This is a genomic window from Janthinobacterium lividum, from assembly GCF_011601275.1.
Classification (GTDB): Bacteria; Pseudomonadota; Gammaproteobacteria; order Burkholderiales; family Burkholderiaceae_D; genus Janthinobacterium; species Janthinobacterium lividum_E.
In genome coordinates this window covers 1-41501 of sequence record NZ_JAAOLY010000031.1, presented here as the reverse complement: position 1 = coordinate 41501, position 41501 = coordinate 1, and the positions used below count along the sequence as shown (strand labels likewise).

Here is a 41501-nt window from a genome sequence, read left to right as displayed (position 1 = left end):
TGCGTGGACAGCATGTTCATCTCCTGGTGACAGGTAGTTCAGAGTTGAATAACAGGGTGCGCAGGACGGCGGGCAGGGAAGAGGCGGCGCGCGTCCAGGCAGGTAAAGCTCAATTCGCTGACGACTTGCTGTGTGATGAAATAACTTCCCAGCAACTTGATTACTGGTTTCAGTATGCCAACAACCGTATACAATTAATATCAGCAGTGGCTGAATATGGCAGTAGGAGCTGTGGTGGGGTGATGTAGGATTGTTCCTACTCGCTGGCGCGCGTGGACAGGCTCAGGTCTTGAAGGGGGATAGCAGGCGGTGCGCTACGGCATACTGGACCATTTCCGACAGCGAACTCATGCCCATTTTTTGCATGATGCGCGTCTTGTGCGTACTCACCGTCTTGACGCTCAGGTGCAGGTTGTTGGCGATTTCCGTGATCGACTTGCCCGCCACCAGCAGGGAAAAGACTTCGAATTCGCGGTCCGACAACTGTTTGTGCAGCAAGCTTTCATTCGGCATCATGATGTTGAGCACGAGCTGCTCCGCCACCTCGGCGCTGATGTAGGGACGTCCCGACGCCACCTTGTGGATGGCGCCCACGAGCTGGGTGCCCGCGCTTTCCTTGGTCAGATAGCCTTGCGCGCCGGCGCGGATCGCGCGCACCGCATATTGTTCTTCCTCGTGCATGGTGAGGATCAGGATGGCCAGCTTGGGCGCCTCGCTGCGGATTTGCCGGATCAGGTCGACGCCGCTGCGGCCCGGCATCGACAGGTCGAGCAGCAACAGGTCGAAGCCGCCCTGGCGCACGTGGTTGATGACTTCAAAGCCGTCGATGGCTTCACCCACGATATCGATGTCCGGCGCGCCGTCAAGGATGCGCTTCAATCCTTCTCGCATGATGGTGTGGTCGTCGGCAATCACAATACGTATCATAGGCGGGCAATCTGGAGGCGTGAAATCTGCTATGTCCGTCACCGGACAATCAAATGTTGAGAAGCGAGAAACGTTGTCATTTTAACTGAAGCGGCCGAGAATTTGCCTTTTTCTTAATGTGCCGGCCACAGCGGCCCCTGTGGCCATGTGACCCCTTATTCCGCCAGGGGTTCCTTGATCAGCCTATGCACGAGCACGGGCAATTTCGAGTGCGACAGCACTTTATTGGTCACGCTGCCCAGCAACAATTGCCCCCAGCCGCTGCGGCCATGCGAGCCCATGAAAACCAGATCGCAATGCTGCAATTGCGCTACTTCCACGATTTTCAGGGCCGGGCTGTCGGAAAACGCCGTCAGGCCCGTTGCTTCCAGGCCCCGCTTGGCGGCCGCGTCGAGGATGGGCTGCCAGTGGTCGGCGCCCGCCTTGCGCATGGCGATGCGGTATTCTTCCTCGCTGGGATAGCTTGGCGGAATGATCTCGATGTACACCGGGTACTGGTATTCGGGCGCCACGTACACGGCAAGGATGTCGGCGTGCATCTGTTCGGCAAAGGCAACGCCGGCACAGGCTGTCAGGTTGGAGACGGTGGAGCCGTCCGTGGCGATCAGAATTTTCTTATACATGGCAGGTCCTTTGGCGGTGACTGAGCGCGCGCAACGCCTCTTATTGTAGACGCGGCGGCAGCATTGTATTCATGTAAAGACTTGATAATTATCAATACAACTGCACCTTCAGTATAGACAACATTGGCAGAAAGATCGTGTTTAGCTGCAATGACGTCCGACGAGTCCATACCGCACTGTTGCGCAGGCGCCCGGAAGCAGGATTTCTTGTACGGCGCGTGGTCTTGCACGCACGCCAATGGTAGTATTTCAAAATACAACAGCAGGAACACTTATTTCCTGGTGGAAAAGCTCTTGTGGGCCAGCTTTGCACCAGGAAGCGCGTTTTGAGATTTACCAACAGGGCGGCGCCCTGCTACACTCGCACCATCGCAGCGGTATTGCCTCAAATCATCTTAATCGAGAAATTGTGGGTATCAGTCTGTAAAACGCACAGTTCAGGCGGAATTTTGACAAATTATGGAGAAGCAGGGATATGACCAACGCCGCTGATGATTTCGACGCATTATTCGATGAAGTATCTGCGCAAAGTGCGGCCGCGGCTCAGCCCGCACCTGCCGCCGCGCCCGCTCCCGCCGTGATCGCGGATGACGATTTCGACGCGCTGTTCGACTCCGTGTCGGCCAGCGCCGCCGTGCCTGCCGCTGCTGCGGCGCCGGTGGCCGCCGCGCCAACCGAGCCGGAAGCGGCCCCCGCAGCCAGCGCGGACGCGTCTGGCGAGGCGGCCGATCCCGTCGACCAGTCCGACAAGCCGATGTTCGAGCGCCTGGGCGGCATCGTGCGCCTGCTGCACGATTCGCTGCGCGAACTTGGCTACGACAAGGCGTTGACGGAAGCGTCGTCGCAGATCGTCGACGCCCAGGACCGCCTGGAATATGTCGCCACCCTGACCGAACAGGCCGCGAACAAGGTTTTGAACACGCTTGACGAAGGCATGCCGGCGCAAGATGTGCTGTCGAAGAAGGCCAAGGACATGGACAGCCGTTGGACGGCCCTGTTCGATGGCAAGCTGAGCCTGGAAGAATTCAAGGCCCTGGCCGGCGACTCGCGCCAGTTCGCGCAAGCCGTTGCCGAAGCAACGGAAGCGGAAAAAGCGCGCTTGCTGGAAATCATGATGGCGCAGGACTTCCAGGACATCACGGGCCAGCTGATCAAAAAAGTGGTCAACATCACCAAGACGGTGGAAAACGAACTGGCCCAGCTGCTGCGCGACAACGCGCCGGCCGAAGTGCGCGAGAAACTGGCGCAAAAGCCGGTGCCGCTGATGCAGGGCCCGTCCGTGCCGTCGGTGGCGCTGGACCAGGATAATGTCGACGACCTTCTTGCGGATTTGGGATTCTAATGGACGATATGCTCAAGGATTTCGTCGTTGAGGCGATGGATCTTGCGGTTAATGTTGAAGAGCACTTGTTGCGCCTCGAGCGCGATCCTGACAACAAGGAAACACTGAATGCCGTGTTTCGTTCCTTCCACACCATCAAGGGCGGCGCCGGTTTCATGGGCTTGCCCGCGCTGGTGGCGGCCTGCCATCTGACGGAAAACCTGTTCGACGCCTTGCGCACGGGCGCCGCGCCCGTCACCCCGATCGCCATCGAGGCGGCGCTGCAAGCATCCGGTTTCGTGGCTGACCAGCTGACGGAACTGGCGAATGGCGCCGCACCGGAAAGCTTGCCGGCCATGCCCGAAGAGCTGGAACACATCCTGACGAACGCCATCGAAGGCAAGGGCATGGACGCGCCTGCGCCTGCCTCCGCCGTGGTGGCGGAAGTGGCCGCGCCCGTTGCCCAGGTCGCCGAAGTTGTTGTGGCAGCGCCCGCCGCTGCCGCCGTGTCCACCGCCAGCGCCGATGGCCTGGACTGGGAAGCCATGTACAACGCCGTCGTGCCGGCCGGTAGCCGTGTTGCTGCCGCACCGGTGTCCGCCGTTGCCGCTGCGCCTGCCGCCGTGGCCGCCGCACCTGCTGCACCTGCCGCTGCCGCCGCCAAACCGGCCGCCAAGGCCTGGGATGGCGCCGAACGACGCGAAGAGCGTCCGGAAGTGCGCCATGCCGCGCCTGTCAAGGAAGACAGCATCCGCGTCGACGCCGTCAAGCTCGACGCGCTGCTGGAAGTGGCCGGTGAATCCGTGCAGGCCGCCAACCAGGCTGCCGTGCTGCTCGAGCGCTTGCTGCAATTCAAATTCGAAGGCCAGGCCGCCACCTTGATGGCGACCTTGGCGGAAACCCTGGAACGCGCTTCGCGTTACTCGACGGAATTGCAGCGGGCCACCCTGGCTACGCGCATGCAGCCCGTCGGCCGCCTGTTCCAGAAATTCCCGCGCCTGGTGCGCGAACTGGCGAAAGACCTGGGCAAGGATGTCGAACTGACCATCGAAGGCGCCGAGACGGAAGTCGACCGCGTCGTCGTGGACAGCCTGTACGATCCGCTCGTGCATATGCTGCGCAACTCGCTCGACCATGGCGTCGAATCGCCGGAAGCGCGCCTGGCCGCCGGCAAGCCCGCCAAATCGTATATTTCACTCAAGGCATGGCAGGAAGCCAACAGCGTCATGATCGTGCTGCAGGATGACGGCAAGGGCATGGACCCCGTCTTCCTGCGCAGCAAGGCCCAGCAAAAGGGCTTGATCAGCGAAAACGCGCAACTGAGCAACGACGAATGCTTCCAGCTGGTGTTCCTGCCGGGCTTCTCGACCAAGGAAGTCGCCTCCAGCGTTTCCGGGCGCGGCGTGGGCATGGACGTGGTGAAGACGGCCGTGGAGAAAAACCGCGGCGCCATCCACATCGAATCCATGCTGGGCAAGGGCACCAAGTTCGCCATCCGCCTGCCGATCGAACTGTCGATCGTGCCGACCATGCTCGTGTCGACCTCGGGCGCAGCGCTGGCGCTGCCGATGGCGGTGGTGCAGCGCGTCGTCGAATTGCCGGAAACCTTCATGGAAGTGGGCGGCGCGCCCGTGCTGAAAGACCAGGGCCGTCCATTGCCCGTGCGTTCGCTGGCCGGCGCCCTGGGCTACGAATCGTGCAGCGAGCGCGTCGGCATCGTGGTCGCTGCGCCACAGCCGTACATTCTCGCCGTGGAAGCCGTCGATGGCACGGCCGACCTCGTGATCAAGCCGATGACGGCCATCACCGTGGAAGGCATCACGGGCACGGCCCGCTCGGCCGAAGGCGAGCTGGTGCTGGTCGTGGGTCTGTCGTTCCTGATGGACGGGTGTAGAGGCAGTGTACGATTAGCAGCGTGACGTAAGGATCGCTTTAGTCATTGGAAAGCCCGCGAGATATTGCGGGCTTTTTTTATGGCGCCAGCGGTGTCAAATATTGTCCGGGCGTAACGTACCGCCTTCCAGCCAGCGCTGCACGCGCAGCACTTCTTCAGCGCGGCCCGCCTCGTCCTTCGGTGGCGGCAAATAGATGTCGGGCATGATGCCGCCGAGATCCACCTGCATCTGCGGCAGGCGGGCCGAGCGCGAGGTGGCGTATTGCAGGTGGCGCTGGCCCGACGGCAGGATGTGCAGGCGCATGTTCGAATAGTCGAGCGCGCCATAGCTGTTGCGGCCGATCAGCTTGACGTGAAAACTTTGCCGCGCCGCCAGCAGGAATTCTTCGCAGGAACTGGCGCAGTCGCGGTCGACCAGTACGGCCACGCGCGCCGGTCGGCGCGGCTCCGGCGTGTCCACACGCGTATAGCTGATGGTGCCGCCGCTTTGCTGCGGCACGTACTGGCCCGGCTTGACGCTGCGCATCTGCGCCACGGCCTGGCTTGCAAAGGCCGCGCAGGCCTGGTCGCCGGGCGCCAGCAATGCGCAGACTTTTTCCTGGCCGTCGATATTGGCTGGAGTGGACAGCCATTCGGCGCCCATCGTGACTATTTCATCCGAACTGATCCAGGACAGCAGGGGCGCATACGTGCTGTCGCTGCCGCCACCGTTGCGGCGCACGTCGAGGATCCAGTTGGGGCGCGCCGACAGCGCCGCGCGGTGCGTGTCGAGCAGGCTGGCCATGGCGGCGCGGTAACTGCCGTGAAAGCTGGGCAAGGTCAGGAGCACGGTCGAGTCCGACAATATCTGCAGCGCCGGCGCCTTCGAGGGTGCTGCCGGTCCTGACGCGGCGGGGCGCGCCGGCGCCGGTTTGGCGATATCGAGCGCGCTGCCCGGTTTTACGTGCAGGTGGCCCTTGCGCCACGTACGCGCATAGTTTTCCAGAATCGCATCGCAGGCCTGGCCATCGACTGCGCCGGCCGCCGACGTGGCAGCCGTGGCCAGCGCCAGGTCGAAATACGCCTGTCCCTTTTGTTCCAGGTGCTGGCGCGCGCCCGTGTCGTTTTCCAGCAGGAAGGGCGCAATCGCGCGCAAGTCCTGCGCGCAGGTTTCTCCTGGCGTGGCTGTCACCGCATGGGCGCCGGCCAAGGGCAGCGCGGCCAGGGTCAGGGCGGCCAGCGCCAACAAGTTCAGTTTCATCGAAGTCCCCAGGTGGTGGCGCGTGTGCGCCGGTCATTATTGTCGAAACACAATACACGAAAGATTGAGGAAAAAACATGCATTTCTGCCGCCGCCGTCAGTCCTTCGGCAAGCTGTGCACGGATGGGCTTGTGATGCCGCTGGCAAGCCGATATCGGCAATTTCCAGCTCATATCCAACAATGTGGCCAAACTTTGTATCGCCAATCCCACGCTTTTGCCTGTTTCGGTTCTGTGTCCCGCAATATATGGCATAATCCTTGTGGATCACCGTATGACCTGGTATCACTTGATCACTTACTACAGGCTGTGGCAACGCTGCATAAATCATGATGAAGACGCTTTACGACAAACTTTGGGAATCCCACGTTGTTCGGGCCGAAGATGATGGCACGACAATTCTGTACATCGACCGGCACCTGCTGCACGAAGTCACCAGCCCGCAAGCCTTCGACGGCCTCAGCGTGGCGGGCCGCCAGCCGTGGCGCATTTCCGCCAACCTGGCCGTGGCCGACCATAACGTGCCCACCACCAGCCGCGTGGACGGCATTGCCGATCCGGTCTCGCGCCTGCAGGTGGAAACCCTGGACAAGAACGCCAAGCACTACGGCTTGACCTACTTCAACATGAACGACAAGCGCCAGGGCATCGTGCACGTGATCGGCCCCGAGCAGGGCGCGACCCTGCCCGGCATGACGGTCGTCTGCGGCGATTCGCACACGTCCACGCATGGCGCCTTCGGCGCGCTGGCGCACGGCATCGGCACGTCCGAAGTGGAGCACGTGCTGGCCACGCAGACCTTGCTGCAAAAGAAATCCAAATCCATGCTGGTGCAAGTCGACGGCGCGCTGCCGGCCGGCGTGACGGCAAAAGATATCGTGCTGGCCATCATCGGCAAGATCGGCACGGCCGGCGGCACGGGCTACTGTATCGAATTTGGCGGCTCGGCCATCCGCGCGCTGTCGATGGAAGGGCGCATGACGGTGTGCAACATGGCCATCGAGGCGGGCGCGCGCGCCGGCATCATCGGCGTCGACGACACCACCATCAATTACGTCAAGGGCCGTCCGTTTTCACCGGCCGGTCCGCACTGGGAACGTGCCGTGGCCTACTGGCGCACCCTGCATTCGGACCCGGGCGCGCGTTTCGACCTGGTCGTCACGCTCAACGCGCAAGAGATCGAGCCGCAAGTGACGTGGGGCACGTCGCCGGAAATGGTCATCGGCATCGATGGCCGCGTGCCGGACCCGGACAACGAGAAAGACAGCGTCAAGCGCGACGCCATCGAAAAGGCCCTCGTCTACATGGCCCTGAAACCGAATACGCCGATCACCGACGTGCGCATCGACAAGGTCTTCATCGGTTCCTGCACCAATTCGCGCATCGAGGATTTGCGCGCGGCGGCCGCCGTGGTGCGCGGCAAGTACCGGGCATCGAACGTGACCCTGGCGCTGGTGGTGCCAGGTTCCGGTCTCGTCAAGGACCAGGCGGAACGCGAAGGCCTCGACCGCATCTTCAAGGATGCCGGCTTCGAGTGGCGCGAGCCGGGCTGTTCCATGTGCCTGGCCATGAATGCGGACCGCCTGGAGCCGGGCGAACGCTGCGCTTCGACCTCGAACCGCAACTTCGAAGGCCGGCAAGGGCAGGGCGGCCGTACCCACCTGGTGTCGCCTGCGATGGCGGCGGCGGCGGGCATTGCCGGCCACTTTGTCGACGTGCGGGGATTGCGATGACGGCAGGGACTGGCGCCGCTGGCGTACACTAGCGGCCTCAGTCCCATCTTTCTTATCGAGAACTCATCATGAAAAAACTCTTCGCCCTCCTCATCGCCACCGTCATCCTGTCTGGCTGCAACACTGTCTCCGGCATCGGCCGCGACGTGCAGAAAGTCGGCCAGGTTGTCACTGGCGCCGGCGGAAAATAAACCGTGACGTGCGGGCGCCCAGCGCCGCGCGTCTTACCGAGTAGAAACAGCATGGATAAATTTACGATTTACGAAGGCCTGGTGGCCCCGCTGGACCGCGCCAACGTCGACACCGACGCGATTATCCCGAAGCAATTCCTGAAATCGATCCACCGCAGCGGTTTCGGCCCCAACCTGTTCGACGAATGGCGCTACCTCGACCATGGCGAACCGGGCCAGGACAACAGCCGCCGCCCGCTGAACCCGGAGTTTGTGCTCAACGAACCGCGCTATCAGGGCGCTTCGATCTTGCTGACACGCAAGAACTTCGGCTGCGGTTCCTCGCGCGAACACGCGCCGTGGGCACTGGATCAATATGGCTTTCGCGCCATCATCGCGCCATCGTTTGCCGACATCTTCTTCAACAACTGCTACAAGAACGGCTTGCTGCCCATCGTGCTGTCGGAAAGCCAGGTCGAGCACTTGTTCAATGAAGTCAAGGCGTTCCCCGGCTACAAGCTGGTGGTGGACCTGGAACAGCAGTGCGTGCGCACCAGCAATGGTTCCGTTTCCTACCCGTTCGAGATCGATGCCTTCCGCAAATACTGCCTGATGAATGGCCTCGACGATATCGGCCTGACCCTGCGCCACGCCGACGACATCCGCGCCTTCGAAGAACGCCACCTGTATAGCCAACCGTGGCTGGCCAACGTTATCTAAAGATCACTCCATGAAAATTGCAATCTTACCCGGCGACGGGATCGGTCCTGAAATCGTCGCGCAAGCCGTCAAGGTCTTGAATGTGCTGGGCGAATCGTTCGAGCTGGAAACGGCGCCCGTGGGCGGCGCCGGCTACGCGGCCCATGGCCACCCTTTGCCGGAAGCCACCCTGGCGCTGGCGAAAGCGGCCGATGCCGTGCTGTTCGGCGCCGTGGGCGACTACAAGTATGACAACCTGGAGCGCCAGTTCCGCCCGGAACAGGCGATTCTGGGCTTGCGCAAGAACCTGGGCCTGTTCGCCAACCTGCGTCCGGCCATTTTGTACCCGGAACTGGCGGGCGCCTCGACCCTGAAGCCGGAAGTGGTGTCCGGCCTGGACATTTTGATCATCCGCGAATTGACGGGCGACATTTATTTCGGCCAGCCCCGCGGCGTGCGCGAGTGCCCGGACGGTCCGTTCAAGGGCCAGCGCGAAGGCTTCGACACCATGCGCTATGCGGAAGGCGAAATCCGCCGCATCGCCCATGTGGCTTTCCAGGCTGCGCAAAAGCGCGACAAGCGCCTGACCAGCGTGGACAAGGCGAATGTGCTGGAAACCTTCCAGTTCTGGAAAGACATCGTCACCGACGTGCACAAGGAATACCCGGACGTGGCGCTCGACCACATGTACGTCGATAACGCGGCCATGCAACTGGTGCGGGCGCCGAAGAAATTCGACGTCATGGTGACCGGCAACATGTTCGGCGACATCTTGTCGGACGCGGCCGCCATGCTGACGGGCTCGATCGGCATGCTGCCGTCAGCCTCGCTGGACGCCAACAACAAGGGCTTGTACGAGCCATCGCACGGTTCGGCGCCCGATATCGCGGGCAAGGGCATCGCCAATCCGCTGGCGACGATCTTGTCGGCCGCCATGATGCTGCGCTATTCGCTGAATCGCGAAGAGCAGGCAAACCGCATCGAAGGCGCCGTCAAGCAAGTGCTGGCGCAGGGCTTGCGCACGGCCGACATTCACGAAGCGGGCATGATTTTGGTCGGTACCGAGGCCATGGGTGATGCAGTTGTAAAAGCACTGGGATAAAATAGTCTAATGACGGCAGTCGCCGTCTCATCTTGAGGAATGGTAATGAAATTAGTTGGCTTGGTAGGTTGGCGCGGTATGGTCGGTTCGGTCCTGATGCAACGCATGCAGGAAGAGGGCGATTTCGCCCACATCGAACCGGTGTTTTTCACCACTTCGAACACGGGCGGCTCGGCGCCGGCCATGGCGAAGAATGAAACCATCCTCAAGGATGCCAACAACATCGCCGAACTGTCCAAGTGCGACATCATTATTTCCTGCCAGGGCGGCGACTACACGAGCGCTGTCTTCCCGCAGCTGCGCGCCAGCGGCTGGAATGGCTACTGGATCGATGCGGCCTCGACCTTGCGCATGGAAAAAGACGCCGTCATCGTGCTCGACCCCGTCAACCTGCACGTCATCAAGGATGCGCTGGGCAAGGGCGTCAAAAACTACATCGGCGGCAATTGCACCGTGTCCTGCATGATGATGGGCCTGGGCGGCCTGTTCCAGCACGATTTGATCGACTGGATGACGTCGATGACCTACCAGGCGGCATCGGGCGGCGGCGCGCAGCATATGCGCGAACTGCTGACGCAATTTGGCACCATCAACGGTTCCGTCAAGGCGCTGCTGGACAATCCTGCCTCCGCCATCCTGGAAATCGACCGCCAGGTGCTGGCCACCCAGCACGGCTATTCCCCGGATGAAATCAAGCAATTCGGCGCGCCGCTGGCCGGTAACCTGATCCCGTGGATCGACAAGGACCTGGGCAACGGCCAGTCGAAGGAAGAGTGGAAGGCGGGCGCGGAAACGAACAAGATCCTCGGCCGCGGCATCGACTTCGGTACCAAGGAAATTCCTGTCGACGGCCTGTGCGTGCGCATCGGTGCCATGCGCTGCCATTCGCAAGCCTTGACCATCAAGCTGAAAAAAGACGTGCCGCTCGATGAAATCAACGACATCATTGCCAGCAACAACGAATGGGTGAAATTCGTGCCGAACACGCGCGAAGCGTCCGTGCGCGACCTGTCGCCGGCGGCCGTGACCGGCAGCCTGACGATTCCCGTCGGCCGCGTGCGCAAGATGAGCATGGGCGGCGAATACCTGTCCGCCTTCACCGTGGGCGACCAGTTGCTGTGGGGCGCGGCCGAGCCGCTGCGCCGCATGCTGCGTATTTTGCTCGACGCGTAATCGCCACAAATTGCTGATCAAGATCAAGCCGGGGCTGTTTCCCCGGCTTTTTTTTCGCCCCAAGCCCGTCAAGGCTCAACCATGCGGAGCTTGCATAGCTCTGGGCATGATGATATGTTGATACCTCTGGAAAAGTAACAGTTTTCCCATGTCAACTAAGATGCCGCCAACTATGCCTGTACACACTCGTCCCCGGGTCGCCTCCCTTGCCATTAAAACACTCAGCAGCGCTGTCGCCTGTGCGGTGTTATTGTCACCGGCGGCATCCGCAGCCGAGCTGGGCAAGATTACGGTGCTGTCCGCCGCCGGCCAGCCGCTGCGCGCCGAGGTCGAATTGTCGGCCATCAAGCCAGGCGAAGCCGCCAGCCTGCTGGCCAAGCTGGCGCCGCCGGACGCCTACCGTCAGGCCAACGTGGAATTCAATCCCGCGTTGAACGCGCTGACGTTTGCCGTGGAAAACCGCAATGGCAAGCCTTTCATCCGCATCAGCTCGGCGCAGCCGGTGGCCGAGCCGATGGTCGATCTGTTGCTGGAGCTGAGCAGCAAGAGCGGACGCCAGGTGCGCGAATATGCGTTCGTGCTCGATACGCCGGAAGCGCGCCAGACGCGCGGCGCGCAAGTGACGGCGCCGGCCGAGCCGGGCAAAGGCAAGGCGGCGTCCGAAGCTGCCCCAGCCGGGGCGAAGAAGCCGGCCGGGGAGTACAAGGTCAGGACGGGCGATACCCTGAGCCGTATCGCCAGCGAACTGAAGCCTTCTGGCGTATCGCTCGACATGATGCTCGTGGCCCTGTACCGCGCCAATCCCGACGCCTTCAAGGGCGAGAACATGAACCGCATGCAGGCCGGGCGCATCCTGGCCGTGCCGGGCGCGGACGCCGTGCGCGCCACCGGTGCGGCTGAAGCGAAGGGCATCGTGACGGCGCACGCCATCGATTTCGAAGCCTACCGCAACAAGCTGGCGGGCCAGGTGTCGCAAAGCAAGCCGGCCAAGGCGGCCGAAGCGACGCAAAGCACGGCCGGCAAGGTCGGCGCGACCAAGGTGCAGGAAAAGCCGACGGCCGTGAGCGAATCGCAAGACAAGCTGAAACTGTCGAAGGCGGAACCGGCGGCCAAGTCGGCCGGCAAGAGCGCTGTGGCCAGCGAGGAAGACAAGATCGCCAAGGCGAAGCAGGTCGATGAAGCGGCTGCCCGCGTCAAGGAGCTGGAAAAGAACGTCAGCGACCTGGAAAAATTGATGGCGGTCAAGAGCAAGGCCATGGCAGACAAGAGCGCACCGGCGCCCGCCAAGCCGGCCGAAGCAGCCGCCAGCGCACCGGTTGTTGCCAGCGTGCCAGCCGAAGCGCAGCCGCCCGTTCCAAAAGCGAAACCGGTGCCGCTGGTGAAAAAACCATCGCCGCTGGAACCGACCATCACCGACAAGATTAACGACCACCTGGGCGCCATCGGCATCGGCATCGCTGCGCTGCTGGCCGCCGTGGCTGCGCTGGTGATCGCGCGCCGCCGCAAGGATGCGCCGCCTGCGCGTGAAGACGTACCGCCCGTGTTCGAGCCGGAGCCGCCCGTCGCGCCGCCGTCCGGCCTGGCGCCGGAAGACCAGCAGTCCGAAGCGAGCAATCACCTGTTCGGCACGGGCGCCGCCGCTGCCGGCGTGGCCGCGGCAGCGGGCGCCAGCATGCTCGATGCGAATGAAACGGACCCGGTCGCCGAAGCGGACGTGTATATCGCCTACGGCCGCGATGGCCAGGCGGAAGATATCCTCAAGGAAGCCTTGCGTATCCACCCGGAACGCCATGCGGCTCGCCTGAAGCTGCTGGAAATCTATTCGGCCCGCAACGACGTGCGCGCGTTTGAAGACCAGGCCAGCGAGCTGTACAGCCTGACGCGGGGCCAGGGCGAGGAGTGGCCGCAAGCGGCCGCGCTGGGTCTGGCGCTCGACCCCACCAATCCCCTGTATGGCGATACGGAAGACGACGCCGTCGTCAGCCTGAGCAAGGCTGCCGGCAACGACGTGCATGGCCAGAGCATGGATTTGCCTGACGAGCCAGCCGCGCCGCTGGCCGACCTGGCGCCGGCCGAGCCCGTGTCTTCCGTGACGGCCCGCGATGCGCGCGAGCCACTTGACTTTGACCTCGACAGCCTCGATTTCGAGCCTGTTTCTACCACCGACCCGATCGTCATGCCGGGACCGGACAGCAAGCCCGTCTCCGCCGCGCAGGATGCGCAGTATGACGCAAGCATGGATTTCGGCCTGGACCTGGAGCCGCCAGCCGGCCCCGTCAATGGCGTGGGCGCCGGCTTGACGCCGTTGCCTGATCCGTTGAAGGATATCGACCTGGCCCATTTCGACCTCGACGAGCCCGTGGCGCCAGCTAGCGCGCCGGTGACTGCGGCCGAGCCTTCCCTCGACAGCCTGTTCGACGATGCGCAAACGCCAGCCACCTTGCCGGAAGCCATACCGCCGGCACAGGAGTTCGACCTGTCCGGCATCGACCTGGACCTCAACGATGGCAAGACGGCCAGCGCGGGCGTGGACGATCCGCTGTCGGCCATCCACATGGAAATGGATACCAAGCTGGACTTGGCGATCGCGTACCAGGAAATTGGCGACAAGGAAGGCGCGCGCGAACTGATCGATGAGGTCATCAAGGGCGGCAGCGAAGAGCAGGTTGCGAAAGCCAATACCATGCGCGCGCTGTTGAGCTAGCAGTGCCCGCCGGTGCGGCAGGCTGCCGCGCCGGTATAATGCTTCGATGCAAAATATTACGACAGCAACGCCATTGAAGCGTATCGTCCTCGGCCTGCAGTACGACGGCACGGCCTGGCACGGATACCAGAAACAGGAAGACGGGCAAACGGTGCAGGACCAGCTGGAAAACGCGCTGGAACAGTTTGCCCGCGTGCGCTTGGCCACCACCTGCGCCGGCCGCACGGATACGGGTGTGCATGCGCTCGAGCAAGTCGTGCATTTCGATACGGAACTGAACCGCGACGTGCACTCATGGGTGCGCGGCGTCAACGCCTTCCTGCCGAAATCCATCGCCGTGCGCTGGGCCAGGGAACTGGAAGGCGACCCGACGGTCAATGACTTCTTCCACGCCCGCTTCAGCGCCCGCGCGCGCACCTATCATTATGTGTTATACAACAACGCGACCCGTTCGCCGCTGGTGGAGGGACGCGCCGGTTTCTTTTTCCGTCCGCTGGACGTGGAACTGATGCGCCAGGCCGTGCAGCCGCTGCTGGGATGGCACGATTTCACGGCCTTCCGCGCTGCGCAGTGCCAGGCCAAGTCGCCCGTCAAGCTCATGCATGACATCCGCATCGAGCGGCGCGGCGATTGCGTCATTTTTACGATTACGGCCAATGCCTTCCTGCACCACATGGTGCGCAACCTCGTCGGTTCGCTCGTCTACATCGGCACGGGGCGCGAAAAGCCGGACTGGCTCGGCCATCTGCTGGAAAGCAAGGACCGCCACGCGGCCGCGCCCACCTTCATGCCGGACGGCCTGTACCTGGCGCAGATCGATTACGATCCGAAATGGGAACTGCCGCAAGACAGCAGCAGCGCCTTGCCCTGGTTCTGACGTTTTACTTCAAGGAAAAGCCATGCCACGCACACGCATCAAGATCTGCGGCCTGACCCGCGCCGAAGATATCCAGGCTGTCGTGGCGGCGGGCGCCGACGCCATCGGTTTCGTGTTTTATCCGAAAAGCCCCCGCTACGTGACGCCTGAACAGGCCGCCAGCCTGATCGCGGCCATGCCGCCGTACGTGACGACGGTGGGCCTGTTCGTCAACGCCACGCTGGACGAGGTGCGGGCAACGAAAGCCGTGGCGCCCTTGTCGCTGCTGCAATTTCATGGCGACGAGACGCCCGAACACAGCGCCGCGCTGGCCGCAGCGGTGAATACGCCGTTTACGCAAGTGTTCCGCGTCAAACCCGACACCAGCTTTGAAGATTTGCTAGAATACGAACAGCGCTATCGCGCCGCCAGTCCCTTGTTTGCCAGCCTCTTGCTGGACACCTATGTGGATGCCTATGGCGGTGCAGGAAAGGTATTTGATTGGTCCCTCATTCCAGAAGAACTCGCGCCTCGGGTCGTTTTAAGTGGTGGCTTGAGCGTACAAAACGCGACTGACGCAGTGGTGCGCGTGCGCCCTTACGCGGTCGACATCAGCAGTGGTGTCGAAGCGTCCAAGGGTATCAAGGACGCATCCCGTGTCCGCGCCTTTATCGCCGCGGTGCAGGATGCCGATGCCATCATTGCCAGAGGAAACAACCATGAATGACCACACTACCGCGCCCGGCGCAGCCGCCGCATTGTTCCACGCTACCGATTATCCGTTTCCCGACCTGCGCGGCCACTTCGGCCCGTACGGCGGCTCCTTCGTTGCCGAAACGCTCACGCATGCGCTGGCCGAGCTGAAAGACGCCTACGCCCGCTACAGCGTCGACCCGGAATTCCTCGAAGAATTCCGCTACGAACTGAAACATTTTGTCGGCCGTCCGTCGCCGATCTACCACGCCAAGCGCTGGTCCGAGCTGGCCGGCGGCGCGCAAATCTATTTCAAGCGCGAAGACTTGAACCACACGGGTGCGCACAAGATCAACAACGTGATCGGCCAGGCATTGCTGGCCAAGCGCATGGGCAAGCCGCGCATCATCGCCGAGACGGGCGCGGGACAGCACGGCGTGGCCACGGCCACCATCTGCGCCCGCTTCGGCCTCGAATGCGTGGTCTACATGGGCAGCGAAGACGTCAAGCGCCAGGCGCAGAACGTGTACCGCATGAAATTGCTGGGCGCGACCGTCGTGCCTGTCGAGTCCGGTTCCAAGACCCTCAAGGATGCGCTGAACGAAGCCATGCGCGACTGGGTCACCAACATTGAAAACACCTTTTATATCATCGGCACCGTGGCAGGCCCGCACCCGTATCCGATGATGGTGCGCGACTTCCAGTCCGTGATCGGCGAGGAATGCCTGGTGCAAATGCCGGAAATGACGGGCCGCCAGCCCGACTACGTGCTGGCCTGCATCGGCGGCGGCTCGAATGCCATGGGCATCTTTTACCCGTATATCGACCAGAAAGAGGTAAAACTGATCGGCGTGGAAGCGGCCGGCGAAGGCCTGGACACGGGCAAGCACTCGGCCTCGCTGACGGCCGGTTTCCCGGGCGTGCTGCACGGTAACCGCACCTATCTGTTGCAAGATGAAAATGGCCAGATCATCGAGACGCATTCCGTCTCGGCCGGCCTCGATTACCCGGGCGTGGGACCGGAACACGCGTGGCTGAAAGACTCGGGCCGCGCGCAATACGTGTCGATCACGGATGACGAGGCCTTGCAGGCTTTTCACGACTGCTGTCATATCGAAGGCATCATCCCGGCCCTGGAATCGTCGCACGCGTTGGCCTACGCGGCCAAGCTGGCGGCCACCTTGCCGAAAGACCAGATCGTGCTGGCCAACCTGTCGGGCCGTGGCGACAAGGACATGCATACAGTGGCGGAGCGCATGGGACTCAACTTTAGCTGATCGTTAGCTGTTGACTACCGGGGTCAGACCCGCCGGGACTCGGCGTCCCCGTCTGACCCAGCCTTCAATTTCCCTCAGAAAAGAGATATCCATGTCCCGTATCGCCACCACCTTCGCCAACTTAAAATCCAACAACAAGACCGGCCTGGTCACCTTCATCACCGCCGGCGACCCCGGCCCCGACGCCACCGTTCCCCTGATGCACGCGCTCGTCGAGGGCGGCGCCGATGTGCTGGAGCTGGGCGTGCCGTTTTCCGACCCCATGGCCGAAGGCCCCGTCATCCAGCGCGCCTGCGAGCGGGCCCTGAAATTCAACGTTGGCATCCACGATGTGTTCGGCTATGTGCGCCAGTTCCGCGCAACGAACCAGACGACGCCCGTGGTGTTGATGGGTTATGCCAACCCGATCGAGCGCATCGGCAGCGCCGCCTTCATTGCAGCGGCACAGGCGGCCGGCGCCGACGGCGCCATCGTCGTCGATTATCCGCCGGAAGAGTGCGAGGAATTCGCGGCCGCCATGCGGGAAGCGGGCCTCGACCTGATTTTTCTCTTGGCGCCCACTTCGACGGAAGAGCGCATCGCGCAAGTGGCCAAGGTTGGCGGCGGCTTCAGCTATTACGTGTCGCTGAAAGGCGTCACGGGTGCCGGCAACATTGATACGCAACAGGTGGCGGAGCGCCTCGCGGCCATCCGCCAGCATGTAAAATTACCCATCGGCGTGGGCTTCGGCATCCGCGATGGCGCCACGGCCAAGGCCGTTGCCAAGGTGGCCGACGCCGTCGTGATTGGCAGCCGCATCATCCAGGAAATTGAAAATGCGCCGGAAGGCGGCGCCGTCGACGCCGTGCGCAGCTTTACGGCAGGCATCCGCGCCGCACTGGACGCCTGAGCAAACTTGTTGTTTACGCAAGCTCGGGTGGCGGCAAAGTTCGACAGCCCGGCGATAAACGGCTACACTTCGGCCACTGATTTGCCTGTTATTGTGCAATAGATAAAATTTTTGGTGGCGTCCTGCGGGGCGTCGCCGTTTACCGTCTGCCGGGGGCGTCCACCGACGCTACCCCTACAAGGGCCCAAGGAGAAAATATGAGTTGGTTGGAAAAACTGCTGCCACCGCGCATCCAGCGTTCTGATGCCGCCGCGCGCAAGACCATGCCGGAAGGCCTGTGGGTCAAGTGCCCGTCGTGCGAAGCCGTGCTGTACCGTACGGACCTGGAATCGAATTTGCACGTGTGCCCGAAATGTGATCACCACATGCGCATTCGCGCGCGTGAACGCCTCGACAGCCTGCTCGACGCGGGCGGCCGCTATGAAATCGGCCAGGAAATCCTGCCTGTCGATACCTTGAAATTCAAGGACAGCAAGAAGTACCCTGACCGCCTGAAGTCCGCCATGGAAGCGACGGGCGAGACGGATGCGATGGTCGTCATGGGCGGCGCCATCATGAGCCTGCCGGTTGTCGTGGCGTGCTTCGAATTCGAATTCATGGGCGGCTCCATGGGTTCCGTCGTGGGCGAGCGTTTCGTGCGCGGCGCGCAAATCGCGCTGGAACAGAAAGTGCCGTTCATTTGCATCACCGCCACCGGTGGCGCGCGCATGCAGGAAGGCTTGCTGTCCCTGATGCAGATGGCTAAGACCACGGCCATGCTGACCAAGCTGTCCGAAAAGAAATTGCCATTCATCAGCGTGCTGACCGACCCGACCATGGGAGGCGTGTCCGCCTCGTTCGCCTTTATGGGCGACGTCGTCATCGCCGAACCGAAAGCGCTGATCGGCTTTGCCGGTCCGCGCGTGATTGAAAACACCGTGCGCGAAAAACTGCCGGAAGGCTTCCAGCGCGCCGAGTTCCTCGTCACCAAGGGCGCCGTCGACATGATCGTCGACCGCCGCAAGATGCGCGAAGAAATCGCCCGCCTGCTGGCCTTGTTGCAAAACCAGGCTGTGGAAGTGCTGGCGTAACGCCAAAGTATCAGGCCGGGCGGTGTCCTGCGGACCCGCCCGGTTGCCACGCAACACCGTCTCCGCGCCTCGCGCACTGTCTCCTCATCAAGAAGTCTCCCATGCAAAACCTCCCCACCACCTTGCCGGACTGGCTCGCCATGCTGGAAACCCGCCATTCGGAAACCCAGATCAACATGGGCCTGGACCGCGTGCAAGCCGTCAAGGCGCGCATGCAGCTGGCTTTTACTTGCCCCGTGATCATGGTGGCGGGCACGAATGGCAAGGGTTCCACCTGCGCCATGCTGGAATCGGTACTGTTGCGTGCCGGCTACAAAGTGGGGCTGTACATCAAGCCGCATTTTCTCGATTTTAACGAGCGCGCCCGCGTGCTGGGCGAGATGGCCAGCGATGAACAGATCGTCGCCAGCTTCCACGCTGTCGAAGCCGTGCGCGGCGACACGCCGCTCACGTATTTCGAATTCACCACCCTGGCGATTCTGCATCTGCTGTCGCAGGCCAAGCTGGACGTGGCCATCCTGGAAGTGGGCCTGGGCGGGCGCCTGGACGCCGTCAACGTGATCGACGCCGATGTCGCTATCGTCACCAGCGTCGATATCGACCACACGGATTACCTGGGCGACACGCGCGAAGCGATCGGCTTTGAAAAGGCGGGCATCTTCCGTCCGGGCAAGGCTGCCATCTGCAGCGACCCCGTGCCGCCGCAGTCGCTGATCGATCATGCCGAGGCCATCGGCGCCGACCTGTGGCTGATGGGCCGCGATTTCAACTATTCGGGCGACAAGCAGCAGTGGAACTACGGCGGGCGCGAGCAGCGCCGCAATTCGCTCGCGTATCCAAGCTTGCGCGGCGCCAACCAGATCCTCAATGCGACGGCCGTGCTGGCCGCGCTGGAAGTGCTGAAGCTGAAACTGCCCGTGGGCGCGCAGGAAGTGCGCACGGGCCTGGTGACGGTGGAACTGCCGGGCCGCTTCCAGGTCTTGCCTGGCCGCCCCAGCGTGATCCTCGACGTGGCGCACAATCCCCACGCGGCGTCGGCGCTGAACCAGAACCTGGGCAATATGGGCTATCACCCGTACACCTATGCCGTGTTCGGCTCCATGCAGGACAAGGATATCGATGGCGTATTGGCCGCGATGAGCGAACACGTCGACCACTGGTGCCTGACGAGCCTGCCTTCGCCGCGCGCGGCCACGGCTTCCGAGCTGGCCGCCAAGGTGCAGATCATGCTCGAAGATAAGCCCGATAGCAGCGAACATACTGTGTCTATTTTCGATGATCCGGCACAAGCTTTTGCAAATGCAATGAGCCGGGCCGGTGAGAATGATAGAATTGTGGTCTTTGGTTCTTTCCTCACCGTTGCAGGCGTGATGAAGGCCCGAAAATCCTCACTTCACTGAAACGCACTCGACTGAAAATCACGCATGGGCTTGTTCTCGAAACTGTTTAAAAACAAGCAAGAATCCTCTGGCGAAGACAGCGGCTTTTATGTCCCTGGCGAAGCACAGTCGCCGACCCGCAAGCGCGCAGCCAACACCTCCGGTGGCGGTGGATCGCGCCGTGGCGGCAAGGAAGCGCCGGACCCGGTCTTGCCTGAAAAAAAGCGCGCACGCCGCCGCCTGGTCGGGGCCATTGCACTGGCCCTGGGCGTGGCTGTCGGCTTGCCGATGCTGCTCGACTCCGAGCCGAAGGCGCCGTTCAACGATATCGCCATCGACATTCCGTCGAAGGAAAAGGCCGTCGCGCCTGCACCGGCGCCCGTGCCGGCCGTTCCAGCCCGGGCCGCGGCAAATGGCCTGGACCAGTCCGAGGAAATCGTCGACGCGCCGCTGCCGCCTGCGGCCAAGCCTACGCCTACGCCTGCGCCGGCACCCGTGCTGGCGGCTGCCCAGCCCGTACCGGTCAAGCCGACCTACGTGGAACCGAAACCCGAGCCCAAGCCTGAGCCCAAGCCGGTCAAAGTGGAGCCGAAACCGGAGCCTAAGCACGAAAGCAAGCCCGAGCCGAAACACGAGTCCAAGCCCGAACCCAAGCCTGAGCCCAAGCATGAAGTAAAGCCGGAAGCCAAGCCCGAGCCGAAGCCTGCCAAGCCGGCGCAATCGGCTGACGATGCCGCGCGCGCGCTGGCGATCCTGGAAGGCAAGCCGCAAGAGAAAGCACAGGACAAGGCGCACGACGCCGGCAGCGGCAAGTTCGTGGTGCAGGTGGCGGCCCTGGCGACGCAGGACAAGGTCGATGAATTGCAGGACAAGCTGCGCGATGCGGGCATCAAGTCGTACACGCAGAAAGTCTCCAGCCCGGCGGGCGAACGCATCCGCGTGCGCGTGGGGCCGTTCGGCAGCCGCGAAGACGCTGAAAAGACCCGCGCCAAGCTGCAAAAGCTGGGCCTGGGCGGCAGCCTGGTACCGGCGTGATGTTGCAAGGCTGAATCGGCGTGACGATCTTCGATTACCTGGTGCTGTTCGTGCTGGTGACGTCCGTGCTGATCAGCATGATGCGTGGCCTGGTCAAGGAAATACTGTCATTGGTCAGCTGGATCGTGGCCTTCGTCATTGCCAACGCCTATGGCGCCACCCTGGCGAAATTCCTGCCGGAAGCCGTGCCGGGCGAAGCCATCCGTTTGTTGCTGGCTTTCGTCGTGCTGTTCATCGGCGTGCGCATTTTGATGGGATTGCTGTCCATGACGGTCGACGCGCTCGTCAAGGTAACGGGCCTGAGCCTGGCCGACCGCACCCTGGGCACCCTGTTCGGCGTGGCGCGGGGCCTTGTGATCGTGCTGACCGCCGTCATCTTGTGTGGGATGACGTCCATACCGCAGCAGCCATTCTGGAAAAACGCGCAGCTCAGCCCGCTCGCGGAGCAGGGCGCGCGCGCCATCAAGCCTTATCTGCCTGCCGCTTACGCGCAGCATGTGAAATTTTGAATTTTTTTAAAATCAGTAGCACAGTTTAGGAGCACACCATGTGTGGCATCGTCGGCGTCGTTTCCCATCAACCTGTCAATCAATTGCTCTATGATGCATTGTTGCTCTTGCAACATCGCGGTCAGGACGCGGCAGGGATTGCGACCAATCACAGCAGTATGTTTTCCATGCACAAAGCCAATGGCCTCGTGCGTGACGTCTTCCGTACGCGCAACATGCGTTCGCTGCAAGGCACGACGGGCATCGGCCATTGCCGTTACCCGACGGCCGGTTCGTCGAGCGAAGAGGAAGCACAACCGTTCTATGTGAATGCGCCGTTCGGCATCACCCTGGCGCACAATGGCAACCTGACCAACTGGGAGCAGTTGAAGCTGGAAATGTTCAAGAACGACCGCCGCCACATCAATACCGATTCCGATTCGGAAGTGCTGCTCAACGTGCTGGCGCATGAAATCCAGGAAGCGACGACGGGCCTGAACCTGGACCCGGAAGCCATCTTCAAGGCCGTTACCGTGCTGAACCGCCGCGTCAAGGGTGGCTACGCCGCCGTCGCGCAAATCGCCGGCGTGGGCTTGCTGGCCTTCCGCGACCCGCACGGCATCCGTCCGTTGTGCCTGGGCATCAATGAAACGGAGCAGGGTCCCGAATACCTGATCGCTTCCGAATCCGTGGCCCTGGAAGGCATGGGCTTCCGCTTCGTGCGCGACATCGGTCCCGGCGAGGCCGTCTTCATCGATGCCGACAAGAAATTGCACAGCGCCCAGTGCGCCGACAATGCCAGCCTGAACCCGTGCGTGTTCGAATTCGTCTACCTGGCCCGTCCCGACTCCGTCATCGACGGCGCCTCCGTGTACGCCACGCGCTTGAAAATGGGCGAATACCTGGCCGAGAAGATCCGCGCCGAGTTGCCAGGCGTGCATATCGACGTGGTCATGCCGATTCCCGATTCCTCGCGTCCGGCCGCCATCCAGCTGGCCATGGCACTGAACATCGAGTACCGCGAAGGCTTCATCAAGAACCGCTACATCGGCCGCACCTTCATCATGCCGGGCCAGGCGGCGCGCAAGAAATCCGTGCGCCAGAAGCTCAACGCGATCCCGTCCGAATTCAAGGATAAAGTGGTGCTGCTGGTCGACGATTCCATCGTGCGCGGCACCACCAGCCGTGAAATCGTGCAGATGGCGCGTGAAGCGGGCGCGACCAAGGTCATCTTCGCTTCGGCCGCGCCACCGGTGATCTACCCGAACGTGTACGGTATCGACATGCCGACGCGCGACGAACTGATCGCCTACGGCCGCACGACGGAAGAAGTGTGCCGCGAAATCACGGCCGACTACCTGGTTTACCAGGATATCGGCGCGCTGAAGCAGGCGATCGCCGACGTCAACCCGGCCCTGACCAATTTCGAAGCGTCGTGCTTCGATGGCGTGTATGTGACGGGCGACGTGTCGCAGGAATACCTGGACCGCCTGGAATATGCGCGCCACCATCCGAAGGCGGCAGCGCCCGAAGATACGCCGCGTTCCCAGCTGAACCTGAACCTCGCTACCACCGAGGGTTGATGCAGGGCCCGGCTATTGCCGGGCTTTTTTTTGCCTGATATTTTTCTCCGCCTTGCGCACCATTTAATCATGAGCAACAACAAAACCTACGGCTTTACCACCACCATCCTGCATAACGACCGCCGCAAGGGCATCGAGCACGGCTCGCTGCACAAGCCCGTGCATACTTCCGTGGCGTTCGGCTACGGCGACGCGCGCCAGCTCGCTTCCGTATTCCAGGGCAAGGAGCCGGGCTTTCGCTATGGCCGCCAGGGCAATCCGACGGTTTCCGCGCTGGAAGACAAAGTCAACAAGATGGAAGACGGCGTGGCGACGCTGTGCTTCGCCACCGGCATGGGCGCCATCGGCGCCGTGGTGCAATCGCTGCTGCGCGCGGGCGACCACGTGGTGTCGTCAGCGTTTTTGTTTGGCAACACCAACAGCCTGTGGCAAACGGTGACGGGGCAGGGCATCGCCGTGTCGTTCGTCGACGCCACCGATGTCGCCAATGTGGCCGCTGCCATCACGCCGCAAACGCGCATCGTGTTTGTGGAAACCATCGCCAATCCGCGCACGCAGATCGCCGACCTGGCAAAAATCGGCGACTTGTGCCGCGAAAAAGGTATTTTGTATATCGTCGACAACACCATGACGACGCCGTATCTGTTCCGCCCGAAAGCCGTGGGCGCGGGCCTGGTGGTGAACGCCTTGACGAAATCGATCGGCGGCCATGGCAATGCGCTGGGCGGCAGCCTGACGGACACGGGTATGTTCGACTGGGCGCGCTATCCGAACATTTTTGAGAATTACAAGAAGGCAGCGCCGGCGCAGTGGGGCATCGCGCAAATCCGCGCCAAGGCCTTGCGCGACTTTGGCGCCTCGCTGGGTCCGGAAGCGGCGCACCATATCGCCGTCGGCGCGGAAACCATGGCCTTGCGCATGGACCGCACCTGCTCGAACGCCCTGGCGCTGGCCACCATGCTTGCCGCCGACCCGCGCGTGGCGGCCGTGCATTATCCTGGCTTGCCATCGCACCCGCAGCACGCCTTGGCAGCGGATTTGTTCCGCAGCTATGGTTCGCTGTTCAGCTTTGAGCTGAAAGACGGCATCGACTGCTTTGATTTCCTCAATCGCTTGAACCTGGCCATTCCGGCGAGTAATCTGGGCGACACGCGCACCCTGGTCATTCCCGTCGCCCACACCATCTTCTACGAGATGGGCGCCGAGCGCCGCGCCAGCATGGGCATCGCCGAGTCCCTGATCCGCGTCTCGGTGGGCATCGAAGATGAGGCCGATCTGCTCGAGGATTTCAGCAGTGCGCTGGATGCATAAGCCGCCGCGCACAATGTAAAAAGGGCCGCGACAGTCATGCTGTCGCGGCCCTTTTTTACGTGCGGCAGTTTAATGCCAGCTGCGCATCAGTCCGACGGCGAGGCCTTCCAACGCAAACTCGTCTTCGGGCGACACGGTAATCACCTTGAAGTCCGGGTTTTCCGGCAGCAGCTCGATGACGGAGCCCGTCTTCTTGTAGCGCTTGACGGTGACTTCGTCGCCGATGCGCGCGACGACGATCTGGCCATTCTTGGCGCTGTCGACCTTTTTCACGGCCAGCAAGTCGCCATCCATGATGCCGGCGTCGCGCATGGACCAGCCGCGCACCTTCAGCAGGAAATCGGGCTTGGCCGAGAACAGGGCCGGGTCGACGTTGTAGCTCGCTTCCAGGTTTTCCTGGGCCAGGATGGGCGAGCCTGCCGCCACCCGGCCGATCAGGGGCAGCGACATCAGCAGCGCTGCAGGCACTTTCGATGGCGGCGCTTCGGCGGCCGCGCCGATCAGACGGATGCCGCGCGAGGTGCCGGGCGAAATCTCGATCGCGCCCTTGCGGGCCAGGGCCTGCAAATGCTCTTCGGCCGCATTGGCCGATTTGAAACCCAGTTCATTGGCGATTTCGGCACGGGTGGGAGGAAAGCCCGTGTTTTCAATCGCGTCCTTGATCAGGTTCAGGATTTGTTCTTGTCGTGCTGTCAGCTTGATCATGAGCGGTGGGTGCATACTAAAATGCTGTCTATATGAACAGTCTGTATTTTTGTACAGTATCGTCCACTATGCAAGGGGATTTCCGTGTTTTGGGCGAATTTCGCAAGAAATACTTGCCCACGGTCGGAAAGCACGGCGGCGCACGGGCTTTTCGGGCGCTTGTGGAAGGAATGATTGAAACGTTTGCAAAAGGCGGTTATAATCTTCGGCTGACCTTCCCACACCCGTCTTGACGCCGGGGTGGGCGATTATCAATCCGACCTGAAGGAGTTTGCATGCGTCATTATGAAATAGTCTTTATCGTCCATCCGGACCAAAGCGAGCAAGTGCCCGCGATGATCGAACGCTACAAAGCCAGCGTAACCACCCGCGGCGGTTCGGTTCACCGCGTGGAAGATTGGGGCCGCCGTCAAATGGCTTACTCGATCCAAAAGCTGCCTAAAGCACACTACATCTGCCTGAACATCGAATGCGACAACGAGACCCTGGTCGAGTTGGAAACAGCATTCAAATTCAATGATGCCGTGTTGCGTCACCTGACCGTTAAAATGAAGAAAGCTGAAACAGCTCCTTCGCCGATGATGAAATCGGTACAACGCGAAGACGCGGCCAAAAGCCACCGCACCGAAGCACCAGCAGCCGCTCCAGCCGCAGCCGCTTAATTCTTGACCAGGATCGTGCGCTGAACCAGCTACAAGTTACCGCCATCATTGCCGAGCGCGAAATATTGCGCTATACCCCGGCAGGGCTGCCGATTGTGAATGCAGTTTTGCAACACAGTTCGCAGCAGATGGAAGCAGGGATTGCCCGTTTGACCGAGTTTGATGTTGCCGCGCTAGCTGCTGGCGAAATCTCAGGCCGGTTCAGCCAGGCAAGCTTGGGCGGGGTGTATCAGTTCACGGGTTTCCTGGCCAGGAAGAGCCGCAACAGCAAGAGTTTGGTGTTTCACATCATTGATTTTAGTGCAGTCAATTCTGACTAGCGCATTTTAGATACAGGAGCCTGACATGGCATTCGGTAAAAAGTTCGACAAAAATAAGCTCAAGCTTAAAGAAAAACGCAAACAGCAAAACCCGTTGTTCAAACGCAAGAAGTTCTGCCGCTTCACCGCAGCTCACGTTGAGCAAGTCGACTACAAAGACGTCGACACGCTGAAAGACTTCGTCCAAGAAAACGGCAAGATCATGCCAGCACGCCTGACCGGTACCAAAGCGCATTACCAGCGCCAAGTTGACACCGCAATCAAGCGCGCTCGCTTCCTCGCGCTGCTGCCATACACCGATCTGCACCACGCTTAATCGGTCAGATATTCCTGGAGAAGAACTATGCAAATCATTCTGTTAGAAAAAGTTGTTAACGTCGGTAACCTCGGCGAAGTCGTCAAAGTCAAAGACGGTTACGCACGTAACTTCCTGATCCCGCAACGCCTGGCACGTCGTGCTACGGCAACCGCTGTGGCTGAATTCGAAGTCAAGCGCGCCGAACTGGAAAAAGCTGCTGCCGCCAAACTGGCCGCATCGCAAGCCCAAGGCGAAAAACTGAGCGGCCTGACCGTTCAAGTTGCTCAAAAAGCTGGTGTTGATGGCCGTCTGTTCGGTTCCGTCACCAACTTCGACATCGCTGAAGCGCTGACCAAGCAAGGTTTTGCTGTTGAAAAAGCACAAATCCGCATGCCTACCGGCCCGCTGAAGATCGTTGGCGAGCACAACGTTTCGGTTGCTCTGCACACCGACGTGGTCGTGGAAGTTGTTATCGCTGTCGTTCCAGACGCGAACGCGTAATTGTCTGCGGGCCTGGCCCGCAAGCATTGCCGCACTATGAAAAGCCGGGTTCGCCCGGCTTTTTTGTGGCCTTTTTTTCGCTCAATTTCAGCCCTTTATTTTTGCCATCACGCCGAAGCGGGTATAATTCGCGCCATGAACGCCCCCTCTGATCCGCAACTGGATTCCCTCCGTATTCCGCCGCATTCGATCGAAGCAGAACAATCCGTCATCGGTGGTCTGCTGCGCGACAATGCCGCGTATGACCGCATCGCCGACTTCATGCATGCGGAGGATTTCTATCGCTATGACCATCGCATCATCTTCGAGCAAATCGTCAAGATGGTTAACGCTTCCAAGCCAGCCGATGTCATTACTGTTTTTGAAACCCTGACCCAGCTCGGCAAGGCCGATGATGTGGGCGGACTCGCTTACCTGAACGCCATGGCGCAAAACACGCCATCGGCCGCGAACATCCGGCGCTACGCCGAGATCGTGCGCGACCGCGGCGTGCTGCGTAAACTCATCACCGTCGCCGACGATATCTCCGGCACGGCCTTCAGCCCGCAAGGCAAGGAAGTCAAGCAGATGCTTGACGAGGCCGAATCGAAGATTTTCGCCATCGCCGAAGAAGGCGCGCGCGGCGCCCAGGGCTGGACTGCTATCCAGCCCCTGCTGACGCAGGTGGTCGAGCGCATCGACGAACTGTACAGCCGTGACAACCAGAGTGAAATCACGGGCGTGCCCACCGGTTTCATCGACCTCGACCGCATGACCTCGGGTCTGCAGCCGGGCGACCTGGTGATCGTGGCGGGCCGTCCGTCGATGGGCAAGACGGCGTTTTCCGTCAACATCGGCGAAAACGTGGCCATCGACAGCGGCTTGCCCGTGGCCGTGTTCTCGATGGAGATGGGCGGCGCCCAGCTGGCCATGCGTATGCTCGGCTCCGTCGGACAGCTCGACCAGCACCGTTTGCGTACTGGCCGCCTGAACGACGAAGACTGGCCGCGTCTGACGAATGCGATCCAGAAGATGAACGACGCGCAGTTGTATATCGATGAAACGCCGGCGCTCAATTCCATCGAATTGCGCGCCCGCTCGCGCCGCTTGTCGCGTCAATGCGGCAAGCTGGGCCTGATCATCGTCGATTACTTGCAACTGATGTCGGCCAATACGCCCGGCGACAACCGCGCCACGGAGATTTCCGAGATTTCACGGGGCTTGAAAGGCCTGGCGAAAGAACTCGGTTGCCCCGTGATCGCGCTGTCCCAGCTGAACCGCTCGCTGGAACAACGCCCGAACAAACGTCCTGTCATGTCCGACTTGCGCGAATCGGGCGCTATTGAGCAGGATGCCGACGTGATCCTGTTCATTTACCGCGACGAGGTGTATAACCCCGACTCGCCAGACAAGGGAACGGCCGAGATCATCATCGGTAAACAGCGTAACGGTCCAATCGGCAGCATCCGCCTCACCTTCATGGGGCAGTACACCAAATTTGGCAATTACAGTGGTGGCCTGGCGCTTTACCAAGGCGACTAAGACTCAGCAGCACTGGCAATTCCATCGGCCGCCCCCGACAACGGGGCGGCTTTCTGTAGTAAATAACACGACTCAATGCTTAACGGAGAATGACATGTTTGGACGCTTGATGCCCACTGAGGGCAAGTTTTTTGAATTGTTTAACCAGCACGCGGAACTGTGCGTCAAGGGCGCCAAAGAGATGCTCGGCCTGATGACCAATTTCGACGACCTGGAAAACCGCGTGCATGCGATCGAAAGCATCGAGAAACAGGCGGACAAAGTCACCTACGCCACCGTGGAAATGCTGCACAAGACCTTTATCACACCAATCGACCGCGATGACATCCATCAGCTGATCACGCGCCAGGACGACATCCTCGACCTGCTGGAAGATGCGGCGCAAACCGTCTCGCTGTACGACCTGAAAGCCGTCACGCCGGAAGCCAAGCGCCTGGCCGAACTGGTGCTGGCCTGTACCGAAAAAGTGCGCGACGCCGTCGCCATGCTGCACAACATGGACAACTCGCGCAAGATCGTCGCCATCTGCGAAGAGATCGACCGCCTGGAGTCGGACGCCGACCACGTGATGCGCGCCGCGATGTCCAAACTGTTCCGCGACGAGCCGGACGTGCGCAACCTGATCAAGCTGAAAGCGATCTACGAAATTCTGGAAACCGTGACCGACCGTTGCGAAGATGTGTCCAATATTATCGAAGGCATCATCGTCGAAAACGCGTAAGCGTTGGGCCTGTCCTGAACCAGAATCAGAAAAGAAACTATAATGACCATACAAATCAGCATCTACGTGCTAGGCCTGTTGATCGTCCTGGCGCTGCTGTTTGACTTCATGAACGGCTTCCACGATGCCGCCAACGCGATCGCCACGGTGGTCTCGACGGGCGTATTGAAACCGCAGACCGCGGTTGCCATGGCCGCCACGTTCAACTTTGTCGCCATCTTCGTGTTCCACCAGCTGACCGTGGCCGCCACGGTGGGCAAGGGCACCATCGATCCGGCAGTGATCGACCAGTACGTGATCTTCGGCGCGCTGATGGGCGCCATCTTCTGGAATTTGTTTACCTGGTACTACGGCATTCCCTCGTCGTCCTCGCACGCGCTGATCGGCGGCCTGGTGGGCGCCGCTGTCGCCAAGTCCGGCACGGGCGCGCTGGTCGCGGCCGGCCTGTGGAAAACCGTCGCCTTCATCGTCATCGCACCGGTGCTTGGCTTCGTGTTCGGCTCCATCATGATGCTGATCGTGTCATGGATTTTTGTCCGTTCGACGCCGCGCAAGGTCGACAAGTGGTTCCGCCGTTTGCAACTGGTCTCGGCGGCCGCCTACAGCCTGGGCCACGGCGGCAACGACGCGCAAAAAACCATCGGCATCATCTGGATGCTGCTGATCGCCGCCGGCTACTCGAGCACGAACGACCAGATGCCGCCGATGTGGGTCATCATCTCGTGCTACACGGCCATCAGCTTCGGCACGCTGTTCGGCGGCTGGCGCATCGTCAAGACCATGGGCCAGAAGATCACCAAGTTGAAACCCGTAGGCGGCTTCTGCGCCGAAACGGGCGGCGCGATCACCCTGTTCGTCTCGACGGCGCTGGGCATTCCCGTGTCGACCACGCACACCATCACGGGCGCCATCGTCGGTGTCGGCTCGTCGCAAAAAATGTCGGCCGTGCGTTGGGGCGTGGCAGGCAATATCGTCTGGGCCTGGATCTTCACGATTCCCGCTTCCGCTTTCGTCGCAGCAGTCGCATGGTGGATTGGCCACCACATCATGTAATGGATAGCCAACGCCAGTAAAAAGGGAGCTTTGCGGCTCCCTTTTTTTATGCGCCGGCCAGTTCCACCGTCAGCCCCTCGCTGGCGAGGAACACTTGCAAGCCGGCCAGGCGGCTCGCATAGCGGCCCATCACGTCGGCAAACACGGCTTCGAGCTGCTCGTCGCTGCGGGTCGGTTCGTGGTGGGTGCAGTACAGGCGCCGCGCACCGCAGCGCAGGGCCAGGTCGAAGGCGGCGTCGAAGGTGCCGTGGCCCCAGCCCTGCTTGCCCGGGTATTCTTCGCGTGTGTACGAGCAATCCATGATCAGCGCGTCGACGCCGGCGACCAGTGCGTCGATGCCGGCCTGGCGCTGCGCATTGCGCGCCGCGCAGGCCGCATGCTCGGCGTGGCCGGGCGGATGCAGGTTGTAGAACGGTTCATGGTCGCCGCTGAAAAACAGCGAGGCGCCGCCGCAGTCGATGCGGTAGCCGAGGTTGACCACCGGATGGTTCATTTCCGCGCCGCGCACGCGCGCGCCGCCCACCTCGACGGCTTCGCCGGGCGCCAGGGTGCGGTACTCGATGCTGGCCGCCATGGCTGCTTCGCTGACGGGAAAATAGCTGCCTTGCAGCTGCACCGCCATCACGTGCTCGATGCCGCGCCCGCTGCTGCCGTCCAGAGCGCCATGCAGGCGCATGCGGTTGCCGGCCACGAACAGGGGCGAGAACATGGGCAAGCCGTGGATATGGTCCCAGTGGCTGTGCGTGATGAAGACGTACGCGTCGACGGGCTGGCCCGGCGGCAGTTGCTGCGCCAGCGAAAAGATGCCGCTGCCCGCATCGAGAATGATCAGGCTATCGTTGTCGGTGCGCACTTCGATGCACGTGGTGTTGCCGCCATAGCGCGCCGTGCGCGGGCCGGGGGAGGGGATGGAGCCGCGCACGCCCCTGAACGTGAATTTCATTCAGTACCTTGTTACAGTGTAATTATTGTTGATTCTATTCTAATTAATGAGATTGGCGGCAACATTTATGCGTGTTGCGATACGGAAAGTAATTTCATTTTGTTGTGACTAAGTAATGTACAGTGCGCGGGACGGCCGTTACACTGGCGCTTGCCGACTTCCCCTTTTTTGCTTGCCCATTACCTGATTGCCACCAATATGCCTCAGTTGCACCCTGAGAAAATCGCCCACAGACTGGAGCAATTGACCGAACTCAGTGTCGCGCTCGGCCACGGCCTGGGCGGCGAGGGGCACGACATCGGCGCGCTGTTGCAGCGCATCGTGCTGCTGGCAAAAAGCATGAGCGGCGCCGATGGCGCGACCCTGTACCGGCCCGCGCTCGAGGGCCGCCAGCTGGCGTTCGACATCAGCGTCAACGACAGCCTGGGCATCGCGCAGGGCGCCGACATGGGCTTGCCGGGCGTGCCCCTGTTCGATGGCGCGGACCAGCCGAACCTGGCATCGGTGGCCGCGTATGCGGCGAACATGCGCCGCAGCGTGAATATCGCCGACGTCTACCGCGACGAGGTCTTCAATTTTTCCGGCATGCGCGAGTTCGACCGCCACCACGGCTACCACACGCAATCGATCCTGACGGTGCCCATGAGCGACCACGAGGGCGACCTGATCGGCGTGCTGCAGCTGGTCAATGCCAAGGATGGCGAGACTGGCCAGGTGCGGGCCTTTTCCTCCACCGACCAGCGCTTCATCGAGGCGCTGGCCGCGCAGGCGGGCGTGGCGCTGACGAATCAGCTGCTCATCTCGCAACTGGAAGAGCTGCTCGAATCCCTGGTTACCCTGATCAATATCGGCATCGATGAAAAGTCGCCGTACACGGGGCGTCATTGCCAGTTCGTGCCCGAGCTGACGATGCTGCTGGCCGACGCCGCGCACGCGACGCAAACGGGGCCGCTGGCCGATTTCCGGCTCAGCGACAACGAGCGCAAGCAGCTGTGGCTTGCCGGCCTGCTGCACGACTGCGGCAAGATCACCACGCCCGTGCATGTGGTCGACAAGGCCACCAAGCTGGAAACCATCTTCGACCGCATCGCCCTGATCGACACGCGCTACGAAGTGCTGCTGCGCGACGCCGAGATCGCGGCCCTGCGCCAGCAGGCGGCGCAGCCGCGGCAAAAGGACGCCATCGCCAGCGCGCTGGAGCAGGAGCAGGCGGCGCTGCGCGAAGAGCGCGACTTCATCCGCACGGTCAACATCGGCGGCGAAAGCATGGCGCAAGCCGACCAGGAGCGCGTGCGGCAGATCGCCAGGCGCCGCTGGCGCGCGGCCGATGGCGAACTGCGTGATTTTCTCGACGCCGACGAGACGGAAAACCTGACCATCCGCGCCGGCACCCTGACGGCGGCCGAACGGGCCATCGTCAACAACCATATCAGCGTGTCGATCCGCATGCTCGAAGCGCTGCCGTGGCCCAAGCACCTGCAAAAGGTGCCGGAATACGCGGGCGGCCACCACGAACGCATGGATGGCAAGGGCTATCCGCGCGGGCTGACGAAAGAGCAGATGTCGGTGCCGGCGCGGCTGATGGCCATCGCCGACATTTTCGAGGCGCTGACGGCGCGCGACCGGCCCTACAAGAAGGGCAAGTCGCTGTCCGAATCGCTGCGCATCCTCGGCAATTTCAGCCTGAACGGGCATATCGATCCGGAGCTGTTCGACGTTTTCATCCGCAGCAAGGTCTATCTGACCTTCGCTGAAAAGCACATGCATCCGAGCCAGATCGATGCCGTCGACGAGGCGGCCATTCCGGGCTATACCCCTTGAAGCTGGCGCAGGCCTTGCGCAAGCATGGGGCGCGCTCGCTGCTGGGCGTGCTCTTGACTGTGGCCGCGGCCGTGCTATGCCTGGCCGGCAATGACACGATCGCCCGCCTCGATGCCATGCTGGGCGACTGGCGCATGCGTGCCGAGACGCCGCAGCTGGACCGCCGCATCGTCATTGTCGACATCGACGAGCAAAGCCTGGCCAAGGTAGGCCGCTTCCCGTGGAGCCGCGACGTCCAGGCGCGCCTGGTGCGCCAGCTCACCGGCCATTACGGCGTGGCCGCGCTGGGCTTCGATATTGCGTTTCCCGAAGCGGACACCAGTTCCGGCTACGCCGTGCTGCAAGGCCTGGCGCAGGGCGAACTGGCGGGCGTGCCCGGCTTGCCGGCGCAGCTGGAAAAGCTGCGCCCGGCCATGGACTACGATGGCTTGTTTGCCGAGGCCATGCGCGGCCAGCCCGTGGTGCTGGGCTACAGCGTGTCGGAGCAGCAAAGGAAGGGCGTGCTGCCCAAGCCCGCCTTCACCGTCGCCGACCTGAATGGCCGCACGGTGACGGCCTACGTGGCGCGCGGCTACGAAGCCAATATCGCGCCACTGCAGGCGGCCGCGCAAGGCGCCGGCATCTTCACGGCCTTGACCGATGCCGATGGCGTCGTGCGTTCCTCGACCCTGCTGCAGCGCATCGGCGACGGCTATTACCCTTCGCTGTCGCTGGCCACCGTCGCCGTCTACCTGCAGGCGCGCGCCATCGCCCCCCGTTTCACGGGCACGGCCGATACCCTGTCGGCGCGCGAGCTGGCCAGCGGCGGCCTTGAACACATCATGCTGTTCACGCCGCGCGGCGCGCTGGCGATCCCCGTGGGCGAAGCCTTGACCACCACGGTGCAGTACCGCGGCGCGGGCGGCCCCGATGGCGGCGCTTTCCGTTATGTCTCGGCGTCCGACGTGCTGGCCGGTACGGTGCCTGCCGCGCTGCTGAAGGGCGCCATCGTGCTGGTGGGCACGACGGCGCCCGGCTTGAACGATATCCGCGCCACGCCCGTGAATGCCGAGTTTCCGGGGGTGGAGGTGCACGCCAACCTGATCAAGTCCATGCTCGACGGGCGTTTCAAGGCGCGGCCCGACTATGCGCTGGCCTTTGAGCTGGTGCAGATACTGCTGTTTGGCCTGCTGCTGGCGGGCGCCCTGGCGGTGCTGTCGCCGGCCGGCGTGATGCTGGCGACGCTGGGAGCGCTGGCGGGGGGCATCGGCATCAACGTGTACCTGTACGCCGCGCACGACCTGGTGCTGGGCGGCGCCGTGCTGCTGTTGCTGATCCTTGCGCTGTTCATCGCCAACCTGGCGTGGGGCTACTTTTTCGAGGTGCGCAAGGGACGTGCGCTGGTGGCGCGTTTCGGCGAATATGTGGCGCCCGAACTGGTGGCCGAGATGGCCGACGATCCGCGCCGCTACACGATGGAGGGCGAGAACCGCGAACTGACGGTGCTGTTTGCCGACGTGCGCGGTTTCACGGCCATTTCCGAGCAGCTGGCGCCGGCCGCGCTGCGCGAATACATCAACGCATACCTGACGGCCATGTCGGAAGATATTCGCGACAGCCATGGCGGCACCCTGGACAAATACATCGGCGACGCCGTGATGGCGTTCTGGGGCGCGCCCGTCGCCTTTGGCGATCACGCCAGCCGGGCCGTGGCCAGCGCCCTGCTGATGCAGGGCAGCGCGGCGCGGCTGAACCGGCAGTTTTGCGCGCGCGGCTGGCCGGCGCTGCGCATCGGCATCGGCCTCAATACGGGACCCATGCATGTGGGCGACATGGGTTCGCGCATCCGCCGCGCCTATACCGTGATGGGCGACAGCGTCAACCTGGCCGCCCGCCTGGAAGGCGCCAGCAAGCTGTATGGCGTGGGCATCGTCGTGGGCCAGGCCACGCGCGCCGCCGCCCCGGATTTCCTGTACCGCGAGCTGGACCGCGTCAGAGTGGTGGGCAAGCAGGAAGCGGTGGCCATCTTCGAGCCGCGCTGCCTGCTGGCCGGCGCCCCTGCCGCGGAGCTGGCGCAGCTCGAGCGCTGGCATGCGGCGCTGGCCAGTCTGCGCGCGCGCGACTGGGCGGAGGCCGGCATGCAGCTGGCCCGTTTGCAGGCGGACTTTCCCGACGATGGCTTGTACACGCTATACGCGGCGCGCCTGGAGCAGTACCGCAACGCGGCGCCGCCTGCCGGCTGGGATGGCGTGACGGAATTGCACAGCAAATAGGCCGGCCATTCGGCATTTTTCACCATTCTCGGCACGCTGTTTGTTGCGTTGCGATAAAAATCAGGGGGAAATGTTAGAAATTTCTGACTGGAAACTAAAAGCCGTCTAAAATTTGTCTTCAACCCATTGCCGGACACGCTGGCGCCTGCGGGCCGCGCGCTTGTCCTGTTACACAAGAAATCCTTCACATGACATATCGTTTGGTGCACCTGCTTGCGGGTTCCGCGCTGCTGTTCGCCGTCGGCGCCGCCGCTGCCGTTTCCATGGATGAAGCCGCTCCTGCCGCACAGGAAGACGGCGTGCCGCGCTTCGAGATCCGCCGCTTCGACGTCCAGGGCAATACCCTGCTTACGCCCGCGCAGGTGCAAGCCTTGCTGGCGCCCTTTACGGGAGCGCAGCGCGATTTTTCCGACATTGCCCGCGCCGTCGAAGCACTGGAGGGGGCCTACCGCGAGCGCGGCTACAGCGCCGTGCAGGTGCAATTGCCCGAGCAGGAGCTGGAACGGGGCGTGGTGCGCCTGAGCGTGCTGCAAACGCCGCTGGGCAAGCTCGCCATCAGCGGCAATACCTACGTCGACGAGGCCAACGTGCGGCGTGCCTTGCCGGCCTTGCGCGAAGGCGAGACGCCGAACGTGCCGGCCCTGTCGCAAAGCCTGAGGCTGGCCAATGAAAATCCGGCGCGCAAGATCGAAGTGCGCCTGCAGGCCGACGAGCCGGCCGGCGCCATCGACGCCATCGTCACGGTGGCCGATGAAAAGCCGTGGAAGGCCATGCTCAACGTGGACAATACGGGCAATACGCAAACGGGCAAGACGCACGTGGGCGTGGTGCTGCAGCATGCCAACCTGTTCGGCCGCGACCATGTGGCCAGCCTGCAATACACGAGCAGCCTGGAAAAACCGGACAAGGTGGGCGTGTATGGCGCCGGCTACCACTTGCCGCTGTATGCGCTGGGCGACTCGATGGATTTTTTCGCCAGCTATTCGAACGTCGACTCGGGCAGCGTCTCGGCCGGCATCTTCGACCTGGCCGTCAGCGGCCAGGGCAGCATGGCCGGCATCCGCTACAACCAGAATTTTGCCCGCAGCGGCGATTTCGAACCCAAGCTCGTGTACGGCGTCGACTACAAGGCGTACCGCAACAGCGTGCAACTGTTCGGCATGGAACTGGGCGCCGACGTCACCGTGCATCCGCTCAGCGTCAGCTACATCGGCAACTGGACCTTGCCCACGGGCGAAACCAGCGTGGCGCTCACCTTCGCGCATAACATTCCTGGTGGCAAGCACGGCGCGCAAGCCGATTTCGACCGGGTGCGCGCGCATGCCAAGGCCGCCTACAACACCTTGCGCCTGAGCGCCAGCACGGGGCGCGTGCTGGCCAACGACTGGCAATGGCGCGCGCTCGTCAACGCGCAAGTCACGCCGGACGCGCTGGTGCCGGGCGAGCAGTTCGGCGCCGGCGGCGCCGCGTCCGTGCGGGGCTTTGCCGAGCGCGAGGTATCGAATGATTCGGGCGTCAACCTGAACCTGGAACTGTACACGCCGAACTGGTGCGGCGAGGCGCTCGGTTACCAGTGCCGCGCGCTGGCCTTCTATGACACGGCCTGGCTGCGCCGCAACCATGCGCTGCCCGGCGAAAGCGCGTCGCAAGGCATCAGCAGCGGCGGCCTGGGCCTGCGTTTGCTGTTGAGCCGCTACGCCAATCTGCAACTCGATTACGCCCATGTCGTCAATGGCGGCGACACGGGACAGCGGGGCGCCAACCGCCTGCATTTCCGCCTCGCCTTGGCCTACTAGTATCAGGATGAACACCATGCACACCCACGTCCAGCACGCCTCCGTTTTTATCCTGACGCCGCCCTTTGCGCTACCATTTTCGCCGCCCCTGCGCCGCACGGTGCTGGCGCTGCTGCTGGCCGGCTGTTTCGGCGCCGCGCAAGCCAACCCCGCCTTGCCGCAGGTGGTCAACGGACAGGCCACCTTCAATCAGCAGGGCAATATCTTCTCGATCACGAACACGCCCAACACCATCATCAACTGGCAGAGCTTTTCCATCCATGCGGGCGAAATCACGCGCTTCATCCAGCAAAACGGCAATAGCGCCGTACTCAACCGCATCACGGGACAAGACCCCAGCAAGATTCTGGGCAGCCTAGAATCGAATGGCAAGGTCTTCCTGATCAACCCGAACGGCATCGTCTTTGGCCAGGGCGCCAAGGTGGACGTGAACGGGCTGGTCGCTTCCAGCCTGGGCATGACGAACGAGGATTTCCTGGCCGGCAAACGCCAGTTCACGGCTGGCGGCGTGGCTGGCGGCGTTGGCAATGCGGGCACCATCAATGCAGGCAAGGGCGGGCAAGTATTGCTGATCGCGCCGAACGTGGAAAACACGGGCATCATCACGGCGCCAAATGGCGAAGTGATCCTGGCGGCCGGGCGCAGCGTGCAACTGGCCGACCCCGGCAATCCGCAATTGCGCGTGCTCGTCTCGGCGCCAAGCGACCAGGCCCTGAACCTGGGCCAGATCATCGCTCAGGGCGGCAGCATCGGCATGGCCGGCGCACTGGTCAGCCAGCGTGGCGTGCTCAACGCCAACAGCGCCGTCGTCGGCGACAATGGCCGGATCGTCCTCAAGTCCAGCGGCAAGGCGCTGCTCGAAGCGGGCAGCGTCACCAGCGCCACGGGCGCGACCGGCAAGGGCGGCGACATCCAGGTGCTGGGCGAGCAGGTGGGTTTGCTGGGCAATGCGAAGGTCGACGCCAGCGGCGCCACGGGCGGCGGCACGGTCTTGCTGGGCGGCGACTACCAGGGCAAGAACGCGGCCGTGCAGAATGCGCGCCAGGTGCTCGTCGGCAAGGACGCCAGCGTCGCTGCCGACGCCATCCAAAGCGGCAATGGCGGCAAGGTCATCGCCTGGGGCGACGAGTCGGCCCAGGTGCACGGCAGCATTTCCGCGCGCGGCGGCGCGCAGGGCGGCGACGGTGGTTTCGTGGAAACCTCGGGCCATTCCCTGGCCGTCGACGGCATCCGCGTCAATACCAGCGCGGCGCGCGGCAAGCGCGGCAACTGGCTGCTCGATCCTTACGATATCACCGTGATCGCCGGCTCCGGCGGCCAGCTGGGCGACGTCGACCAGTTCGCCGACGCGCCATCCACCGGCAACACCAATCTCGGCGCCGACCTCATTTCTGGCGCCAGCAGCAACGTCACCTTGCAGGCAACGCATCGCATCAACTTCAACAGCGCCATCAACATCACACAGCAAGGCGTGGGCCTGACGGCGCAGGCGGGCGAAACGATCAACGTCAACGCATCCATCAGCACCAATGGCGGAGCCGTCAGATTGTTGGCCAATGATGCCAGCAGCGGCAGCGTTGGCGCCGTTGGCTCGCATGTGAATCTGGCCGCGCCGATCACCAGCAATGGCGGTAGCGTTTATCTGTCGGGCGCTGGCGTGAGTGGCGCCGGCGTGGTCAATGCCGGCAGCGGCCATCTGAGCCTGATCAGCAATTTCCAGGGCGGTGCTATCGACCTGACCGGTAGCGGAGATCAGTTGCAGGGCGGCGGCATTGCCGGCCAGACGGTGATCCTGCAGGCAGACAATATCGGCATTAACGGCACGCTCAACTTCGGCGGCACGGCCGGCGGCGCGAACGTGATCATCAAGCCTTTGAGCAGTGCGCGCAGCATCGACCTGGGCACCAAATCGGGTACGGCCCTGAGTTTGAACGCGGTTGAACTGGCCGGCATCTCGGCCGCGTCGCTGACCATCGGCGACGGCACGAACACGGGTGGCCTGCGCATATCGGATGCGCTGGCGAGAACAGGCGACCTGCACCTCAATTCAGGTTCCGCCATCACGGCCACGGGCGCCGTGACGGTCGATGGCAGCTTTGTTCTGGACGGCGGCAGCTGGATGCAAAACGCGTCGGTCCTGCCAGGCTTCAGTGCCAGAAGCTTTGCCATCGGCAGCGGCGCCAGCTTCCTGCGCGCGGCCGGCGGCGACGGCGTCTCCTCGCCCTACCTGATCGCCGATATCTATGGCTTGCAAGGCATGGCCAGCCTGGGTCTCGGCAACAGCTATCGCCTGGCCGGCAATCTCGACGCCAGCGGTACCGTGAACTGGAACAATGGCCAGGGCTTTGTGCCCATTGGCGGCGGCAGCGGTTTTTCCGGCGTGTTCGATGGCGGCGGATTTACGCTCAGCAATTTGATGATCGACCGCAGCCAGGCGCCCGGTTCGGCGGCAGGCCTGTTCGGCACCGTGCAGGGCGGCACCTTGCGCAACCTGACCCTGAGCGGCGGCAGCGTCACCGGCACGGCCAACGTGGGCGCGCTGGCGGGCAATGTTGTCAGCGGCACTATCGATAGCGTCAACAGCAGCATGGCCGTCAGCGGCCAGCGCAATGTCGGTGGCCTGGTGGGCAGCAACGGCGGCGCCATCACCTTGTCCAGCAGCAGCGGCGCCGTCACCGGCGTCAATGCCGACGGCGGCAGCGCCATCGGCGGCCTGGCGGGATGGAATGCGTCCGGCGCCAGCATCACGACCTCGTACGCCACCGGCGTGGTGACGGGTGCGCGCGAAATGATCGGCGGCCTGGTCGGCAACAACCAGGGCGCGCTGAGCCAGTCGTATGCCACCGGCAATGTCACTGGCGCGCGCAGCATCGGCGGCCTGGTAGGTTCGAACGGCGGCAGCATCGATGATGCGTACGCCAGCGGCGCCGTGGGCCGGGCCGGCAGTGCCGACCCCATCCTTGCCAGGGAAAACATGGGCGGGCTGGTCGGTGAAAGCACGGGCAGCGTCAGCCATGTATTCAGCAGCGGCGCCGTAAGCGGCAGCGGCTACGCGGCCGTGGGCGCGGTGGCCGGCCGCGTATCCGCTGGTTCCCCGTTCAGCTATGGTTTTTTCAATTATGAAACGTCGCTGGTGCAGATGGATGCCGGCGGCTCCAGCGGCCGCAGCACGGCCCAGATGCAGCAGCAGGGCAGCTTCAACGACTACAATTTCAACAGCGTGTGGCGTATCTACGAAGGCTACACGACGCCGATGCTGAAGGCTTTCCTGAAGCCGCTGCAAGTGAACCTGTCTGGCAACGCCACGGGCAAGGTCTACGATGGGCAGCTGGCCGCCTTCCTCGGTTCGATAAGCTATGTGGGACTGGCCGGTGGCGACACGGGCGTGAATGGCAGCCTCGGCTACGGCAGCAACGCGCGCAACGTGGGCAGCTACGAAGCGACGGGCCTGTGGTCGACCAAGTACGACATCACCCTGGGCGGCTCGACGACCTTCGCCATCACGCCGCGCGCGCTGACGGTCAGCATCGGCGGCAATGGCAAAGTGTATGACGGCACCCTGGGCTACGACGGCGCCAGTTTCATGCTGGGCAATCTGGTGACGGGCGACAACATCAGTGTCAGCGGCAGCGCCACTTTCCTGGACAAGAATGTGGGCGGCAGCAAGGCCGTGCACGCCAGCGGTCTGGCCCTCGTCGGCAATGAACTGGGCAACTACAGCCTGGCCGCGACGACGGCGGACGGTACGGCGGCCATCACGGCGCGCCTGCTGAACTATGGCGTCTCGGGCGCGCAAAGCCGCGTCTACGACGGTGGCTTGCAGGCGGTCCTGAACGGCTACTTCGAAGGCATCGTGATGGGCGACCAGGTCAGCATGGCGGGCTTGCAGGGCAGCTTCCGCGACAAGAACGCGGGCACTGGCAAAGTGGTCGATTACCAAGTGGCAACGGGCCACCTGACGGGCGCCGATGCGGGCAACTATGTTCTCAATGGCAATGCAGGCAGCACGACGGCCGATATCACGGCGCGTACCCTGAACGTGAGTTTTAACGGCGTCAACAAGACCTACGACGGCACGACGGGCGCGCAAGTGAACTTTGGCGACGACCGCATCCAGGGCGATGCCTTGAGCGTGGCGGGCAACGCGGCGTTTGGCAACAAGAAAGCGGGCCTTGGCAAGGCAGTGCATGTGACGAACGTGGCGTTGAGCGGTGGCGATGCGGACAACTATGTGCTGAACGCCAATGCGGGCAGCACCACGGCCGACATCGCGGCGCGTACCTTGAACGTGAGTTTTAACGGCGTCAACAAGACATATGACGGCACGACAGGCGCGCAGGTAGGCTTTGGCGACGACAGGATCAGTGGCGACAATCTGACGGTAGCGGGCAGCGCCGCCTTTGGCAACAAGAACGCGGGTGTTGGAAAAACCGTCACGGTGACGAATGTGGGTGTGAGCGGCGGCGATGCGGACAACTATGTGCTGAACGCCAATGCGGGCAGTACTACGGCCGACATCGCAGCGCGTACCTTGAACGTGAGTTTTAACGGCGTCAACAAGACGTATGACGGCACGACAGGCGCGCAAGTGAACTTTGGCGATGACCGCGTTCAAGGCGATGCCTTGACGGTGGCGGGCAGCGCCGCCTTTGGCAACAAGAACGCGGGTATTGGAAAAACCGTCACGGTGACGAACGTGGCGTTGAGCGGCGGCGATGCGGACAACTATGTGCTGAACGCCA

Annotated in this window: 35 protein-coding genes; 30 read left to right on the top strand and 5 right to left on the bottom strand. The window is 62.5% G+C overall.

The genetic code is table 11. The features are described from left to right. A partial coding sequence (locus GYK42_RS29140) for a hypothetical protein (RefSeq protein WP_205711582.1) occupies nucleotides 1-248 on the top strand: 248 nt, incomplete at its 5' end. Between the two features lie 34 nt (nucleotides 249-282). Here the strand turns inward: GYK42_RS29140 and GYK42_RS27605 are convergent. Together GYK42_RS27605 and GYK42_RS27600 are read right to left on the bottom strand one after the other, a co-directional pair. Next, entirely contained in the window at nucleotides 283-927 is a 645-nt protein-coding gene (locus tag GYK42_RS27605) for a response regulator (protein WP_166450094.1), read from the bottom strand. Between the two features lie 155 nt (nucleotides 928-1082). Next, on the bottom strand, nucleotides 1083-1550 hold the full coding sequence (locus GYK42_RS27600; RefSeq protein ID WP_166450093.1) for a universal stress protein: 468 nt from the start codon (nucleotides 1548-1550) through the stop codon (nucleotides 1083-1085). Between the two features lie 475 nt (nucleotides 1551-2025). Here GYK42_RS27600 and GYK42_RS27595 point away from each other — a divergent pair, with 475 nt between their 5' ends. Then, nucleotides 2026-2892 carry a protein phosphatase CheZ gene (locus GYK42_RS27595; RefSeq protein WP_058049063.1) on the top strand — a complete coding sequence of 289 codons (867 nt, stop codon included), beginning with the start codon at nucleotides 2026-2028 and terminating at the stop codon, nucleotides 2890-2892. After that, the gene (locus GYK42_RS27590; RefSeq protein WP_166450092.1) at nucleotides 2892-4790 is read left to right on the top strand and encodes a chemotaxis protein CheA; all 1899 of its coding nucleotides are present in this window, start codon (nucleotides 2892-2894) and stop codon (nucleotides 4788-4790) included. The genes GYK42_RS27595 and GYK42_RS27590 overlap by 1 nt, the downstream gene beginning before the upstream one ends. Before the next feature lie 69 nt (nucleotides 4791-4859). Here GYK42_RS27590 and GYK42_RS27585 read toward each other — a convergent pair whose 3' ends face one another. Next, a complete protein-coding gene (locus GYK42_RS27585; RefSeq protein WP_166450091.1) occupies nucleotides 4860-6005 on the bottom strand; it encodes a S41 family peptidase in 1146 nt (381 codons plus the stop codon). Between the two features lie 328 nt (nucleotides 6006-6333). On the opposite strand from GYK42_RS27585, the gene leuC reads away from it, so the two are divergent. The 16 genes from leuC to GYK42_RS27505 all read left to right on the top strand — a co-directional run bounded on the left by leuC (nucleotide 6334) and on the right by GYK42_RS27505 (nucleotide 24166). Continuing rightward, nucleotides 6334-7737, top strand: a complete 1404-nt coding sequence (gene leuC, locus GYK42_RS27580) for a 3-isopropylmalate dehydratase large subunit (RefSeq protein WP_058049066.1) — start codon at nucleotides 6334-6336, stop codon at nucleotides 7735-7737. 68 nt (nucleotides 7738-7805) lie between these two features. Next, nucleotides 7806-7928 carry a lipoprotein gene (locus GYK42_RS27575; protein WP_010400408.1) on the top strand — a complete coding sequence of 41 codons (123 nt, stop codon included), beginning with the start codon at nucleotides 7806-7808 and terminating at the stop codon, nucleotides 7926-7928. A 51-nt stretch (nucleotides 7929-7979) separates the two neighbouring features. Then, nucleotides 7980-8627, top strand: a complete 648-nt coding sequence (gene leuD / locus GYK42_RS27570) for a 3-isopropylmalate dehydratase small subunit (RefSeq protein WP_166450090.1) — start codon at nucleotides 7980-7982, stop codon at nucleotides 8625-8627. Between the two features lie 10 nt (nucleotides 8628-8637). After that, nucleotides 8638-9708, top strand: a complete 1071-nt coding sequence (leuB, locus tag GYK42_RS27565) for a 3-isopropylmalate dehydrogenase (protein WP_166450089.1) — start codon at nucleotides 8638-8640, stop codon at nucleotides 9706-9708. Nucleotides 9709-9753: 45 nt separating this feature from the next. Then, nucleotides 9754-10881, top strand: coding sequence for an aspartate-semialdehyde dehydrogenase (gene asd, locus GYK42_RS27560; protein ID WP_082127896.1), 1128 nt, complete (start codon nucleotides 9754-9756; stop codon nucleotides 10879-10881). A gap of 244 nt (nucleotides 10882-11125) precedes the next feature. Continuing rightward, nucleotides 11126-13585: a FimV/HubP family polar landmark protein gene (locus GYK42_RS27555; protein WP_346768172.1), complete on the top strand. Its 2460-nt coding sequence runs from the start codon at nucleotides 11126-11128 to the stop codon at nucleotides 13583-13585. Nucleotides 13586-13631: 46 nt separating this feature from the next. Further along, nucleotides 13632-14462, top strand: a complete 831-nt coding sequence (gene truA, locus GYK42_RS27550; RefSeq protein WP_185982128.1) for a tRNA pseudouridine(38-40) synthase TruA — start codon at nucleotides 13632-13634, stop codon at nucleotides 14460-14462. Between the two features lie 22 nt (nucleotides 14463-14484). Then, entirely contained in the window at nucleotides 14485-15168 is a 684-nt protein-coding gene (locus GYK42_RS27545) for a phosphoribosylanthranilate isomerase (protein ID WP_046685794.1), read from the top strand. Continuing rightward, nucleotides 15161-16411, top strand: a complete 1251-nt coding sequence (trpB, locus tag GYK42_RS27540; RefSeq protein WP_138829015.1) for a tryptophan synthase subunit beta — start codon at nucleotides 15161-15163, stop codon at nucleotides 16409-16411. Before GYK42_RS27545 ends, trpB begins: the two co-directional genes overlap by 8 nt. A 91-nt stretch (nucleotides 16412-16502) precedes the next feature. Further along, nucleotides 16503-17300, top strand: coding sequence for a tryptophan synthase subunit alpha (trpA, locus tag GYK42_RS27535; protein ID WP_166450086.1), 798 nt, complete (start codon nucleotides 16503-16505; stop codon nucleotides 17298-17300). A 197-nt stretch (nucleotides 17301-17497) separates the two neighbouring features. After that, a complete protein-coding gene (accD, locus tag GYK42_RS27530; protein WP_010400390.1) occupies nucleotides 17498-18370 on the top strand; it encodes an acetyl-CoA carboxylase, carboxyltransferase subunit beta in 873 nt (290 codons plus the stop codon). Nucleotides 18371-18471: 101 nt separating this feature from the next. Continuing rightward, complete coding sequence (folC, locus tag GYK42_RS27525; protein WP_166450085.1) at nucleotides 18472-19770, top strand: bifunctional tetrahydrofolate synthase/dihydrofolate synthase; 1299 nt, start codon at nucleotides 18472-18474, stop codon at nucleotides 19768-19770. A 24-nt stretch (nucleotides 19771-19794) separates the two neighbouring features. Beyond that, on the top strand, nucleotides 19795-20784 hold the full coding sequence (locus GYK42_RS27520) for an SPOR domain-containing protein (protein ID WP_166450084.1): 990 nt from the start codon (nucleotides 19795-19797) through the stop codon (nucleotides 20782-20784). Nucleotides 20785-20804: 20 nt separating this feature from the next. Beyond that, nucleotides 20805-21293: a CvpA family protein gene (locus GYK42_RS27515; RefSeq protein WP_046685790.1), complete on the top strand. Its 489-nt coding sequence runs from the start codon at nucleotides 20805-20807 to the stop codon at nucleotides 21291-21293. Between the two features lie 38 nt (nucleotides 21294-21331). Continuing rightward, entirely contained in the window at nucleotides 21332-22855 is a 1524-nt protein-coding gene (gene purF / locus GYK42_RS27510; protein ID WP_166450083.1) for an amidophosphoribosyltransferase, read from the top strand. Between the two features lie 69 nt (nucleotides 22856-22924). Further along, nucleotides 22925-24166 carry a cystathionine gamma-synthase family protein gene (locus tag GYK42_RS27505; RefSeq protein ID WP_166450082.1) on the top strand — a complete coding sequence of 414 codons (1242 nt, stop codon included), beginning with the start codon at nucleotides 22925-22927 and terminating at the stop codon, nucleotides 24164-24166. A 69-nt stretch (nucleotides 24167-24235) separates the two neighbouring features. On the opposite strand, the gene lexA is transcribed toward GYK42_RS27505, so the two are convergent. Then, a complete protein-coding gene (lexA, locus tag GYK42_RS27500; protein WP_034750502.1) occupies nucleotides 24236-24871 on the bottom strand; it encodes a transcriptional repressor LexA in 636 nt (211 codons plus the stop codon). 275 nt (nucleotides 24872-25146) lie between these two features. On the opposite strand from lexA, the gene rpsF reads away from it, so the two are divergent. The 7 genes from rpsF to GYK42_RS27465 all read left to right on the top strand — a co-directional run bounded on the left by rpsF (nucleotide 25147) and on the right by GYK42_RS27465 (nucleotide 29947). Further along, nucleotides 25147-25533: a 30S ribosomal protein S6 gene (gene rpsF / locus GYK42_RS27495; RefSeq protein ID WP_010400028.1), complete on the top strand. Its 387-nt coding sequence runs from the start codon at nucleotides 25147-25149 to the stop codon at nucleotides 25531-25533. A 20-nt stretch (nucleotides 25534-25553) separates the two neighbouring features. Continuing rightward, nucleotides 25554-25853: a primosomal replication protein N gene (gene priB, locus GYK42_RS27490; protein WP_034783455.1), complete on the top strand. Its 300-nt coding sequence runs from the start codon at nucleotides 25554-25556 to the stop codon at nucleotides 25851-25853. Between the two features lie 25 nt (nucleotides 25854-25878). Continuing rightward, the gene (gene rpsR / locus GYK42_RS27485; protein WP_010400024.1) at nucleotides 25879-26169 is read left to right on the top strand and encodes a 30S ribosomal protein S18; all 291 of its coding nucleotides are present in this window, start codon (nucleotides 25879-25881) and stop codon (nucleotides 26167-26169) included. A 27-nt stretch (nucleotides 26170-26196) separates the two neighbouring features. Continuing rightward, on the top strand, nucleotides 26197-26652 hold the full coding sequence (rplI, locus tag GYK42_RS27480; protein ID WP_034783456.1) for a 50S ribosomal protein L9: 456 nt from the start codon (nucleotides 26197-26199) through the stop codon (nucleotides 26650-26652). 135 nt (nucleotides 26653-26787) lie between these two features. Beyond that, entirely contained in the window at nucleotides 26788-28173 is a 1386-nt protein-coding gene (locus tag GYK42_RS27475; RefSeq protein ID WP_034750488.1) for a replicative DNA helicase, read from the top strand. A 94-nt stretch (nucleotides 28174-28267) separates the two neighbouring features. Then, entirely contained in the window at nucleotides 28268-28894 is a 627-nt protein-coding gene (locus GYK42_RS27470; protein ID WP_010400015.1) for a DUF47 domain-containing protein, read from the top strand. A gap of 39 nt (nucleotides 28895-28933) precedes the next feature. After that, a complete protein-coding gene (locus GYK42_RS27465; protein ID WP_166450095.1) occupies nucleotides 28934-29947 on the top strand; it encodes an inorganic phosphate transporter in 1014 nt (337 codons plus the stop codon). A 46-nt stretch (nucleotides 29948-29993) separates the two neighbouring features. Here the strand turns inward: GYK42_RS27465 and GYK42_RS27460 are convergent, their stop codons facing one another. Then, nucleotides 29994-30890: an MBL fold metallo-hydrolase gene (locus tag GYK42_RS27460; RefSeq protein WP_166450081.1), complete on the bottom strand. Its 897-nt coding sequence runs from the start codon at nucleotides 30888-30890 to the stop codon at nucleotides 29994-29996. A 198-nt stretch (nucleotides 30891-31088) separates the two neighbouring features. Here GYK42_RS27460 and GYK42_RS27455 point away from each other — a divergent pair, with 198 nt between their 5' ends. The 4 genes from GYK42_RS27455 to GYK42_RS27440 all read left to right on the top strand — a co-directional run. After that, on the top strand, nucleotides 31089-32711 hold the full coding sequence (locus GYK42_RS27455; RefSeq protein WP_166450080.1) for a GAF and HD-GYP domain-containing protein: 1623 nt from the start codon (nucleotides 31089-31091) through the stop codon (nucleotides 32709-32711). A gap of 116 nt (nucleotides 32712-32827) precedes the next feature. Then, complete coding sequence (locus GYK42_RS27450) at nucleotides 32828-34963, top strand: CHASE2 domain-containing protein (RefSeq protein WP_431190191.1); 2136 nt, start codon at nucleotides 32828-32830, stop codon at nucleotides 34961-34963. Nucleotides 34964-35151: 188 nt separating this feature from the next. Next, on the top strand, nucleotides 35152-36759 hold the full coding sequence (locus GYK42_RS27445) for a ShlB/FhaC/HecB family hemolysin secretion/activation protein (RefSeq protein ID WP_166450078.1): 1608 nt from the start codon (nucleotides 35152-35154) through the stop codon (nucleotides 36757-36759). A gap of 16 nt (nucleotides 36760-36775) precedes the next feature. Further along, nucleotides 36776-41501, top strand: a 4726-nt coding sequence (locus tag GYK42_RS27440; RefSeq protein WP_166450077.1) for a beta strand repeat-containing protein, incomplete at its 3' end; no start/stop codon positions are given.

Excerpts from the sequence above, each read along its gene's own strand:
- trpA (WP_166450086.1), top strand. The coding sequence starts at position 16,503 with ATGTCCCGTATCGCCACCACCTTCGCCAACTTAAAATCCAACAACAAG.
- GYK42_RS27470 (WP_010400015.1), top strand. The coding sequence starts at position 28,268 with ATGTTTGGACGCTTGATGCCCACTGAGGGCAAGTTTTTTGAATTGTTT.
- GYK42_RS27595 (WP_058049063.1), top strand. The coding sequence starts at position 2,026 with ATGACCAACGCCGCTGATGATTTCGACGCATTATTCGATGAAGTATCT.
- GYK42_RS27505 (WP_166450082.1), top strand. The coding sequence starts at position 22,925 with ATGAGCAACAACAAAACCTACGGCTTTACCACCACCATCCTGCATAAC.
- rpsF (WP_010400028.1), top strand. The coding sequence starts at position 25,147 with ATGCGTCATTATGAAATAGTCTTTATCGTCCATCCGGACCAAAGCGAG.
- purF (WP_166450083.1), top strand. The coding sequence starts at position 21,332 with ATGTGTGGCATCGTCGGCGTCGTTTCCCATCAACCTGTCAATCAATTG.
- GYK42_RS27450 (WP_431190191.1), top strand. The coding sequence starts at position 32,828 with ATGCTGGGCGACTGGCGCATGCGTGCCGAGACGCCGCAGCTGGACCGC.
- GYK42_RS27455 (WP_166450080.1), top strand. The coding sequence starts at position 31,089 with ATGCCTCAGTTGCACCCTGAGAAAATCGCCCACAGACTGGAGCAATTG.
- lexA (WP_034750502.1), bottom strand. The coding sequence starts at position 24,871 with ATGATCAAGCTGACAGCACGACAAGAACAAATCCTGAACCTGATCAAG.
- GYK42_RS27590 (WP_166450092.1), top strand. The coding sequence starts at position 2,892 with ATGGACGATATGCTCAAGGATTTCGTCGTTGAGGCGATGGATCTTGCG.
- GYK42_RS27605 (WP_166450094.1), bottom strand. The coding sequence starts at position 927 with ATGATACGTATTGTGATTGCCGACGACCACACCATCATGCGAGAAGGA.
- leuD (WP_166450090.1), top strand. The coding sequence starts at position 7,980 with ATGGATAAATTTACGATTTACGAAGGCCTGGTGGCCCCGCTGGACCGC.
- GYK42_RS27460 (WP_166450081.1), bottom strand. The coding sequence starts at position 30,890 with ATGAAATTCACGTTCAGGGGCGTGCGCGGCTCCATCCCCTCCCCCGGC.
- GYK42_RS27600 (WP_166450093.1), bottom strand. The coding sequence starts at position 1,550 with ATGTATAAGAAAATTCTGATCGCCACGGACGGCTCCACCGTCTCCAAC.
- GYK42_RS27545 (WP_046685794.1), top strand. The coding sequence starts at position 14,485 with ATGCCACGCACACGCATCAAGATCTGCGGCCTGACCCGCGCCGAAGAT.
- truA (WP_185982128.1), top strand. The coding sequence starts at position 13,632 with ATGCAAAATATTACGACAGCAACGCCATTGAAGCGTATCGTCCTCGGC.
- asd (WP_082127896.1), top strand. The coding sequence starts at position 9,754 with ATGAAATTAGTTGGCTTGGTAGGTTGGCGCGGTATGGTCGGTTCGGTC.
- rplI (WP_034783456.1), top strand. The coding sequence starts at position 26,197 with ATGCAAATCATTCTGTTAGAAAAAGTTGTTAACGTCGGTAACCTCGGC.
- leuB (WP_166450089.1), top strand. The coding sequence starts at position 8,638 with ATGAAAATTGCAATCTTACCCGGCGACGGGATCGGTCCTGAAATCGTC.
- GYK42_RS27575 (WP_010400408.1), top strand. The coding sequence starts at position 7,806 with ATGAAAAAACTCTTCGCCCTCCTCATCGCCACCGTCATCCTGTCTGGC.
- leuC (WP_058049066.1), top strand. The coding sequence starts at position 6,334 with ATGATGAAGACGCTTTACGACAAACTTTGGGAATCCCACGTTGTTCGG.
- accD (WP_010400390.1), top strand. The coding sequence starts at position 17,498 with ATGAGTTGGTTGGAAAAACTGCTGCCACCGCGCATCCAGCGTTCTGAT.
- rpsR (WP_010400024.1), top strand. The coding sequence starts at position 25,879 with ATGGCATTCGGTAAAAAGTTCGACAAAAATAAGCTCAAGCTTAAAGAA.
- GYK42_RS27475 (WP_034750488.1), top strand. The coding sequence starts at position 26,788 with ATGAACGCCCCCTCTGATCCGCAACTGGATTCCCTCCGTATTCCGCCG.
- folC (WP_166450085.1), top strand. The coding sequence starts at position 18,472 with ATGCAAAACCTCCCCACCACCTTGCCGGACTGGCTCGCCATGCTGGAA.
- GYK42_RS27520 (WP_166450084.1), top strand. The coding sequence starts at position 19,795 with ATGGGCTTGTTCTCGAAACTGTTTAAAAACAAGCAAGAATCCTCTGGC.
- trpB (WP_138829015.1), top strand. The coding sequence starts at position 15,161 with ATGAATGACCACACTACCGCGCCCGGCGCAGCCGCCGCATTGTTCCAC.
- GYK42_RS27445 (WP_166450078.1), top strand. The coding sequence starts at position 35,152 with ATGACATATCGTTTGGTGCACCTGCTTGCGGGTTCCGCGCTGCTGTTC.
- GYK42_RS27585 (WP_166450091.1), bottom strand. The coding sequence starts at position 6,005 with ATGAAACTGAACTTGTTGGCGCTGGCCGCCCTGACCCTGGCCGCGCTG.